Annotated in this window: 50 protein-coding genes, 1 tRNA gene and 1 pseudogene; 28 read left to right on the forward strand and 24 right to left on the reverse strand. The window is 64.7% G+C overall.

All coding sequences use genetic code 11. The features are described from left to right. The first annotated feature begins 48 nt into the window (after positions 1-48). From XH81_RS12350 to XH81_RS12375, 7 genes are all read left to right on the forward strand, one after another. Complete coding sequence (locus XH81_RS12350; RefSeq protein ID WP_049806615.1) at positions 49-294, forward strand: helix-turn-helix domain-containing protein; 246 nt, start codon at positions 49-51, stop codon at positions 292-294. Positions 295-629: 335 nt separating this feature from the next. After that, positions 630-1,229, forward strand: coding sequence for a hypothetical protein (locus XH81_RS12355; protein WP_038949266.1), 600 nt, complete (start codon positions 630-632; stop codon positions 1,227-1,229). Between the two features lie 237 nt (positions 1,230-1,466). Further along, on the forward strand, positions 1,467-2,339 hold the full coding sequence (locus tag XH81_RS12360; RefSeq protein WP_271596213.1) for an AAA family ATPase: 873 nt from the start codon (positions 1,467-1,469) through the stop codon (positions 2,337-2,339). Continuing rightward, on the forward strand, positions 2,311-3,438 hold the full coding sequence (locus XH81_RS12365) for an AAA family ATPase (RefSeq protein WP_271596214.1): 1,128 nt from the start codon (positions 2,311-2,313) through the stop codon (positions 3,436-3,438). Before XH81_RS12360 ends, XH81_RS12365 begins: the two co-directional genes overlap by 29 nt. Before the next feature lie 53 nt (positions 3,439-3,491). Then, a complete protein-coding gene (locus XH81_RS12370) occupies positions 3,492-4,436 on the forward strand; it encodes a hypothetical protein (protein WP_038949264.1) in 945 nt (314 codons plus the stop codon). Positions 4,437-4,631: 195 nt separating this feature from the next. Beyond that, positions 4,632-5,063: a helix-turn-helix domain-containing protein gene (locus XH81_RS38745; RefSeq protein WP_038949263.1), complete on the forward strand. Its 432-nt coding sequence runs from the start codon at positions 4,632-4,634 to the stop codon at positions 5,061-5,063. After that, positions 5,060-6,355: a tyrosine-type recombinase/integrase gene (locus XH81_RS12375; RefSeq protein ID WP_038949262.1), complete on the forward strand. Its 1,296-nt coding sequence runs from the start codon at positions 5,060-5,062 to the stop codon at positions 6,353-6,355. The genes XH81_RS38745 and XH81_RS12375 overlap by 4 nt, the downstream gene beginning before the upstream one ends. Here the strand turns inward: XH81_RS12375 and XH81_RS12380 are convergent. From XH81_RS12380 to XH81_RS12395, 4 genes are all read right to left on the reverse strand, one after another. Continuing rightward, positions 6,327-7,556, reverse strand: a complete 1,230-nt coding sequence (locus tag XH81_RS12380; protein WP_157158079.1) for a hypothetical protein — start codon at positions 7,554-7,556, stop codon at positions 6,327-6,329. The two genes, XH81_RS12375 and XH81_RS12380, sit on opposite strands and share 29 nt — an antisense overlap. A gap of 1,312 nt (positions 7,557-8,868) precedes the next feature. Continuing rightward, positions 8,869-10,812, reverse strand: a complete 1,944-nt coding sequence (locus XH81_RS12385; RefSeq protein ID WP_271596215.1) for an ATP-dependent nuclease — start codon at positions 10,810-10,812, stop codon at positions 8,869-8,871. A 448-nt stretch (positions 10,813-11,260) separates the two neighbouring features. Beyond that, a tRNA-Ser gene (locus XH81_RS12390) sits at positions 11,261-11,350 on the reverse strand. A 408-nt stretch (positions 11,351-11,758) separates the two neighbouring features. Then, on the reverse strand, positions 11,759-12,907 hold the full coding sequence (locus XH81_RS12395; RefSeq protein WP_028139186.1) for an ROK family protein: 1,149 nt from the start codon (positions 12,905-12,907) through the stop codon (positions 11,759-11,761). A gap of 332 nt (positions 12,908-13,239) precedes the next feature. Here XH81_RS12395 and rplU point away from each other — a divergent pair, with 332 nt between their 5' ends. The 3 genes from rplU to XH81_RS12410 all read left to right on the forward strand — a co-directional run bounded on the left by rplU (position 13,240) and on the right by XH81_RS12410 (position 14,746). Then, the gene (gene rplU, locus XH81_RS12400) at positions 13,240-13,626 is read left to right on the forward strand and encodes a 50S ribosomal protein L21 (RefSeq protein ID WP_028139187.1); all 387 of its coding nucleotides are present in this window, start codon (positions 13,240-13,242) and stop codon (positions 13,624-13,626) included. Between the two features lie 103 nt (positions 13,627-13,729). Continuing rightward, a complete protein-coding gene (gene rpmA, locus XH81_RS12405; RefSeq protein ID WP_008137923.1) occupies positions 13,730-13,999 on the forward strand; it encodes a 50S ribosomal protein L27 in 270 nt (89 codons plus the stop codon). Positions 14,000-14,152: 153 nt separating this feature from the next. Further along, positions 14,153-14,746, forward strand: coding sequence for a GNAT family N-acetyltransferase (locus tag XH81_RS12410; protein WP_028139188.1), 594 nt, complete (start codon positions 14,153-14,155; stop codon positions 14,744-14,746). 181 nt (positions 14,747-14,927) lie between these two features. On the opposite strand, the gene XH81_RS12415 is transcribed toward XH81_RS12410, so the two are convergent. Then, positions 14,928-15,842: a DMT family transporter gene (locus XH81_RS12415; RefSeq protein ID WP_028139189.1), complete on the reverse strand. Its 915-nt coding sequence runs from the start codon at positions 15,840-15,842 to the stop codon at positions 14,928-14,930. A gap of 119 nt (positions 15,843-15,961) precedes the next feature. Between XH81_RS12415 and XH81_RS12420 the strand changes: the two genes are divergently transcribed. The 3 genes from XH81_RS12420 (at position 15,962) to XH81_RS12430 (ending at position 19,432) form a co-directional block, all read left to right on the forward strand. Beyond that, positions 15,962-16,444, forward strand: a complete 483-nt coding sequence (locus XH81_RS12420; RefSeq protein WP_028139190.1) for a MaoC family dehydratase — start codon at positions 15,962-15,964, stop codon at positions 16,442-16,444. Positions 16,445-16,529: 85 nt separating this feature from the next. Then, on the forward strand, positions 16,530-17,570 hold the full coding sequence (obgE, locus tag XH81_RS12425; RefSeq protein WP_028139191.1) for a GTPase ObgE: 1,041 nt from the start codon (positions 16,530-16,532) through the stop codon (positions 17,568-17,570). 227 nt (positions 17,571-17,797) lie between these two features. Further along, complete coding sequence (locus tag XH81_RS12430; protein ID WP_028139192.1) at positions 17,798-19,432, forward strand: alkaline phosphatase family protein; 1,635 nt, start codon at positions 17,798-17,800, stop codon at positions 19,430-19,432. A gap of 23 nt (positions 19,433-19,455) precedes the next feature. Here the strand turns inward: XH81_RS12430 and XH81_RS12435 are convergent, their stop codons facing one another. Next, on the reverse strand, positions 19,456-19,962 hold the full coding sequence (locus XH81_RS12435) for a hypothetical protein (protein ID WP_028139193.1): 507 nt from the start codon (positions 19,960-19,962) through the stop codon (positions 19,456-19,458). Between the two features lie 28 nt (positions 19,963-19,990). Continuing rightward, positions 19,991-20,959 (reverse strand): Bug family tripartite tricarboxylate transporter substrate binding protein, encoded by a 969-nt coding sequence (locus tag XH81_RS12440; RefSeq protein ID WP_028139194.1) that lies wholly within the window; start codon positions 20,957-20,959, stop codon positions 19,991-19,993. A gap of 189 nt (positions 20,960-21,148) precedes the next feature. Between XH81_RS12440 and proB the strand changes: the two genes are divergently transcribed. The 10 genes from proB to XH81_RS12490 all read left to right on the forward strand — a co-directional run bounded on the left by proB (position 21,149) and on the right by XH81_RS12490 (position 30,927). Further along, positions 21,149-22,270 (forward strand): glutamate 5-kinase, encoded by a 1,122-nt coding sequence (gene proB, locus XH81_RS12445; protein ID WP_028139195.1) that lies wholly within the window; start codon positions 21,149-21,151, stop codon positions 22,268-22,270. A gap of 230 nt (positions 22,271-22,500) precedes the next feature. Continuing rightward, positions 22,501-23,808 (forward strand): glutamate-5-semialdehyde dehydrogenase, encoded by a 1,308-nt coding sequence (locus tag XH81_RS12450; RefSeq protein ID WP_028139196.1) that lies wholly within the window; start codon positions 22,501-22,503, stop codon positions 23,806-23,808. A 22-nt stretch (positions 23,809-23,830) separates the two neighbouring features. Further along, positions 23,831-24,475: a nicotinate-nucleotide adenylyltransferase gene (locus tag XH81_RS12455; protein ID WP_028139197.1), complete on the forward strand. Its 645-nt coding sequence runs from the start codon at positions 23,831-23,833 to the stop codon at positions 24,473-24,475. A gap of 223 nt (positions 24,476-24,698) precedes the next feature. Further along, a complete protein-coding gene (rsfS, locus tag XH81_RS12460) occupies positions 24,699-25,070 on the forward strand; it encodes a ribosome silencing factor (protein ID WP_028139198.1) in 372 nt (123 codons plus the stop codon). A 112-nt stretch (positions 25,071-25,182) separates the two neighbouring features. Next, positions 25,183-25,665 (forward strand): 23S rRNA (pseudouridine(1915)-N(3))-methyltransferase RlmH, encoded by a 483-nt coding sequence (gene rlmH / locus XH81_RS12465; RefSeq protein ID WP_028139199.1) that lies wholly within the window; start codon positions 25,183-25,185, stop codon positions 25,663-25,665. A gap of 32 nt (positions 25,666-25,697) precedes the next feature. Continuing rightward, entirely contained in the window at positions 25,698-27,029 is a 1,332-nt protein-coding gene (locus tag XH81_RS12470) for a murein hydrolase activator EnvC family protein (protein WP_028139200.1), read from the forward strand. Continuing rightward, positions 27,026-28,384 carry a S41 family peptidase gene (locus XH81_RS12475; RefSeq protein ID WP_018318850.1) on the forward strand — a complete coding sequence of 453 codons (1,359 nt, stop codon included), beginning with the start codon at positions 27,026-27,028 and terminating at the stop codon, positions 28,382-28,384. Before XH81_RS12470 ends, XH81_RS12475 begins: the two co-directional genes overlap by 4 nt. A 163-nt stretch (positions 28,385-28,547) precedes the next feature. Beyond that, the gene (locus tag XH81_RS12480; RefSeq protein ID WP_028139201.1) at positions 28,548-29,780 is read left to right on the forward strand and encodes a divergent polysaccharide deacetylase family protein; all 1,233 of its coding nucleotides are present in this window, start codon (positions 28,548-28,550) and stop codon (positions 29,778-29,780) included. A 76-nt stretch (positions 29,781-29,856) separates the two neighbouring features. Further along, complete coding sequence (locus XH81_RS12485; protein WP_028139202.1) at positions 29,857-30,363, forward strand: RNA pyrophosphohydrolase; 507 nt, start codon at positions 29,857-29,859, stop codon at positions 30,361-30,363. 63 nt (positions 30,364-30,426) lie between these two features. Continuing rightward, positions 30,427-30,927 (forward strand): RNA pyrophosphohydrolase, encoded by a 501-nt coding sequence (locus tag XH81_RS12490; protein WP_028139203.1) that lies wholly within the window; start codon positions 30,427-30,429, stop codon positions 30,925-30,927. Positions 30,928-31,216: 289 nt separating this feature from the next. On the opposite strand, the pseudogene XH81_RS12495 reads toward XH81_RS12490, so the two are convergent. The 6 genes and pseudogenes from XH81_RS12495 to XH81_RS12520 all read right to left on the reverse strand — a co-directional run bounded on the left by XH81_RS12495 (position 31,217) and on the right by XH81_RS12520 (position 38,160). Beyond that, positions 31,217-32,862, reverse strand: a pseudogene (locus XH81_RS12495) (adenylate/guanylate cyclase domain-containing protein). Positions 32,863-33,026: 164 nt separating this feature from the next. Next, complete coding sequence (locus tag XH81_RS12500; RefSeq protein WP_028139205.1) at positions 33,027-33,434, reverse strand: F0F1 ATP synthase subunit epsilon; 408 nt, start codon at positions 33,432-33,434, stop codon at positions 33,027-33,029. 87 nt (positions 33,435-33,521) lie between these two features. Next, positions 33,522-34,964 (reverse strand): F0F1 ATP synthase subunit beta, encoded by a 1,443-nt coding sequence (atpD, locus tag XH81_RS12505; protein ID WP_028139206.1) that lies wholly within the window; start codon positions 34,962-34,964, stop codon positions 33,522-33,524. A gap of 52 nt (positions 34,965-35,016) precedes the next feature. Continuing rightward, entirely contained in the window at positions 35,017-35,892 is an 876-nt protein-coding gene (locus tag XH81_RS12510) for a F0F1 ATP synthase subunit gamma (protein WP_018318857.1), read from the reverse strand. Positions 35,893-36,070: 178 nt separating this feature from the next. Next, a complete protein-coding gene (gene atpA / locus XH81_RS12515) occupies positions 36,071-37,600 on the reverse strand; it encodes a F0F1 ATP synthase subunit alpha (protein ID WP_028139207.1) in 1,530 nt (509 codons plus the stop codon). Then, positions 37,600-38,160, reverse strand: coding sequence for a F0F1 ATP synthase subunit delta (locus XH81_RS12520; RefSeq protein WP_028139208.1), 561 nt, complete (start codon positions 38,158-38,160; stop codon positions 37,600-37,602). Before XH81_RS12520 ends, atpA begins: the two co-directional genes overlap by 1 nt. A gap of 685 nt (positions 38,161-38,845) precedes the next feature. Between XH81_RS12520 and XH81_RS12525 the strand changes: the two genes are divergently transcribed. Continuing rightward, positions 38,846-39,346 (forward strand): septal ring lytic transglycosylase RlpA family protein, encoded by a 501-nt coding sequence (locus tag XH81_RS12525; protein WP_028139209.1) that lies wholly within the window; start codon positions 38,846-38,848, stop codon positions 39,344-39,346. Between the two features lie 234 nt (positions 39,347-39,580). On the opposite strand, the gene XH81_RS12530 is transcribed toward XH81_RS12525, so the two are convergent. After that, on the reverse strand, positions 39,581-41,791 hold the full coding sequence (locus XH81_RS12530) for a primosomal protein N' (protein ID WP_028139210.1): 2,211 nt from the start codon (positions 41,789-41,791) through the stop codon (positions 39,581-39,583). A 111-nt stretch (positions 41,792-41,902) separates the two neighbouring features. On the opposite strand from XH81_RS12530, the gene XH81_RS12535 reads away from it, so the two are divergent. Beyond that, the gene (locus XH81_RS12535) at positions 41,903-42,868 is read left to right on the forward strand and encodes a tyrosine recombinase XerC (protein ID WP_028139211.1); all 966 of its coding nucleotides are present in this window, start codon (positions 41,903-41,905) and stop codon (positions 42,866-42,868) included. Between the two features lie 100 nt (positions 42,869-42,968). Further along, positions 42,969-43,559, forward strand: coding sequence for a DUF4337 domain-containing protein (locus XH81_RS12540; protein WP_028139212.1), 591 nt, complete (start codon positions 42,969-42,971; stop codon positions 43,557-43,559). Positions 43,560-43,739: 180 nt separating this feature from the next. Here XH81_RS12540 and XH81_RS12545 read toward each other — a convergent pair whose 3' ends face one another. The 10 genes from XH81_RS12545 to zapE all read right to left on the reverse strand — a co-directional run bounded on the left by XH81_RS12545 (position 43,740) and on the right by zapE (position 56,301). Further along, positions 43,740-44,270: a hypothetical protein gene (locus tag XH81_RS12545; protein WP_028139213.1), complete on the reverse strand. Its 531-nt coding sequence runs from the start codon at positions 44,268-44,270 to the stop codon at positions 43,740-43,742. Positions 44,271-44,304: 34 nt separating this feature from the next. Further along, positions 44,305-45,705, reverse strand: a complete 1,401-nt coding sequence (gene lpdA / locus XH81_RS12550) for a dihydrolipoyl dehydrogenase (protein ID WP_028139214.1) — start codon at positions 45,703-45,705, stop codon at positions 44,305-44,307. 57 nt (positions 45,706-45,762) lie between these two features. After that, complete coding sequence (locus XH81_RS12555) at positions 45,763-46,512, reverse strand: SDR family oxidoreductase (RefSeq protein ID WP_028139215.1); 750 nt, start codon at positions 46,510-46,512, stop codon at positions 45,763-45,765. Positions 46,513-46,576: 64 nt separating this feature from the next. Next, a complete protein-coding gene (gene odhB, locus XH81_RS12560) occupies positions 46,577-47,821 on the reverse strand; it encodes a 2-oxoglutarate dehydrogenase complex dihydrolipoyllysine-residue succinyltransferase (protein WP_028139216.1) in 1,245 nt (414 codons plus the stop codon). Positions 47,822-47,971: 150 nt separating this feature from the next. Next, positions 47,972-50,941, reverse strand: coding sequence for a 2-oxoglutarate dehydrogenase E1 component (locus XH81_RS12565; RefSeq protein ID WP_028139217.1), 2,970 nt, complete (start codon positions 50,939-50,941; stop codon positions 47,972-47,974). A gap of 137 nt (positions 50,942-51,078) precedes the next feature. Continuing rightward, positions 51,079-51,963: a succinate--CoA ligase subunit alpha gene (gene sucD, locus XH81_RS12570; protein ID WP_028139218.1), complete on the reverse strand. Its 885-nt coding sequence runs from the start codon at positions 51,961-51,963 to the stop codon at positions 51,079-51,081. Between the two features lie 36 nt (positions 51,964-51,999). Beyond that, the gene (locus XH81_RS12575) at positions 52,000-52,479 is read right to left on the reverse strand and encodes a DUF1579 family protein (protein WP_028139219.1); all 480 of its coding nucleotides are present in this window, start codon (positions 52,477-52,479) and stop codon (positions 52,000-52,002) included. A 4-nt stretch (positions 52,480-52,483) separates the two neighbouring features. Then, a complete protein-coding gene (gene sucC / locus XH81_RS12580; RefSeq protein ID WP_038972611.1) occupies positions 52,484-53,680 on the reverse strand; it encodes an ADP-forming succinate--CoA ligase subunit beta in 1,197 nt (398 codons plus the stop codon). Between the two features lie 206 nt (positions 53,681-53,886). Then, on the reverse strand, positions 53,887-54,855 hold the full coding sequence (mdh, locus tag XH81_RS12585; protein WP_008145224.1) for a malate dehydrogenase: 969 nt from the start codon (positions 54,853-54,855) through the stop codon (positions 53,887-53,889). A gap of 261 nt (positions 54,856-55,116) precedes the next feature. Further along, entirely contained in the window at positions 55,117-56,301 is a 1,185-nt protein-coding gene (zapE, locus tag XH81_RS12590) for a cell division protein ZapE (RefSeq protein ID WP_028139221.1), read from the reverse strand. Between the two features lie 183 nt (positions 56,302-56,484). Here zapE and XH81_RS12595 point away from each other — a divergent pair, with 183 nt between their 5' ends. Both XH81_RS12595 and XH81_RS12600 read left to right on the forward strand, forming a co-directional pair. Continuing rightward, positions 56,485-56,739 (forward strand): type II toxin-antitoxin system VapB family antitoxin, encoded by a 255-nt coding sequence (locus XH81_RS12595; protein WP_028139222.1) that lies wholly within the window; start codon positions 56,485-56,487, stop codon positions 56,737-56,739. Continuing rightward, complete coding sequence (locus XH81_RS12600) at positions 56,739-57,143, forward strand: type II toxin-antitoxin system VapC family toxin (RefSeq protein ID WP_028139223.1); 405 nt, start codon at positions 56,739-56,741, stop codon at positions 57,141-57,143. The genes XH81_RS12595 and XH81_RS12600 overlap by 1 nt, the downstream gene beginning before the upstream one ends. The last annotated feature ends 528 nt before the right edge of the window (positions 57,144-57,671 follow it).

Raw genomic sequence — 57,671 nt, forward strand, 5'->3', positions numbered from 1 at the left:
GCGATCACGGTCATCCCCTCATGGACGAAGGACCGGCGGAGCAGGCGAGTGGGTAGATCCGAGTCCTTTGCCAAAGCGGAGAGGCGGACGAAGGCCGCGCTCGGCCGCAAGGTCAAGGATCTGAGACGGTCGCTTACGATGAGCCAGACCGAGTTGGCCGAAGCGGCCGGGGTACGGCGGGCTTTGGTGAGCGACATCGAGAGAAGCGTGGCCAACCCGACCTTGGAATCCCTCTCCCGGATCGCGAAGGCGCTCGGCGTCGAACCCGCCGACCTGCTCGGCACCGACTCTTAAGCCCCCTATCGAAAGATATCGCCCGCACCGACCCGGCCAACTTCCGATCCGTCAGGATACATTGCGCTGGCCACAGCTTCGGCGCATTTTTTTTGTACGCTAAATAGGACAAAGAACGAAGCGCGAGCCCAATCGCCCCGACCGCCGAGCGTTCCAAACGCTCACCTTCCTCCGAACACCGTTTCGAAAATTCCTGACGCGACAGCGGCAAACACCGGCTGCATCCACCCTTCGCCGCGACCTCGAGTCGGCGAGGGGCGGCATGCATGCCAGCCCACAAGAGAAAGATCGTTCGGCAACCTCGTCATAAACATGCACATTACGGAGAGCTGAGCATGCGCATCGCTACCTTTCCGAAGGACCGCCATTCGGTGGCGCGACCTTCGTTCTTCACCAGCGCCAAATGCAACGTGGCGATACCGGTGCACGACGCGCTCCATTTGGACGCCCTGATGCAGGCGTCCTTGACGCCTTCCGTCCGGACGATCGACTATAGGACAGGTCCGCAGGTCGAGTGCCCACCGGTTTCGCTCGCTGGCGTGGTGCTGCACATGGACGATGGTCGCTTTCTCTTGCGGATCGGCGACCGGCCGCAGCGCAGCCCCGAGGAGGATGCTTGCCTTGCGCACGTCCTCGGATGCCACGGGCTGGTGATGCTGGAGCGCGGCGCGGCCGACGTGCGCCGCGAACCGCTGTTCTCCAACGCGCGCGCGGTCTGGACCCATGCAGGCCGCCAGGTGACGCTGATGGACAGGTTGAAGATCGGCATGGCGCTGGACGAGCATGGGCCGCAGCGGATCTGCGAATTGGAGCGTCGCGCACGCCCGGGACGCGATCTCCTGGCCACAGTCTGCGCGCTGGCCTGCGAGAACTTGCTGCGGCTGGACATCGAGTCCGCGGCCCTCGGTCCCCGGACGCTGGTGTTCGGCTCGTAGCTGCGCTCCGACAGAGCGCCTGATGACCGATCGGTCGAGTAACCCCCCGTCCGCCCGGCCCCCAGGACGGAGCGGGCGCCCTCCGCATCGGCTTTTTGCAGCGCGGGTCCGCCGGTCTTCCGCGGCGTCCGCGGATGTCGACGGCCCGGTCGGTGCTCCGCTCACTCTTTCCGAACCGCGATCCCGACCCACCGATGCGGGACTTGCCGCAGGCCGCTACCGCCAAGGAGAATACCCATGACCGACACAGAACACGACGACGGTCTCCCACAGTCTGGAGAGCCGTTTGACACCGGCTCGCGGTCGACCCGGCCGGATGCCGCGCGCTGTCTCGCGGACGCGGCCATCGAAGCTGCCCTCACCCCTGCCGTCCGGACGCGGCTGACGGGCGACGAGGCTATCGCCATCGTGGTGCGCGTGCCGGGTGCTTCATGGGTCGCGCCGATCGAAGGCGCGGTCCGGCGCCTGAACGACCGCGCGATTATCGTCGCCCGCGACGGTTCGAACAGGACGGTCCACAAGCCGGACTCGGGTAACAGCGAGGTGGCGCGCCAACTCGCCAAAGGCGCGCTTGTCGTCGGTATTGCGCCGCTGACCTCCATCCTGCCGCGCTCGCTCGCCGCCGCCGCCGATCTGACGGTCGAGATCGGGTCCGACGCGGCAGTCCTGGGCGCGGCGATTGCGCGCTTTACGAAATCCGACGCGCCTTACGGGCCCATCGAAGGCTGGGGTGTGCTCGATTTCGACGATCTGGTTTCAGGCTTTCGCGCGGGCTCCGGCCCAATGCAGATCGCCGAGCGGCTGCGGCGCACGGCGCACCGGCTTGCAGCTCCGCGCGAGGACCGGCTGCCCAACCTCGTCGATGCCGTCGAATACGGAGAGGCTCGTGAATGGGGGCTGGCGCTCGGTCGTCGATTTCGGAAAAACAGCATTATATGGAGCGAGACGGGCGCCGGAACCAACGCGCTGTTCGGAGGCCCGCCCGGACTCGGCAAGACATACTTCGCTCGCATCGTTGCAAACCACCTCGGCCCTGATTTCGGCCTCTATCTCCGGCATTTTAGCAACGTCTGCGGGATATTTGGATTCTGTCATCAAGGGAGTGCGTGAGGTTTTCGCAAAAGCCGAAGCAAGCGCGCCGTGCGCTATCCTGTGGGACGAGCTGGACGCACTGCCTTCAAGAGAAAGCCTCACTAACGACAACTCGAAATCTAATTCGGCCAGCTGGTGGACCCCGGTGATAGCCGAATTCCTTCTGCAGCTGGATTCCGCGACCGTGGGCCGGCGCCGGGCCGTGTTCGTCTGGGCCGCTTCCAACCATCCGCATCGCGTTGACCCCGCGCTGCTGCGTCCGGGCCGGCTCGACCGCGTCATCCATTTCCGGCCGCCCGGCCCGGACGGCATCGTCTCGATCGCACGCCACCATCTCGGGGCCGATTTGCCGGAAGTCGATCTGACGGCGATCGGTCAGCTCGGCGTCGGCCGCTCGCCGGCCGAGATCGCCGCCGCGGTCTCTTCGGCAAGGCGCGCGGCGCGCGGCGCCAACCGTGCGCTCCGGTTAGACGATCTTGTGGAGGCGCTGGCGCCCCGCCCCGACGTCGACGAGGCGACCCTCCGGCGGATCGCGCACCACGAGTCCGGCCACGTCGTCACGGCGCTCGCGCTCGGCGTCGACGAGGTCGTGGCCGTCGACGTCCTCGGCAACGCGGGCGCATTCGGCCGCACCCTCATGCGCCGGCACAAGGGGCTCGAGACCCGTACGACGATCGAGAACCGGACGATCCACCAGCTCGGCGGCCGGGCGGCGGAGGTGGCGATCTACGCGGGGGACTGCGCCGCCAACGCCGGTGGGGATTTGTCAAGCGACCTCGCCGCCGCGACGGCCGCCGTCGCGGCGTTGCGGATCTCGTTGGGCCTGGGCGGGGGCCTCGCTTATCTCGGGGACCCGGATGCGTCAATCGATTTGCTTCGGGCCGACCCGGAGTTGCGCGCGGCCGTCGACGGTGATCTGGCGCGGCTGCACGGGCGCGCCGTTGAGATCGTCTGCCGTCACAGGTCGGCGCTCGAGGCCATCGCGGCCGCCCTGGTTGAGCGGCGGCATCTGACCGGCGACGATGCGCGAGCGATATTCGCGCGTCATCCGCCCGCGCCCGACACGCCCCGCGCGCGCAGGCGTCTGCGATCGGTGCCGCCCGACCGGCGAGACTAAGCGCCCGACTCCGGTGGAGACCCTACGTCCGTTCTCAATCAGATGGAGCGCACATGCCCACGAGCGACTCGAATCCTTCGACCGACTGCCCATCGTCCGCGGTGATCCATCGTCCGTTTGGCGGCGTCCGGGGCTACCGCCGGATCAGCGACCGCGCCACCCGACTCGTTGTGCATGCGTTCCCGATGTCCGATCTCCCGACGGTCGGGGCCGCCGGCCTGCTGAGCACATGCGGCGCATACGTCCTCACCGACGGCGAGACGGCGTACCTCGGCGAGAGCAGGCGTCCCAGCCGCCGCCTTTCTGAACACGCGGCCGACCCCGGAAAGGCATTCGCCCGCGAATGCTTCGTCGTGTGCGGCTGCGACAAGCTCTTGGCGGTCGATCTGCAGTTCCGGTTGACCCGTCTCGCCCTCGAAGCCGGAGTGGTCAAGGTCTGGAAGGGAGCGAATCCGCCCGAGCCCGATGTCACGGACGCGGAAAGGGCCACGCACGACCGCATCGCTGCCGATGCTCTCCGATTGCTGCACGATGTGGGCTGCCGAATCTTCCATCCAACGGGGGAGGCCGAGACGGCGGCGCCAGCCGGTACACCGCCGTCTGCCGAGATCCCGACGGACGAGCCGACCGATCCGGTGGATTGCGAACCGATGACCATCGGGGTCAGCACCGTCCCTTTGGGCAGCCAGGAGTTCGAATTGCGCTACGGGGGTTTGTTCGCCCGCGGCTATTGGGCGGCCGGACGTTTTGTCGTGAGCGCCGGATCGGAGGTCAGGCTGGCGATCAACGACAGCGCTCCCGCGCTGACCCGCAGTCGCCGGGATGAGTTGTTCGCGGCCGGCGTGCTGGCTCCGATCCCCGGCGTGGTCGACCGGCGCAGGCTCACCGTTGCGATTTCGTTTCCGAGCGTCTCGATCGCGGCCAAGGTGCTGGCCGGAGCCCACAGCGCGGGTAGATGGGCGGCTCGCGACCCTGCGCAGGCCGTCTGGCTGGCGTAGGTGCCACTGCGGCGGGGACCGCCTGCAGGAAGAACCGCAGACGAGGACATCGTTTTCAAGGATTCGATCTAACGACCCGATGCGAAGGTTTGCGATTTTCGATACCGGATCCGTCGAGAACCGAGGCATTGAAATCGAAGCCTCGAGGTCGAGCCCTTAGAGACCGGATCCGGTGCGATCCAGGGAGGCATCGAAATGCGGGCAACCGGGTCCGGTGAGGGAGAAGATATCGAATCCTTGACGGCGGCTAGGCCGGCCGGCCCGCCGCCCGACAACGTCCAAGGATTCGACCTCCACCTTCGCGCGCGCCTGCTCGCGGCGTTCGGAACCGCGCACACCATCGGATTCGCTGCTGCGGCTAAGCTGTTGAAATTGGACCAGAAAACATTGCGAAAGCACGTCCGGCAGGGTAGGATCGGTTCCCGGATCGTTGGAACCGGGCGGTGGCGCATCCGTAGGGAGTTCGCACTTTCCGACATCGAGGCGTTCTACGCCCCGATGGTCGAGAGGTCTTTAGATACCCTCGGCGCCCCCGTCCGGTGCGGCCAGAAGAAGCGGCAAGGCCGGATCGGTTTTCTGCTGCGTCATACGGCCCGCAGGGCGTCGGGAAGGAGGAAGAGAGCTTGAAGCGCAAGAAGGTTCCCGGGCTTCGCCGTCGGCCGGGTCAGCGCAATTACAGCGCGGACATCATGGTTGCGGGCATCAGATGCCGCGACAGCCTCGAAACGGACGATTTCGACGAGGCGGTACGCCGGCTGCAGGCGAAGCGCGAAGAGCTTAGAAGGCTCGCGGCCGCGCCGGCGAGGGCCGTCGCCGACATGTCCCTGAACGAGGCCGCTCAGGTCTACTGGGAGGAGGAGGGCGAGGGAAAGAGAGATGCGGACGCTACCGACGGGCTGATCGCTAGGGCCGTCCGGTTGGCCGGACCGAACGTCATGCTTTCCGAGATGGATGCCGCCTTCTACAAGAGCATCCGCCGCCGGCTGCGCGCCGTGCAGCCCAAGCGGGAGAGCGGCAGCGGCAGGCAGCTGAAGAACGGCAGGTACAAGCCGAAGTCCATCAACAAGTATCTGGACATCCTGCTGCGGATCCAGACGAACGGTGAGATCCATCTCCGCACGTCTTTCCCGAACAAGCCCGATCCAGGGCAGATCGGGTTGATGGAGAAGGTGACTCACCGCAAGCGCCGCCTCTCCGCCATGGAGCAGCGCGATCTGATGGCCGCAAGCGAGCAGGATCTGCGTGACATCCTCGAGTTCGACCTCGAGACCGGTTTCCGTGCCGACTGCCTGTGCGGGGCGAGGTGGGACGACGTCGCCGTCTTCGAAAAGACCATCACGCTCGCCGTCAAGGACGAGGGCCTGGACGACTCCCTCCATACGGTCCGCCTGACGCCCAAGGCACTCGAGATCCTCGACCGCCGCAAGCATCTGCATCCCGACCTGATCTTCACCTTCGTGTGCAAGCGCGCGTACTGGAAGGGCACGGTGCGCGTCGCCGCGGGCGAGCGCTACGAGGCGAAATACCCACAGCTCCAGCGCAAGTTCGCGAAGGCACGGAATGATGCCGGAATAGATCAGGACCTCATTCTTCACGACGTCAGGCGGACAGCCGCCCGGCGTGTCTTCGAGGAATCCGGGATCGACGAGGCGCAGCTCTTTCTGGGTCATCGCGACCGGAAAACGACCATGAACTATCTGGGCCTTGAGCAGAAGGACATCGTCCCGGCGCTTCTGCGCGCGAGTGCGCGTGCCGCGCGTGCCCAGCGCGAGCTTGAGGAGGCCCTCGCGGGGAGCAACGTCGTCGCGGTCGATCCCATCCACGCCTCGCTGCTGCGGTTCGAGGCGGAGCGGCGGGCGAGCCGGGCCGCGGCCAACCGCGCCCCATCCGTCAGCGGGGCAGCTTCGGGGTCCAGATGAACCCGCCCGCGGTGCGCCGGATGTTCGAACCGGGGTCGCGCGCAACCTTGTCCATTTTTCGTTCGAGCCAGTCCGGGGCGAAGTCGGCGAGGCGCTCCGCCCCGATCTTCTTCTCGATCGTCTCGAGCGCAAGCGCCCGGCGCGCGCTCCTCACGATCTCCTCCACGTCCGCAAAGACGAGCCGCGCAAGCCGCCTGTGCCTCCCCCACGCCGTGTCGACCGGCTCGTGGGCGCGCTGTCGCGTCCGAAGCCGGGGCGGGCGCTCGCCCAGAAACCAGATCAGCCCGAACGAGCCTTCGACACGTCCCATGCTGGATCCAACCAGGGCCTCGGCGACCCTGCGGGACGGAACCCGGGCCTCCCAGCCGATTTTTGACTTCAGGTGCGCGGCTATCTCGTAGGGCCGGAGGGCGCAATTGCGCTCGCGTAGCAGCAACGCGGTGAGCCTCGCGGCCTTCGGCTCGGCGGCGTGTTGCCAATCCGCCGGGGTCACCAAGGTGATCCGACGCCGCTTCTCCTCCTGCTCTATCCGCTCCAGTTTCTCCGACGCGCGCTCGCGCCGGGCAGGCGTCTGCGGATTCGCCCAGGCCCCCTTCGGCTTCCGTCGTGGCTTGGGCGCGGACGGGCGGAACGCCGCCGGCCGCGCATTCACGGCCTGAGCTTCCTTCCTCGCTTCGCGGCGGGAGGCGTGACCCGTGAGGAAATCCCGGCCGGGCGGCAGGGGGGCGGCCGGCGCGACCGCGAAGGATCTGTCGGGCGCCGGCACGGGCGGCGCAGCGACCGGGGGTGGGCGCCCCTCTGTCATCGCGAACCAGAGGTCGCGCGCCATCCGGTGGACCTCGTCGGGGACGGCCGCAAGGAAGGACTCGCGATCCTTGCGCCAAAGCCGGACCATCCGCCGGGTCGCTGGTTTGTTCAGGAAGGCCTCGACGATCTCCCCGTCGGATACCGCCTCGAGCGAACCGCGTTCGCGCAGCAGGGCGTCGCCGAGCGCTCGCACCGCCTTGACCGTCGGCTTCGGCAGTCCCGACGGCTTGGGTCCGCGCCGACCGCTCGTGTTTCCTCTTCGCCTAGCCTGCTCCGGCATGCCCGCGCGCCCCTGAAATTCCCGCCGAACGTGCACCGGCAAAGGTTGGCGTTCGCTGAACGCGGCGCTTGCCGGGACGGAATTTCCCGTTTTTTTCCCGCAGAGGCCGAGCAAGGGGGCTCGACGCCGATGGCATCGGCGTCGAACGCAACCGGTATTAGAGCGTCGGTCTCCAAAACCGCTTTTGCCCAAAGAGGACAAAAATCGGCTTAATGCCCGCCAAATATGGACTTCCTCGACCTGAACCGTCGATTTCCGTAGCGGAACGAACGGCAAACAAATTCACCGAACGGGAATTAATTTCCCGCACTTTTCCCACACGGTCTAAGGTTGTGTCGGCCGAGCACTCGTTCCTGTGAGAAATCACACGTTCGCTTGCCCTACGGTCCGATCGCTCGCCGCCGTGATCGCGTGCTGCGGCATACCCCGACAGCTTCCAGGCGGCGCCGCGCTCCCGATGAACGTTGAAGGTTCGAGCCGGCCGACCGCCACGTCCGCGAAGTAGTCTGTCTTCGGATCGAAGCCCACGATCACACATCGGCCAAAGAGGTTGTCATAGGCCTACCTCGACCGCCAGTGGTAGTCCCGATCGGGCTTTACCAACAGCAGGTAGTCACCCGTCGGCAGTCCTGATATACCAGTCTTCGGACGGCCAAGCAGGCGCTCTGCCGCCGGCATGCGGGCGGCGATGACCTTCTCCTAGATGAGGCCCAGCTTCCTGCTAGATGAGGCCCAGCTTCGCGTCGATGACGATGGCGCGCCACGTTTGCGGGCGGCGGGGGAAGCACTGGCCGCGGGGGCATCTCGACCGAGGTCCACGAACCATCGTGACGACGTCATCGATGGCGATGCGGACGGACGAGCGGTGGCCCCGCTTGGCCCGACATCCGACGATCACGCCGGGACCGATGAGAGGGGCGCGTTCCGCCGACGGTGAAGGCCTCCCCATACTCCATGGCTGTGATAAGCAGCGAGTCACCCTTCGGCAGCCTAGCCGCCAGCTTCGGCTTCTGCCTGAAGAAGTCGCGCAGCAATCGCACCTCGCGGCTGGTCTCGATTGCGGTGATCGACCGCGCGGCAGGATCGACCGAGATGGCTCTGATGCCTCGCATACTGTCTACTCCTCAATTGGTGGCGACATCCGCGCCGCTCCGGACTGCCCATTGCAGGGTGGGCACTGAAGAGAGGAAAAGGAACGTTCCCTCGTGGACGATGGTCGGAAATGCGGTGAAAACGAAGTGGTGGGAGACAAACTTGCCAAGGATCCCGCAGAGGTTGCTCCATCCTCCTCGATTGATCCAAAATCGGCTTGCGGAATTGCAATCAGAAGTGCCAAGTCCTCGTCGCAGATGTGACGGAGGTACGACCGGCCTGCAGCCAGTCGTGACCAAGGTGCGGACGCATTCGCGAACCTTACCCTCTTTGACTATGCTCGGTTAGCAAAGGTGAGGATCGTCTCGCAGAGTCGGTCGAGAGTGGCCGTATTCGCGCGCAGGTTCTGCAATTCCTTGAGCCTTGCACCGATATGGAGCGTGTTCTTCTTGAGGCCGGAAACATTCCCGTAATTGGCAGACGCGCGCGAGCCAGCAGGTTGCCAGTGCGCTCCAGCATCAACCTCCACACATTTTCCAAGGTCATGCGGCCAGGCGACTAGGCTCTCGGACCAAACTGCATCAGTGGGAAAGGGATCCTGCTGTTGCATGCCAGCCAAATGAAAGAGCGCACTGTTGTCACGCCGATGGCTTGCTTCTATTGATCGCTGCTGATCTGGATTGTTGTGTGTGAGCTTGTCTCCATCACAATCGAAGATCACAAAAGTCGGAATCTGCAGTTGTTGGGCGATGATCAACGGCCGGATAAGTTCGCTCTTGCCATTCACCGCAACGATATGAGCACCTCTTGCGCGGAAGCTTTCCCAACGTTCCGACAGTACCATCCAAGCATTGATATACGCGGCGTCTTCAAGACCCTCGACGAGGATGAGTTTGGGAGTGAAAAACATCTCACTAAGGTGCGGTTGCATGACTTGATGGAGCTTGGCTAACACCCCTTCTTGAGCGGTCGGGCGGTCGCCGGTCACGGCTGCATATCGCTGTCCTAGCCTGTCGACCGAACAGGAATGCACCGTGGCCCGCCCCTCGTTCCGACGTTTGCGAACTAGACGGACTCGCTCGAAGGTCGTGCCGTCCACGAAATAGGGACTATGAGTCGATGCAATGACCTGCGCGCCGTTCCTACTCAGCTCCTGAAGGACTGACGCCAGGTGTCGGGCTTGCGGCGGATGCTGATATAGCTCCGGCTCTTCGACGCCGAGAAGCAGCCGGGGCCCGGCGGCGTCCGCAACAGACAGTCCTTGGAGCAGCGCGATGATGTACGAGCGCTGCATGCCGTGGCCGAATCTCGCAATCGAACCCTCGAACTCTCCGTCGCCTGCCAGCAGCCTGGCCACAGGCTCTTCAATCCGAATGGATGACTTCGGATCTTGATGCCATTGCAGCTTGGCGGTGGCCTCGGGATGCGACCACTCCGCAAGTCGGTTCTGCAAGTCGCGGGAGATGTCGTCGAGTGTTCCCTGCTGCAGAGCCAGCATCTCTCGGTAATTGGCCTCGGCTTGAGCGCGAAGCTCGATCAATCGATCCGAGAAACTGACCTGTGATCGAACCGTGCGGGCGAGCAGTCGTCCGAGGGCGGTATTCTTTGCCTCTGCCTGTTCGCCTGCCGCGTCCTTCACCGCAGGGACGTATACCCACTGGACGAACTCGCGGAGGCGACCCTGGCCATGGGTTGCGCCGTAGAACTGATCCTCGCTCGGGATCGGCTTGCATTGATCGACCCGCTCTGCCTCGTACGCGCGGAGCGCGTCGGCCATATCGCCCTTCGTCTTGGCACTTGCTGGCAGATCGGTGAATTGTTGCCTCAACGCCGCGTAAGCGGCTTTTAACTCGTCTGCTTTGGCCCCATCCCCGTTCCGCTTGAAGTAGGGCGCGAATTCCTCCATCGCCAGGCGGTTGCCGTACTGTTTGACCGTTGCGGCTCCGCTGGCAGGATCATAGTCAGCCCGCGCGGTGACCATCAGCACACCCTGACGGTAGTAATCTGCGAATGCTTCCTGCGCTTCCCGCGAAAGGTCTGCGAACGTGACCGTGATTTCGATTGGCTCGTCGACATTACCGCGGTGGAAGTCTTCCTTGTCGAGGTTGCTCAGGTTGGTTGATGTGTTCTCGATCTCCCGAAAGAAAATGTTCAGTGCGCAAAGGACTGTCGACTTGCCGGCGCCGTTTGCGCCGACCAAGCAAGTGTAACTATCGAACTCGACAGTTTCATCCTGATAAGCGCGCAGATTTTTGATGCGTACCGATTGGATGCGCATGCCGAATCCCCCACCCGATACTGCTGAAAACAACCACAGCGAGCGAGATGAAGCTAGTGACCTTCTGCCACTGATCTGTGCATGATTTGTACGTCAGTTATACCCCCCGGCGGATAACGAAGTTTCAGCTCGAAGTCGCAGAACCATCTGTTGCAGCGGGACTTTTTGGGATGGAGCGGCCAAAGGGGATCGCACCCTCGTATGCAGCTTCGAGAGACCGGCGATCCAACGAGTCAGGCTCGCGGCGAAGCCGATCAGCCTAGAGGGATGGTCGTGGCATCAATGCCGGCATTTCGGCCCCAAGATCCGGCTTTCGCCATCTAGCGAATGGTGGCACTTTGGGCCGAATTCGAACGGCCCGCGGTTCTCCACCGCGGTTCTCCCCCAACGAATCCGGGGGCTCTCGGCGCCCCTTGTTTTACAGGGTTTTTCGAACGTCGCGGTGGGCTGGCGGAGAGGGAGGGATTCGAACCCCCGATAGGCTTGCACCTATGCCGCATTTCGAGTGCGGTGCATTCAACCACTCTGCCACCTCTCCTGAAGGCGCCATGGTAGGAGCAGGGCCCCTGTGGTTGGGGGCGTTAATAGGCGAGGATGGCGGGCCAGACAAGGCGCGCGGGGCGAAAATCAGACCGGTTTTCCGGCCGGACCCCACGATGTCGCGGCGGTGGCGGGGCTGACTTGCGGATTTCGGCGGCACTTTGCGGAAATACGGCCGCCGGTCAGCCGACGCGCCGGCTGAAACCGCGCGCGGGTCCCGAATCACGGGTCTGGTAAAAAACGGGGTGGGACCGCCAGACGCGGTAAACACTGGCGGTCCCGTGCCGCTCATTGAAATACTGGCTGGGAAGGGCGGCTTCGCCGGCCAGGGTGAGGCGACCGTTCGACCCTAGCGTGCGGCCCCGGCGCCGCAACGCAATCCGGTCCTTAACCTAACCAGTCAAGGTTACTCCTTGTCGCTTTTGGCGCTGTCCTTGTTGTTTTCCTTGGCCTTTTTCTTGCCGTTCTCCGTAGTGTCCCGGTCCTTTCCGCTGTCCTTGCGGCGGTTGGTGAAGCGCGCATTGCCAAGGCCCGTGCCGATGGTGAGCACGCCCCAGCGCTCGACGTCCTGCATGAACGGCACCTCGGAGAGGCCCTGAACCACGCCGTCATTGTGCATCAGGATCGCGGTGTCGTGCTCGCCGATCTCGGGGATGCCCTCGATCAGGCTCGCCGGCAGGTTGAACTTGCTGCTCTCCCAATTGCCCGGCAGGTTCTGCGCACCCTTCTCGATCGAGCCGTCGTCCTTGATCACGCCGGGACAGGCGATGCCGATGAAAGGCGCGAGCTTGAAGCCTTCGTTCTCGGCTTCCGTGATCAGCCCCTTCAGCATCTTGGTGAGCCGCTTGACCGCGCCTTCGCGCGTCGGCTCATCGTCGGCGTGACGCCACAGCTCGGATTTCACGACCTTGGCCTTCGACAGGTCTTTTGCCTTTTTCCAAGCGGTTTCGACCAGGCCACAGCGGATATTGGTGCCGCCGATGTCGACGGCCAAAATGCTGTCATGGGCCTCGAAGATCCAGGACGGCGCCAGATGCAGCGCGCCGATCAGGCCGGCTTCATCCGGGTGATGGCGGATCGGCATCATGTCGATCTTGAAGTCCTCGGATTTCAGGATGATCTCGGTGCGCGCGATCGCGAGTTCGCCGAGCCGGGAATCGCGGAAGCCGCCGCCGACCACGATGCGCTCGGTCTTGGCCCAGGCCTTGGTCTTGAGGAAACGCCGGGTGACGTAAGCGAGCTCCTGGGCGAAATCCTCGATCGCGCTGTGCACGACCGCGGAAGCCTCGGTGTCGTCGCCGACCAGGATGGCATCCAGCGTCTTCTTGCTGATCTCCTCCGACGGTTCCTTGCCGAACGGGTCCTCCCCGGTCTTGCGCAGCGGCTTGCGCCAGCGGTCGAGGATGTCGCGGAAGGCGCCCTTGCTGGCGCGATCGCCGAGAAAGCCGTCCTCGTCCTTCATCTCGATGTTGAAGCTGTCGATCTCCACCGACGGCAGCCGCTCCGCGCCGTGATGGGCGATGCCCGTCGCCTTGACCAGTTCGTCCGTTGCCATGGGAGCCCTTGCCCGCTTACCTGTTCCGGCGGACTAACTGCGAGGGAACCGGTTTGTTGCAAAGCCGGTCGAGATTCGGCTGAAGACCGCAAGCCGGGCCAAATCCTTCAAATCCGGGCGCTTTTCGCCCGCTTTTCCTTGACTCTTCTCGGCCGGCGGCTATAAGTCCCACAACCGGCGCGGGGCGTTTCTCGCGCCGCTTGTTTTTGCGCGGGTTTTCAAAGGGATAACTCCCGCCCGCACAAAACTCGCATAAACCCATAGCGACTGACAAAAAGCCGACCCCGACGATATCCGTCGCGAGGCCGGGATTGAACACGGAGAAAAAAACGATGTTCGCAGTCATCAAAACCGGCGGCAAGCAATACCGCGTCGTGCCGGATGATGTTCTCGAAGTAGGCAAGATCGAAGGCGAAGTCGGCTCGATCATTCAGCTGAATGAAGTTCTGGTGGTCGGCGGCGACACGCCGGTGCTGGGTATTCCGACGGTCGCAGGCGCGTCCGTTGCGGTCGAGGTGCTCGACCACAAGCGCGGCCCCAAGGTCATCGCGTTCAAGAAGCGCCGCCGCAAGAATTCGCGCCGCAAGCGCGGCTATCGCGACGAGATCACGGTGCTCCGCATCTCCGAGATCCTGACCGATGGCGCCAAGCCCACCAAGGGCCCGCGTCCGAAGCGGGAGAAGGTGGCGAAGGAGCCGGCAGCGGAAGCCGCCGAGTAACGCGAAATCGATCACGCCAATTCACGAATTGATGCGTGAGAAATTTTGAAATGATTCCGTCAAGGAATTGATCTAGAAATACGCAGGATTTCGGAGACGAGCCATGGCTCACAAAAAAGCAGGCGGTTCATCGCGCAACGGTCGCGATTCCAAGGGTAAGCGCCTCGGCATCAAGGCGTTCGGCGGGGAAGTTGTGATTCCCGGCAACATCATTGCGCGTCAGCGCGGCACCACCTGGCACCCGGGCCTTAATGTCGGCATGGGCACGGACCACACTCTGTTCGCCAAGATCGAGGGTCGCGTCACGTTCCAGGCCAAAGCCAACGGCCGCACCTTCGTATCGGTGCTCCCGCTCGCAGAGGCGGCTGAATAGACGGTGGATCAAATTGGAGTCCGCCGGTCCTACCAAACCGGCGGAGTCCAGAGATCGCAAGAGATCGAAGGCTCCAAGGGGGAGGCGGGAAACCGGCCTCCCCTTTTCTTTTGACTTGCTCACTTTGACTTAGTGACTTTCACGGAGCCGGACATGTTGCAGGATTTCTCGAGCGCGACCTTGGCTGAGGCGAGACCTGGTGTCGTCGCCACCGAACGGCTGACCTTGCGGCGGCCGATCCTCGCCGATGTCAGGACCATCGCCCGGCTCGCCAACGACCGCCGTGTCGCCGAAAACACCCGCCGCCTCCCGCATCCCTATTCGCAGGACGACGCCGTCGCCTTCGTTCGCGCCACCGCCGCGCTCGGCAGCGAGACCGTGTTCCTGATCGAGCACGACACCGGGCCGGTCGGCATGGTCGGCATCGACTGCTCCACGCCCGGCAATGCCGAGCTCGGCTATTGGCTCGGCGTCGAGCACTGGGGCCAGGGCTTTGCCACCGAGGCCGCCCGCGGCGCGATCGACTTCTTCTTCGAGGAGTTCGAGGACGAGCACCTCTATGCCGGCGCGCGCGTCACCAATCCGGCCTCGCGCAACGTGCTGGAGAAGTGTGGCTTCCAGTGGAGCGGCGTGCAGCTGCACCGTTTCCTCGCGCTGGGCTCCTCGACGCCGGTCGACTGCTTCCGCCTCTCGCGCGGCGTGTGGGCGTCGCTGAAGAGCTGGAGCAGTGCAAGACGGGTGAGGTAGGGCGCGGGCGCGTCCTCAATCACCGCTGTCGTCCCCGCGAAGGCGGGGACCCATAACCACAGGGAGGAGTGTGGGGCAACGCTCCCACTCCGAGTCTTCGCAAAACGACTTCCTGTGGGTATGGGTCCCTGATCTACGCGCGCTTGAGGCGCGCTTGTCCGGGACGACAGCGTGGGTGGGGCTACGCCGGCGGATTGATCTCTTCACTTGCGCGCCCCAAATCGCGCTCGCGCAGATAAATATAGAACCCCGCCCCGATGATGATCGCGGCGCCGATGAGCGTGGCCATTGACGGGACGTCGCCGAACACAACGAAGCCGAAGATCACGGCCCAGACGATCATGGAATATTGATAGGGCACCACGACGCTGGCCGGCGCCAGCTTGAGCGAGCGGTTGACGCAGAACAGCGCGGTGACCGAGACGCATCCGGCCAGCGCGAAGATCACGAGGCTGCTCGGCGTCGGCGGCACCCAGTGAAACGCCGACAGCACCGCGCCCAGCGAAAACGTGCCGACGAATTGCGAGGATGCCATCACGATGTCGGGCGTCTTGCGCAGGCTGCGCGTGATCAGCATCAAGGTCGCAAACGACAGGCTGCCGCCGAGCGCGATCAGCGCCGGCAGGCTGACGGTCTGCGCCGACGGCCGCAGCGCGATCAGGACGCCGCAAAAGCCGATCAGGATCGCGGTCCAACGCCGCCAGCCGACCTTCTCTCCTAAGAAGATCGCCGACATCGCGGTGACGAAGATGGGACCGGCGAGATAATAGGTGATGACGTCGGCGAGCGGCAGATAGACGGTGGCGAGGAAGAAGGCGGCGACCTCGAGCGTCGACAGCACGACGCGAAACAGCTGGAGCCACGGCCGCTCGAGGCGGACGAAATCGTGGCGCTGCCGCCAGATCAGCGGTGCGAGCAGCAGCAGCGCCGCGCAGGCGCGCAGGAACAAGAGCTGCCCCACCGAATAAGTCCCGACCAGGAACTTGCCCATGGCGTCGCCGAACGAGAACATGAAGATCGACAGCACCATCAGCCCAATGCCGGCGAGGCGCGCGGAGCGATCGTCATAGGCTGAGAGGTTCTTGAACAGGGGCATCGAGCGCCGTTGTAATGGCATGAGCCACAGGGACAAGCCCGCATCCGGCGAATTGAACGGATTGTCGCACTCTTCGCGTCGCGGTAGCGATACGCGCGTCCCGAATGAGAGAGCATGGCATGACCGACTTCGATCCGACCCAGCATCGCATGATCCCCACGCAACGCTGGTTTGAGGATTTCGTCATCGGCGAACGCTTCGTGCTGCCGAGCCGGACCCAGACGCCGGCGATATTCGCCGCGTTCCAGACCGCGAGCGGCGACACCCATCCCGTGCACTATGACGTGGAATATTGCCGCAGCCGCGGCATGCCGCATCTGCTCGCCCACGGTTTCCAGACGCTGATCCACACCGCGCCGGGCGCCGGCCTGTTTCCGTTCATGGTCGAGGACTCCCTGGTCGGCTTCCTCGAGCAATCGAGCCGGTTCCTCAAACCCGTGTTTGCCGATGACACCATCTACCCCGCGCTCGAGGTCACCGAGCTGATGCCGGGCCGCACCACCGGCGCGGTGACGCTTCGCAGCACCGTGTTCAACCAGCGCAAGGAGCTGGTGCTGGAGGGGATGCAGAAATTCCTGATCCGGCGCCGGCCGACTGGTTAAGCAAGGGGCGAAATCGCGAGAAATTCGGCCGATTTGCGGGTCTATCCGGGTTGCCGCGGGAGACCTGCTGGCCTACCTATGGCCCATGAAATTCCTCGACGAAGCAAAGGTCTATATCCGCTCCGGTGACGGCGGGAACGGCTGCGTGGCGTTCCGCCGCGAGAAGTTCATCGAATTCGGCGGTCCCTCCGGTGGCAATGGCGGCCGTGGCGGCAACGTCATCATCGAGGTCGCCGATGGCCTCAACACGCTGATCGACTACCGCTACCAGCAGCACTTCAAGGCGCAGAAGGGCGAGAACGGCTCAGGGTCGGACCGCCACGGCGCCAACGGCAAGAATATCGTGCTGAAGGTGCCGATGGGCACGCAGATCTTCGACGAGGACCGAGAGACGCTGATCCACGACTTCACCAAGGTCGGCGAAAAGTTCGTGCTGGCCGAGGGCGGCAATGGCGGCTTCGGCAACGCGCATTTCAAGACCTCGACCAACCGCGCGCCGCGCAACGCCAATCCCGGCCAGGTGGGCGAAGAGCGCTGGATCTGGCTGCGGCTGAAGCTGATCGCGGATGCCGGTCTCGTCGGCATGCCCAATGCCGGCAAGTCGACCTTCCTGTCCAAGGTCAGCGCGGCGCGGCCGAAGATCGCCGACTATCCCTTCACCACGCTGCATCCGCAGCTCGGCGTCGTGAATGCCGACGGCCGCGAATTCGTGCTCGCGGACATTCCCGGCCTGATCGAAGGCGCGCATGAAGGCACCGGCCTCGGCGACCGCTTCCTCGGCCATGTCGAGCGCTGCCGCGTGCTGCTGCATCTGATCGATGCGACCTGCGAGCACGCCGGCAAGGCCTACAAGACGGTGCGCAAGGAGCTCGACGCCTATGGCGGGCTCTTGACCGACAAGATCGAGATCGTCGCGCTGAACAAGATCGACGCGGTTGAGCCGGACGAATTGAAGAAGCAGAAGGACCGGCTGAAGCGGGCTGCGAAAAAGACGCCGCTGCTGCTCTCCGGCGTCACCGGCGATGGCGTGAAGGAAGCCCTGCGCGCGCTGGTCGAAGTGATCGGCGAGGCCCCGGTGTCGGCCAAGGCCAAGAGCGCGGCCGAAGCGGAGCCGTGGTCGGCGTGATTGTCGTCCCTGCGCACGCAGGGACCCACACCGCGTGATCTCTCGACTGCGGATGGTTGCAGTACCGAACATCGAGTCTTCGCCAAACCACGCCCTGTGGTTATGGGTCCCCTGCTTTCGCAGGGACGACGGCGGAGATTGCGGCTGCGGTCACGGCGCATCTCTGGCTTGTCTTCCCTGGCCCAATAGCGCAGCATCGAACAATCAAGAAAATGCAGGGATGACGCATGGCGCGCGCGAAGAATGTTCTCTGGATCATGTGCGACCAGCTTCGCTATGATTATCTCGGCTGCACCGGCCATCCCACGCTGAAGACGCCGAACATCGACGCGATGGCCAAGCGCGGCGTGCTGTTCAGCAAGGCCTATGTGCAATCGCCGATCTGCGGCCCGTCGCGGATGTCGTTCTACACTGGCCGCTACATGCGCTCGCACGGCTCGCACTGGAACGGCTGGCCGCTGCGCGTCGGCGAGCCCACGCTCGGCGATCACCTCAAGAAGATCGGCGTGCGCAACGTGCTGGTCGGCAAGACCCACATGGCGCCCGATCTCGAAGGCATGAAGGCGCTCGGCATTCCCCCGGAATCGATGATCGGCGTGCACGTCGCCGAATGCGGCTTTGAACCGTATGAGCGCGACGACGGTCTGCATCCGACCGGCCGCCCGCGCCCGAAGTACGACGAATATCTGCGCCAACAGGGTTTTGAAGCCAGCAATCCCTGGGAGCATTGGGCGAACTCAGGCGCGGCAGAGGACGGTAGCTTGCAGAACGGCTGGCTGCTGGTGCATGCCGACAAGGCGGCGCGCGTGCCGGATGAGCATTCCGAAACGCCCTACATGACGCGGCGCGCGATGGATTTCATCGGCGAGGCCGAGACCGACGGCCGGCCGTGGTGCCTGCATCTGTCCTACATCAAGCCGCACTGGCCCTATATCGCGCCGGAGCCCTACGCCAGCATGTATTCGACCGACGACATGATCCCGGTGATCCGCTCCGAGCGCGAGCGGCAGAATCCGCATCCGGTGTTCGGCGCCTATATGGACATGCGCTACTCCCGCAACATGGCGCGCGACGATGCCCGCGAGAAGGTGATCCCGACCTATATGGGCCTGATCACCCAGATCGACGACCAGATGGGCGTGCTGATGAAGTTTCTGGAAGAACGCGATCTGCTGGACACCACCATGATCGTGTTCACCAGTGATCACGGCGATTATCTCGGCGATCACTGGATGGGCGAGAAGGATTTGTTCCACGAGCAGTCGGCGAAGATTCCGTTGATCATCATCGACCCGTCGAAAGAGGCCGACGCCACACGCGGCACGCGCAGCGACGCGCTGGTGGAAGGCATCGACCTCGCGCCGACCTTCGTCGACTATTTCGGCGGCAAGGTGCCGGGTCACATCCTCGAAGGGCGCTCGCTGCTTCCGCTGCTGCGCGGATCGACGCCGCCTGATTGGCGCAAGGTCGCCTTCTCCGAATACGACTATGCCATGCAGGATGTGCGGCTGAAGCTGAACCAGCCGATCGAGCGCTGCCGCCTGTTCATGGTGTTCGACGGCCGCTGGAAATACATTCACGCCTCCGGCTTCCGCCCGATGCTGTATGACCTCGAAACCGATCCGCAAGAATATGTCGATCGCGGCGACGACCCCGAATGCGGCGGCATCATCGCGCGGTTGCGAGCCGAGCTGTTCGACTGGGCGCTGCATCCGAACGACCACATCACCACGCCGCGCGAGAAGATCGCAGCCTATGCCGAGAACCAGCTCCAAGTGAAAGGCGGCTTCCTGATCGGCATCTGGGATGAGAAAGAGCTCGACGCGATCAAGGACGGCATCGCGCAACGCGCGAAGATGTAAGCCAAATCATCGCTCGGTACGTCTTAAGGGCGGTCCACGAGTCGTCCTTCGAACTCCGGTTTGCCCGGAACCAGAAAGAGGCGATACCACTCGACATCTTTTCGCTGGGCGAATTCGACATCAGCGAGGTTCGTGCTCTCGCCGAGGCTCAATTGATCGATTCCGAGATTTTGCGCGGCCGCATAGATCGAATAATCGCCCGGCTCCACGCCTGCGGAATATGCAGGCTCATTGTCGATCACCGACATGACGTGAACGCGTCCGCTCTCGGATCGGAAGTGGACGCAGGTGATCCGCTGCCATTCATCGAAGGCGGGCGGCCGGCTAGCGGCGACCAGCTCGACCCAATGGTCATTAAGATCAGCTTCGGTATTGATCATGCGGAACGTGGGCGCGCCTGCAAAGCCCCGTTTGGCCTTCTCGTCATTCCAATTTTCATCAGCACCAAGCGGTCTGCGCGGATCGTCGCAGACGACGATTTGATAGTGACTCGCAAACAACCGCGCGGCGCCAAGCAGCTGCTGTTCCATTAGCGGAGACCCACTTCACGATTACGGTTCAATTCTCGATCTTGTATCCCGTCGCCTTGACGATCGGCTGCCAGAACGCCGTGTTGGCGGCGAGCTCCTTCGAAAGCCCGTCCGCATTGCTCCCGACCGGAATCAACCCGATCGCGGTGAGCTTCTCCTTCACCTCCGGCTTGGCCAGCATCGCGACCGCGGCTGCGCTGAGCTTTTCGGCAAAATCCGGCGGGCTGCCGGCGGGGAGCCACATGCCGTACCAGCCGTCGGCAACGAGATCGATGCCGCTTTCCTTCAGCGTCGGCACGTCGGGGACGAACGTCGAGCGCTCTGCGCTTGCAATCGCGAGGATCCTCACGCCGTTGGCACGATGCTGCGCGATCGCATCGGATACCGTGGTGATGCCGAACGGCAGATGGCCGGCGATGAGATCATTCATGACCAGCGCACTCCCGCGATAGGGCGCCCGGGTCATTGAAAGATCAAGCATCTGTTCAAGTCGCCATCCGAGGAAGTGCGGGATGTTGCCGCTGCCTGGTGTCCCATAGGCGGCCTTTGCGACATTTGCCCTCAACCAGGTGACGAGTTCACTGAAACTACCCACCCCGATCGCGGGACTTGCAACGACGGCAAACTCGAAGCGAACCAGTTGCGACACGGGGACGAAATCCCTGGCCGCGTCGAAGCTCGGTTGATTCTCCACCATCGGCAGCAGGTACATGGTCGGACCCGTCGTCACCAAGATTGTATTGCCGTCGGAGCTTGCGCCCTTCACGGCCCTGATTCCGATCAACCCGTCACCACCGGTACGATTCTCGACGATCATGGTTCGCCCAAGCGGGGCGCCGAATTGCTCGGCTATGAGACGACACAAGGCATCACCGCTGCCGCCTGCCGCGAACGGGAAGATGATGCGCGTCAGCGGTCCGGATTGAGCATGTGCGCCACTGGCCTGCCCCAGCAAGGGCAGCGAGAGGCCTCCGCCGATGAAGCTGCGTCGGTCCACGTCATCCTCCCTCGTTATTGATTATTCGAGGCATAGACTGCCCGGGCCTCGGCCGACAAGGGCGCCGTTAGGCCTATTTACCGGCTCCGCTGCCTTGCGCCGGCCACCGTCCTGCTGCAAAAGCTAGCCGCATCGGCGCCGCCCCTTTTTGCTCCGCCGGACCAACGACAGAGCAATTTGACGACCGCCATGGCCAGCCCCGAACTCAGTCAATTCCGCCGCATCGTCGTCAAGGTCGGCTCCGCGCTGCTGGTCGATTCCGACAAGGGCGAGGTGCGGGCATCCTGGCTCGCCGCGCTTGCCGACGACATGGCCAAGCTGCACAGGGAGGGGCGCGACGTCCTCGTCGTCTCCTCCGGCTCGATCGCGCTCGGCCGCAGCCGCCTCAAGCTGCCGCGCGGCCCGCTCAAGCTGGAAGAGAGCCAGGCCGCCGCCGCCGTCGGCCAGATCGCGCTGGCGCGGATCTGGTCCGAGGTGCTCGGGGCACACGACATCGGCGCCGGCCAGATCCTGGTGACGCTCCAGGACACCGAGGAACGCCGTCGCTATCTCAATGCACGCTCCACCATCGGCAAGCTGCTGGAGTGGCGCGCGATCCCCGTGATCAATGAGAACGACACGGTCGCCACCAACGAGATCCGCTACGGCGACAATGATCGCCTCGCCGCGCGCGTCGCCACCATGGCGAGCGCCGACTTGCTCGTGCTGCTGTCCGACATCGACGGGCTCTACGACGCTCCACCGAAGAACAATCCGAACGCAAAGCTCATTCCGGTGGTCGAGAGCATCTCCTCGGAGATCGAAGCCGTGGCGGGAGACGCCGAGTCCGAGCTGTCGCGCGGCGGCATGCGCACCAAGGTCGAGGCGGCCAAGATCGCGACCACCGGCGGCACGCATATGCTGATCGCCTCCGGCAAGATCGAGCATCCCTTGCAGGCGATCGCCGACGGCGGCCGCTGCACCTGGTTCCTGACGCCGGCCAATCCCATCACCTCGCGAAAGCGCTGGATCGCGGGCACGCTGGAGCCGAAGGGCACGCTGACCATCGACGCCGGCGCAGTGACGGCGCTGCGTGCCGGCGCCAGCCTGCTGCCGGCCGGCGTGATCAAGGTCGAGGGCCAGTTCGCCCGCGGCGATGCCGTGATCGTGCGCGGCCCCGACACCAGCGAGGTCGGCCGCGGCCTGATCGCCTACGACGCAGAGGTCGCCGAGCGGATCAAGGGCCGCTCGTCCCCTGATGTAATGACCATCCTCGGCATCAGCGGAAGATCGGAGATGATCCACCGCGACGATCTGGTGGTGGGCGGGTAAGGGCCGAAGAGCACCCAAGCCGTCATGCCCGGGCTCGTCCCGGGCATCCACGTCCTTTCGAAGGCCGGGTAAGACGTGGATGGCCGGGTCAAGCCCGGCCATGACGTTGGGGCTAGGCCGGTGGCCGAGCCCAGCAACCGCCCGCCGGGCCCCTGCCATACCCTCCCCGCCCTTCGCAAAAGCGGGATTTCCGTGCTAGGACACCGCCTTAGCAGAAGGTTTTGACCCCCATGGCCGCCCCCCTCAAAGCCGTTGACGGCAATGCCGATCGGACTACCGATCTCTTGGCGCTGATGTCCGATCTCGGAACCCGCGCCCGCGCTGCCGCGCGCGTGCTGGCGCTGGCGCCGCCGGAGCAGAAAAACCGGGCGCTGGAAGCCATGGAGCGGGCGATCCGCGCGAGCTCTGCGGCGATCCTCGCCGCCAATGCCGAGGACGTCGCCGAAGCCCGCGCCTCCGGCAATGCCACCTCCTCCTTCATCGACCGCCTGACGCTGACGCCGGCCCGCATCGAGGGCATGGCCGAGGGCATCGGCATCGTACGCGGCATCGCCGATCCCGTCGGCATCGTCACCGAGAGCTGGCAGCGGCCAAACGGCATGAGGATCGAGCGCGTGCGCGTGCCGCTCGGCGTCGTCGGCGTGATCTTCGAGAGCCGTCCGAACGTTGCGGCCGACGCCGGCGTGCTGTGCCTGAAGTCCGGCAATGCCGTGATCCTGCGCGGCGGCTCAGACAGTTTTCGGTCCTGCCGCGCGATCCATGAATGCCTGGTGCAGGGCCTGCGTGAAGCCGGCCTGCCTGAAGCTGCGATCACGCTGGTCCCAACGCGCGACCGCGCGGCCGTCGGCATGATGCTCTCGGGCCTGAACGGCGCCGTCGACGTGATCGTGCCCCGCGGGGGAAAAAGCCTCGTCGCGCGCGTCGAGCAGGAAGCGCGCGTGCCTGTGTTCGCGCATCTGGAAGGCGTCAACCACGTCTATGTCGATGCCAGCGCCGACCTCGCGATGGCGAAGTCGCTCGTGCTCAACGCAAAAATGCGCCGCACCGGGGTCTGCGGCGCGGCCGAGACGCTGCTGGTCGATCGCGCCGCGGCCGGCAAAAATCTGAAGCCGCTGGTCGAGATGCTGATCGAGGCGGGCTGCGAAGTACGCGGCGACGAAACGGTGCAAGGAACGGATGCGCGCGTAAAACCTGCGAGCGAAGACGATTGGGACACCGAATATCTCGACGCGATCATCGCGGCGAAGGTCGTCGACGGCGTCGATGGCGCAATCGCGCACATTCAGAACCATGGCTCGCATCACACCGATGCGATCGTGAGCGCAGATGAGGCGGCTGCGAAGAAATTCCTGAGCGAGGTCGATTCCGCGATCGTGCTGCACAACGCCTCCACGCAGTTCGCCGATGGCGGCGAGTTCGGCTTCGGCGCCGAGATCGGGATTGCGACCGGCCGCTTCCACGCCCGCGGCCCGGTCGGGGCCGAGCAGCTGACGAGCTTCAAATATCGCGTTCACGGCACCGGTCAGACACGGCCGTAAGTAACGTCGCGGGGCGCGGACATTGAGTAACAATTTCGTCGCCCCCCGCTTCTTCGCGCAGGCGATACCGCCCTACACCGAAGGCATGCGCATCGGCCTGCTCGGCGGCTCGTTCAATCCGCCGCACCAGGCGCATCGCGCGATCAGCCAGTTCGCGCTGAAGCGCCTTCAGCTCGACCGCGTGTGGTGGCTGGTGACTCCGGGCAATCCGCTGAAGGAGAACGGCAATCTGCATGAGCTCGGGGAGCGCATGCAGGCCGCGCGCGACGTCGCCGATGATCCCAGGATCGAGGTCAGCTGTCTCGAATCCGTCATCCGCACGCGCTACACTATCGACACGATCAACACCTTGCGCCGCCGCCTCAGCGGCCTGCGCTTTGTCTGGATCATGGGCGCCGACAATCTCGCTCAATTCCATCGTTGGCAGCACTGGCGGCGCATCGCCGGCCAGGTGCCGATGGCAGTCATCGACCGCCCGCCGCAGAGTTTTCGCGCCCTCGCCTCCCCCGCCGCCCAGGCGCTGGCGCGCTATCGCCTCCCCGAGAACAAGGCAGCGCTGCTTGCGGATCAGCCGGCGCCGGCCTGGGTTTTCCTGACCGGAATGAAGCTGAATCTGTCCTCGACCGGCTTACGGAACCCGGACGGGAGCTGGAAAGGTACAATGTGAGGACAAGTGCGCGGATCTCGTGTGGGCTTCAGCCTCTCTGGCATATTGAAACCCTTAACCCCACATGATGTAGTGTAACCGGTGAGCGCCGGATTCGGCGTTCGCGATACAGTGAAAGGAATGGTCCCTGACCACATCTGTATTGTCCAAGTCAGCTTCGACGAAGTCTGTTTTACCCAAGGTTGCCAAGCCGGCGCGTAAAACATCAGCCAAAGCTGCGGCCTTGAAGGCGCAACCCGACGCCGACAAGACGCTGAGCCTGATCCTCTCCCGCCTCGACGACATGAAGGCGGAAGAGACGGTCACCATCGACCTTCGCGGCAAATCGGCGTACTCCGACTACATGATCGTCACCACCGGCCGGGTGAACCGGCACGTTGGCGCGATCGCGGAAAACGTCGCCAAGGGCCTCAAGGAAAACGGCATCAAGAACATCCATGTCGAGGGCTTGCCCAATTGCGACTGGGTGCTGATCGATTCCGGCGACGTGATCGTGCACGTGTTCAGACCCGAGGTCCGCGAGTTCTACAATCTCGAGCGATTGTACACGCAGGGCCCAGGGGCTGCGAAAGCGATCGCGGCGAAGGCGATCTAGGCTGATCGAGCCGATTTCGAATCGGCTGACGCGCATGCTAGCGTCGTGCGCGCGCCATTTGCGCGCGGTCTTGAAAACACGACCCTGAAGATATCAGACCCCTGAAGATATCATGCGCGTTGCTGTCATTGCGGTGGGACGGCTGAAGCAGGGCCCCGAACGGGAGCTTGCCGACCGCTATTTCGAGCGGTTCGACGAGGCCGGCCGCAAGCTCGGATTCCGCGAGCTCCTGGTCCACGAAATCCCCGAGAGCCGCGCGCGCGACACCGCGACGCGGATGACCGAAGAGGCCGCCGCGATCTCCGCGCATATTCCGGACAAATCGATCCTGGTGGCACTGGACGAGCGCGGGCAAAATCTCGACTCCACCGTATTCGCACGGCATCTCGGACGCTGGCGAGACGAGGGAGCCGGACATACTATCTTCGTGATCGGAGGGGCGGACGGACTTTCGCCCGAATTGCGCCGTAAGGCGAAGCTCGCGATCGCGTTCGGCTCTGCGACCTGGCCGCACCAAATGGTCCGCGTCATGCTTCTGGAACAGCTTTATCGGGCCGCCACCATTCTGGCCGGCCACCCCTATCACCGCGCGTGATGCGCGCCACAACGAGCACCTTTGCCGACACGATGCGAGCGCCGCTCCTCAACCTGTTGCTGATCACAAGCGTTGCCGGCGCAAGCCTCGCGCAAGCCCAGACCGCGGCGCCGGCGCCCCAGACCGCCGCCGTCTCGCCCGACGCCATCAAGCAGCGCGAGCAGGAGCTCGAAGCCGCGCGTGCCAGGCAGAAGAGCGCGGAAGAGGCGCAGGCCAAGCTCAAGGCCGAGATCACCTCACTCGGCCAGGACCGTACCCAGCTCAATCAGCAGCTGATCGACACCGCCGCCAATGTGCGCAACGTGGAGACCAAGATCGACGAGACCGAAGCCCGGTTGCGCGCGCTCAACGGACGCGAGCAGGCGATGCGCTCCTCGCTCGATTCGCGCCGTGCCGACATCGTCGAGGTGCTGGCAGCACTGCAGCGGGCCGGACGGCGCACGCCGCCTGCGCTGCTGGTGCGGCCCGAAGATGCGCTGCAATCACTGCGCACGGCGATGCTGCTCGGCGCCGTGGTGCCGGAGCTGCGCGGCCGCGCCGAAAGGATCGCAGGCGAGCTCGGCGAGCTCGTGGCCTTGCGCAAGAATATCGCCACCGAGCGCGACCAGCTCGCCTCCGATCGGGACAAGGTCAGGAGCGACCAGACCCGGCTCACCGCCCTCGTCGACGAGCGGCAGCGCCAGCAGGCGGCACGCGAAAAGGACCTCGATGCCGAGAATTCGCGCGCCATCGCGCTTTCGAGACAGGTCGGCGATCTCCAGGGCCTGATCACCAAGATGGAGCAGGATCTGCAGAGCGCAGCCAAGGCCGCCGAGAAGGCAGCCGAGGCCGCAAGGCAGGCCGAGGCCAAGGCGGCCGCAAGCGCGAGCGTCAAGTCCGGCCCGGGCGTGTTCAAGGACCGGTCCCGGACCACCCCCGCGATCGTCTTTGCCTCCGCCAAGGGTCTCCTGCCTCTTCCGGTTAACGGTAACAAGATCAGGGATTTCGGCGGTTCCGACGGGGCCGGCGGGGTCCAGAAGGGCATTTCCCTGGCGACCAAGCCCGGCTCCCAGGTCACAACGCCGTGTGACGGCTGGGTGGTCTATTCAGGCCCGTTCCGCAGCTATGGACAACTCTTGATCCTCAATGCCGGGGGCGGGTATCATGTCCTGATCGCCGGGATGGAGCGCATTTCGGTCAACATCGGACAGTTTGTGCTCACGGGGGAGCCGGTCGCGACGATGGGATCGACCTCTCAGGTCGCCTCCATTCTCGCGACGAACGCGAGTCAACCTGTGCTGTATGTCGAGTTCCGTAAGGACGGCACTCCAATCGATCCAGGCCCATGGTGGGCCGCAAATGAAGGCGAGAAGGTTCGCGGATGATGCGCAAGACTTCAGTAATCCTCCTCAGCGCGGCCACCGGTGCGGCGCTGATGCTGTTCGTGACCCAGCCGCGTGCGGTGTTCATGGGCTCCAGCGCGCGAGCCGCCACCGCAGACACCTATCGTCAGCTCAATCTGTTCGGCGACGTCTTCGAGCGCGTGCGCTCCGACTATGTCGAGAAGCCCGACGACACCAAGCTGATCGAATCCGCCATCAGCGGCATGCTCACCGGCCTCGATCCGCATTCGAGCTACATGGACGCCAAGAGCTTCCGCGACATGCAGGTGCAGACCCGCGGTGAGTTCGGCGGCCTCGGCATCGAGGTCACGATGGAAGACGGCCTGATCAAGGTGGTCTCGCCGATCGACGACACCCCGGCTTCGCGCGCCGGTGTCATGGCCAACGACATCATCACCAATCTCGACGACGAGGCGGTGCAGGGCCTGACGCTGAACCAGGCGGTCGAGAAGATGCGCGGCCCCGTCAATACCAAGATCAAGCTCAAGATCATCCGCAAGGGTCAGGACAATCCGATCGACGTCACCCTGGTGCGCGACAACATCCGCGTCCGCTCGGTGCGCGCACGCGTCGAGGCCGACGACATCGCCTATATCCGCATCACCACCTTCAACGAGCAGACCACCGAAGGCCTGAAGCGCGAGGTCGCCAACCTCTCGAACCAGATCGGCGACAAGCTGAAGGGCTACATCATCGACCTCCGCAACAATCCGGGCGGCCTGCTCGAGGAAGCAGTCACTGTCTCCGACTCGTTCCTGGAGAAGGGCGAGATCGTGTCGACCCGCGGCCGCAATGCCGAGGAGACCCAGCGTCGCACCGCGCATTCGGGCGATCTGACCAAGGGCAAGCCTGTTATTGTGCTGGTCAATGGCGGCTCGGCCTCGGCCTCGGAGATCGTCGCCGGCGCGCTGCAGGACCACAAGCGCGCGACCATCGTCGGCACGCGCTCGTTCGGCAAGGGCTCGGTGCAGACCATCATTCCGCTCGGAAGCGGCAATGGCGCGCTGCGGCTGACCACGGCGCGCTATTACACGCCGTCGGGCAAGTCGATCCAGGCCAAGGGCATCGTGCCCGACATCGAAGTGCTGCAGGACGTGCCGGACGAGCTGAAGTCGCGCACCGACACCAAGGGCGAGGCTTCGCTGCGCGGCCATCTGAAGAACGACGGCGACGAGAAGACCGGCTCGCAGTCCTACGTCCCGCCGGACGCCAAGGACGACAAGGCGCTCAAGCTCGCCGACGACCTGCTCCACGGCATCAAGAACAGCGCCTCCGCCGCGCCCACCCCCGGCGGCGACAACAAGGCCACGACCGACAAGCCCAAAGCGGCGAACTAAGTCGGCGTATCCGCGCGATCCCACGAAAGGGCGGCTCCTGGGAGCCGCCCTTTTTGCTTGGAACTCCTGGTTGCTGATAACTCCTGGCATCCCCGGCCTATCCCGGCCTGCCGCCGCTTGACCCCGGCGTGGTATCGTCATTGGCAGTGATTCGGGATCGCGCATGACTGAAACGGCCGATGATCTGAGCGCCCCGCTCGGACAGGACAAGCCGCGCCGGAAACGCCGGCTGCGGCTGCCGTTCACGGCCATGCAGGCGCTCGCCGTGCTGCTCGGCCTGTTCCTCCTCACCTTTGCCGGCTTCGCCATCTTCAACAAGGATCCGCTCGGCGGCGAGCCGATGACGCGGATCGCCATCAGCGAGAAGGGCGCCGACAAGGCTGCCGACGAGAAGCCGGCCGCCGGCCAGGACAGCAAGCAAGCTAGCAAGCAGGACGGCAAGCACGACAGCCAGGAGGCGCCGAAGCAGGCCGCCCCCGGCGAGCAGAAGACCGTCACCATGATCGACGGCTCCACCGGCGCCCGCCACGACGTGGTGATCGGCGAGGACGCAGGCGACAAGGCCGGGGCCCCTTCGGCCCCGCCGCCGGTCATGGCCGGGATCAATCCAAAACTGCTTGAGAAGTCACGCTACGGCATGATCCCGGTGGTCGCCGACGGGCTGAAGCCGTTCAACGTCTATGCGGCGGACGCCGATCGCGCCAAGGCCGCCAAGATGCCCGTGGTCGCCATCGTGATCGGCGGCCTCGGCGTCGGCGCCGCCAAGACCGCCGATGCCATCATGAGGCTGCCGGCAGCGGTGACGCTGGCCTTCACGCCCTACGGCACCGATCCCGGCAAGCTCGCCGAACGGGCCCGCGCGCAGCGCCACGAGATCTTCCTCCAGATCCCGATGGAGCCCTACGACTTCCCCGACAATGATCCGGGACCGCAGACGCTGCTGACCTCGCTCAGCGCCGACCAGAACATGGACCGCCTGTACTGGCATTTCAGCCGGATGCAGGGCTATGCCGGCATCACCAATTTCATGGGCGCCCGCTTCGTCGCGACGGAGCCGGCGATGCAGCCGATCATCCGCGAGGCGGCCAAGCGCGGCCTCGGTTTCTTCGACGACGGCTCCTCGCCCCGCAGCATTGCAGCCCAGGCCGCGGCGAACCAGGCCATGCCGTTCGGCAAGGGCGACATCGCGATCGACGTGGTGCCGACCCCGACCGAGATCGACCGCGCCCTGAACAAGCTCGAATCGGCGGCACGCGAGCGCGGCGCGGCTGTCGGCACCGCCTCCGCCCTTCCCGTCTCGATCGAGCGCATCGGCGCCTGGACCAAGACATTGGGCGACCGGGGTATCCTTTTGGTGCCATTGACAACCGCGATGCTGAAATCAAAATCCAGCTAAATCAACGGATTGGTACGGCACGGGTCCCGCGGGACCGGTCAAGCCGCAACCAGCAGCATGCGAGAGGTCTGGCGGAATGGCGCGTTACGAGGATCTGCCCTACCGGACCTGCGTCGGTGTGATGCTGATCAACACAGAGGGACGGGTGTTCATCGGCCGCCGCGCCGGCGGCATCGAGCATGTCGACGACACCCATGTCTGGCAGATGCCGCAAGGCGGCGTCGATCCCGGCGAGGACACCTGGGAAGCCGCCAAGCGCGAGCTCTATGAGGAGACCAGCGTGCGCTCGGTCGAGCGGCTCGGCGAGGTCCCGGACTGGCTCACCTACGACATTCCGCGCACGGTCGCCGGGCGCGCCTGGAAGGGCCGCTACCGCGGCCAGCGCCAGAAATGGTTCGCCGTGCGCTTCACCGGCAAGGACAGCGAGATCAATGTCGCCAATCCTGGCGGCGGCGGCCACAAGGCCGAATTCGTGAGCTGGCGCTGGGAACCGATGAAGAATCTGACCGGGCTGATCATTCCCTTCAAGCGCCCGGTCTATGAGCGCGTGGTGCAGGAATTTTCTGCGCTGGCGGACCAATAAATCGAATTGTCGTCCCAGCTTCGGTGCTAATGCATCGCCGGAACGACGACGAGAGATTTGCGCGTGACGAATGAAAAGCCCTACCGCCCCAACGTGGGGATCGCTCTCTTCAACACCGAAGGCCGCGTGCTGATCGGCCATCGCTTCAAGGGCGACGGTCCCGAGATCATCCTGCCCGGCCTCGATTGGCAGATGCCGCAGGGCGGCGTCGACGACGGCGAGAATTTGCGCGATGCCGCGATGCGCGAGCTCTGGGAGGAGACCAGCGTCAAGAGCGCGGACTATCTCGGCGAGACCGATTGGCTCAGCTACGAATTCCCGCCCTATGACGGACCGCAGACGCATCGCCTCGCGAAGTTTCGCGGCCAGCGGCAAAAATGGTTCGCGCTGCGCTTCACCGGCAAGGATGACGAGATCGACCCGCTGACGCCGCGCAACGGCCAGCCCGCGGAGTTCGATGCCTGGCGCTGGGAGCGCCTCGACCGTGTTGCCGATGTCGTGGTGCCGTTCCGGCGTGAGGTTTATCAAGCCGTCGCGCAGCAGTTCGCGGCCTTCGCAAACTGAAACCGCGAAATCAACCCCATGCACAGTAGAAGGCCGCCGCCGGCGCGGTGGGCTGTGGTTGTTGTGAAGCGATTGACACCGCGGAAGAAGTTCACAGCGCTGCGCAATCCGTCACGGGTGTCCAACCTCTCCCGCTTGCGGGGGAGGTCGGCGCGAAGCGCCGGGTGGGGGCTCTCTCCACCCAGGGAGTGTCCCGTTGCGGAGACACCCCCACCCCAGCCCTCCCCCGCAAGCGGGAGAGGGAGCGCATCTCGCGCCCGGCAGCGATCGGGCTCAATCAAAGCACGCGCTAATTGATCGGTCCCACCGTGAACGGGCCGAGCGCGATGACGTGGCAGTCGCTGTCGCGCTTGGCGCAGTCGGCGAGTGCGGAGGTGACGGCGGCCTGCTCGTCGGCGGCCTTGAGGCCGAGGCCTGGCCGGCCCGCGGTGCCGACCGCGACCGCGTTCCAGCCCATGCCGTCACCGAGCTTGCGCACGACCTCGCCGCGCGCATCCGCCACGATCGAGGCGTTGGAGGCGGCATTGAAGAAGCCGGTGATCCTGAACAGCGTCGGGATCGGAACGACGAAATTGTCGTCGATCGCGACCACGAGGCACGCCACGCCGGCAATCGCGCCGCACGATTCCAGCGAACGGCGCGCTGCATCTTCGGCGGACGAGGCGCCGAGCACCATGAAATATTGTCCGCCGGGGCCGAGCGCAACCGAGCGGGATTTCGCCGCCGGCACGAACATATTCTCGAGCCGGACCTTTTGCGGTTCGCGCACCATCGGAAACTCCTTCGATGCGAAGCTCCGCTCGGTCATGGCGTCATGCCGGAAATAGGGAGACGGCGGCATCGGCGGCTTGCCGTGCGTGTAGACGACGTTGTTGCCGACCGCATAGAGCTCGCAGCGCCGCGGCGATTGCGCGGCATCGGCGCGCTTCTGGCACTGCTCGATCGCGGTGTTGCGCGCGGCCTCCTCGTTCGGCTGATTCAGGGCCGAGCCGGTGAAGCCGCCGACATTGAGCGCGAAGGCCTTGTAGTCGCCGGCGGTGGAATAGTCTCCGGCCAGGTAGTTGCGGACGCGCTCGTTGATGAAGGGCACGCTGTCGGCCGCAAACTTGCCCGCTATCGGCGCGGCCGAGGGTGACGGCGCAGGCATCGGCGCCATCGCAGCGCCAGCATTCTGCGGCGCCATCGGCGACATCGGCGCCTTGGCGAGCTGCGTCGGCGCGGAGCTCGGCTCCGCGCTTGGTGCTGCGGCCGGCGTCGCCGCGACATTCGCCGTCTGCTTGAGCTTGGTGTTGTAGAGGAAGCCGGTGACGCCGATGGCGGCGATCGAGACGACTGCGACCACCAGCGGCCACATCCATACCGGCGCCGTGGCGAGCTTTGAGCCCGCCTTCTTCAGCTGCGGCTTGCTATAGCTGCCGTCCTCGCGCCGCATCGCCACCATGTAGGCATGCACCGGCGTCGGGATGTTCTTGACCTCCTGCGCGCCGATATCGGCGAACTGCACCGAGAGCTTGTTGGCGACCTGCTCATGCACTGCGCGCGAGACGCAGATGCCGCCGACCTCGGCGAGACCCTCCAGCCGCGCCGCGATGTTGACGCCGTCGCCGAGCAGATCGCCGTTGCGCTCGACCACGTCGCCGATGGTGATGCCGATGCGGAACGACATCTGCCGGCTCGGCGGATAGGCCATGTTGCGGGTCCGCAGGGTTTCTGAATGTCGATCGCGCAACGCACCGCATCGACCGCGCTCGGGAATTCCGCGAGCACGGCATCGCCCGCCGTATTGAAGATGCGCCCGCCGGCCCTCGCGATGAAATCGTCGACAACTTCGCGATAGGAGGCCAGACGCCGCAGCGTCTCCTCCTCGTCTTCCGCGACCAGTCTCGAGTAGCCGGCAATATCGGCCGCGAAAATCGCTGCGATCTTGCGTTTCATCCGCCACCGGCCCCCGGACCAAATTCGCACCGGCAGAATGCCGTTATCGGCGGCGGGGTGCAACAAAGTTTCAGCGCCCGCCACCGGTGTGACGAGCGCTGCACTTTGGTCAGGGAATGTCTTGCAGGAATTCTCGTTCGAGCCCCGGAGCGGTGCCCCGGGGCTTAGTGCATAGCCGTCGAGTTGAGCTGCTGCTGGATGCTCTTGAAGTGGTCGAGCCGCTCGATCGCCTGATCGAGCTCGCTGCCTTCGTGCTCCTTCAGCCCCTCTTCCATCTCCGAGACGGTCGCGGCGAACTGGGCGCGGTCGAGCTCGGCCAGCGATGTCGCGACGTCGGCGAGCACGGTCAGGCCCTTTTCGGAGACTTCGGCGAGACCGCCGAGCACGATGACCTTCTCATGGCGGCCAGCGGTGGTGATGGTGAGGATGCCCGGACGGATCGCGGCCACGACCGGCGCATGCCCTGCCAGCACGCCGAAATCACCCTCGACGCCGGGGATGTCGACCTGATCGACCTCGCCCGAGAAGGCGAGCTTTTCCGGAGAGACGAGATCGAAGTGGAAGGTGGCCATAACAAACCTGCGAATGGTGAGTAGCGAATGGCGATTGCTTGAAACAGGGAGCAGCTATTCGCCACTCCCTGTTCGCTATTCGCCAGCTTAGGCGGCTTCCGCCGCCAGCTTCTTGCCCTTCTCGACGGCTTCTTCGATCGTGCCGACCATGTAGAAGGCGGCTTCGGGCAGGTGGTCGTACTTGCCTTCCACCAGGCCCTTGAAGCCCTTGATGGTGTCGGCGAGCTCGACGAACTTGCCCGGCGATCCCGTGAAGATTTCGGCGACGTGGAACGGCTGCGACATGAAGCGCTCGACCTTGCGAGCGCGCGCCACCGTCAGCTTGTCCTCTTCCGAAAGCTCGTCCATGCCGAGAATGGCGATGATGTCCTGGAGCGCCTTGTAGCGCTGCAGCACCTGCTGGACCTGACGGGCGACCGCGTAGTGCTCCTCGCCGACGACCAGCGGGGAGAGCATGCGCGAGGTCGAGTCCAGCGGGTCCACCGCCGGATAGATGCCCTTTTCGGCGATCGAGCGCGACAGCGTGGTGGTCGCGTCAAGATGCGCGAACGAGGTCGCGGGCGCCGGGTCGGTCAAGTCGTCGGCCGGAACGTAGATGGCCTGCACCGAGGTGATCGAACCCTTCTGCGTGGTGGTGATGCGCTCCTGCAGCGCGCCCATGTCGGTGGCGAGCGTCGGCTGATAACCCACCGCCGAAGGAATGCGGCCGAGCAGCGCCGACACTTCCGAGCCGGCCTGGGTGAAGCGGAAGATGTTGTCGACGAAGAACAGCACGTCCTGGCCCTTGTCGCGGAAGTCTTCCGCGATGGTGAGACCCGTGAGCGCGACGCGGGCGCGGGCGCCGGGCGGCTCGTTCATCTGACCGAACACCAGCGCGCACTTCGACTTCACGCTCGGATCCGGATTCTTCGGATCGGCGTTGACCTTGGATTCGATGAACTCGTGATAGAGGTCGTTGCCCTCGCGGGTACGCTCGCCGACGCCGGCGAACACGGAGTAACCGCCGTGGGCCTTCGCGACGTTGTTGATCAGCTCCTGAATCAGCACGGTCTTGCCGACGCCGGCGCCGCCGAACAGGCCGATCTTGCCGCCCTTCGCATACGGAGCCAGGAGATCGACGACCTTGATGCCGGTGACCAGAATTTCAGCTTCGGTCGACTGGTCGGTGTAGCTCGGCGCGTCCTGATGGATGGGGCGCAGGCTTTCGGCGTTGACCGGGCCGGCTTCGTCGATCGGCTCGCCGATGACGTTGATGATGCGGCCGAGCGTGCCTTCGCCGACGGGAACGCGGATCGGCAGGCCGGTGTCGGTCACTTCCTGGCCGCGCACCAGACCTTCGGTCACGTCCATCGCGATCGTGCGCACGGTGGACTCACCGAGATGCTGCGCAACTTCCAGCACGAGGCGGATGTTGCCGTTCTTGGTTTCCAGCGAATTGAGAATGGCCGGGAGGTGGCCCTCGAACTGAACGTCGACGACGGCGCCCATGACCTGGGTGACGCGACCGACCGGGTTAGCTGCTGTAGCCATGAAGCTCTCCTTCGAAATTCTGTACTTGAACGACCGTCGTTGAATTCGTGCGTCAGACCGCCTCGGCGCCGGAGATGATCTCGATCAGCTCCTTGGTGATCTGGGCTTGACGGGTTCGGTTGTAGATCTGGGTTTGCTTGCGGATCATTTCGCCGGCGTTGCGGGTGGCGTTGTCCATCGAGCTCATCTGCGCGCCGTAGAACGAAGCGGTGTTCTCCAGCAGCGCGCGGAAGATCTGCACCGCGATGTTGCGCGGCAGCAGGCCCGAAAGGAGTTCGTCCTCCTCCGGCTCATATTCGTAGGACGTCGACGGCGCGTTCGCCGCCTTCTCTTCCACGACCAGCGGAATGATCTGCTGCGCGGTCGGGATCTGGGCGATCACCGACTTGAACTGCGCGTAGAACAGCGTGCAGACGTCGAACTCGCCGTTCTCGAAACGGGCCAGCACCTTCCTGGCGATGTCCTCGGCGTTGACGAAACCGAGCTGACGAACGCTGCGCAGGTCGAGATGCTCGACGATCTGCTTGTCGAACTGGCGGCGGAGCTGCTCATAGCCCTTGCGGCCGACGCAGAAGAATTTGACTTCCTTGCCCTGCGCCATCAGCGCCTGGGCACGATCGCGCGCGAGACGCACGATCGAGGAGTTGAAGGCGCCGGACAGGCCGCGCTCGCCGGTGCAGACCAGCAGCAGGTGGACCTGGTCCTTGCCGGTGCCGGCAAGCAGCGCCGGCGCGCCGGGCGAACCGGCGGCAGCGCTGGCGATGTTGGAGATCACCGCGCTCATCTTGTCGGCATAGGGGCGCGCAGCTTCGGCCGCCTGTTGGGCGCGGCGCAACCTGGACGCCGCGACCATCTGCATGGCCTTGGTGATCTTTTGCGTCGCCTTGGTGGAGGCGATGCGCACGCGCATGTCTTTAAGTGACGCCATTCTTCGTTCACCCCGGCGGTTCGATCTCTCGGATCAAGCCGCTAGCCTATCCCAGTCGTCATGCCCGGGCTCGTCCCGGGCATGCACGTGCCGTCTCACACGTCGCTGGACGTGGATGGCCGGGACTTCAATTGCGAAGACGCGCTTCGCGCTTTAGCCCGGCCGCGACGGTTCTTTCTTACGCGAAGCTCTTCGCAAAACCTTCGACAACCGACTTCAGCTTGGCAGCCACGTCGTCGGAGAGGTCGCGGGTATCGCGGATCGAATTGAGGATCTCGACGTTCTTGCCGCGCAGCAGCGACAGCAGGCCGTCCTCGAACGCGCGCACCTTGTTGACCGGGAGCGGATCGAGATAGCCGTTGGTGCCGGCCCAGATCACGCAGACCTGCTCTTCCATCTTCAGCGGCGCGAACTGCGGCTGCTTCAGGAGCTCGGTCAGGCGCGAGCCGCGGTTCAGCAGGCGCTGGGTCGAGGCGTCCAAGTCGGAGCCGAACTGCGCGAACGCCGCCATTTCGCGGTACTGCGCCAGCTCGCCCTTGATCTTGCCGGCGACCTTCTTGGTGGCCTTGGTCTGCGCCGAGGAGCCGACGCGCGACACCGACAGACCGACGTTCACCGCGGGACGGATGCCCTGGAAGAACAGGTCGGTTTCCAGGAAGATCTGACCGTCGGTGATCGAGATGACGTTGGTCGGAATGTAGGCCGACACGTCGTTGGCCTGGGTTTCGATGACCGGCAGTGCGGTCAGCGAGCCCGAGCCGTGATCCTTGCTGAGCTTGGCCGCGCGCTCGAGCAGACGGGAATGCAGATAGAACACGTCGCCCGGATAGGCTTCGCGGCCCGGCGGGCGGCGCAGCAGCAGCGACATCTGGCGGTAGGCGACGGCCTGCTTGGACAGATCGTCATAGATGATGACCGCGTGCATGCCGTTGTCGCGGAAGAACTCGCCCATGGTGCAGGCGGTGAACGGCGCGATGTACTGCATCGGCGCCGGATCCGACGCGGTGGCGGCGACGACGATCGAATATTCGAGCGCGCCCTGCTCTTCCAGCACCTTCACGAACTGGGCAACCGTCGAGCGCTTCTGGCCGACCGCGACGTAGACGCAGTACAGCTTGATGTTCTCGTCGGGCTGCGCGTTGAGCGGCTTCTGGTTCAGGATGGTGTCGAGCGCGATCGCGGTCTTGCCGGTCTGACGGTCGCCGATGATCAGTTCGCGCTGGCCGCGGCCGATCGGGATCAGGGCGTCGATCGCCTTGAGGCCGGTCGCCATCGGCTCGCTCACCGACTTGCGCGGAATGATGCCGGGCGCCTTGACGTCGACGCGCATGCGCTTGTCGGCCTGGATCGGGCCCTTGCCGTCGATCGGATTGCCGAGTGCGTCAACGACGCGGCCGAGCAGGCCCTTGCCGACCGGCGCGTCCACGATGGCGCGGGTGCGCTTGACGGTCTGGCCTTCCTTGATCTCACGGTCGCCGCCGAAGATCACGACGCCGACGTTGTCGGTTTCGAGGTTCAGCGCCATGCCGCGGGTGCCGTTCTCGAACTCGACCATTTCGCCGGCCTGGACGTTGTCCAGACCGTAGACGCGAGCGATACCGTCGCCGACGGACAGCACCTGTCCGACTTCGGAGACTTCAGCTTCCTGGCCGAAATTCTTGATCTGGTCCTTGAGGATCGCGGAAATTTCCGCGGCGCGGATGTCCATCAGCCTGCCTCTTTCATCGCGTGCTTGATCGAATTGAGTTTGGTGCGAAGCGAACTATCGATCATGCGGCTGCCGAGCTTGACGACGAGGCCACCGATGATCGAGGGATCGACATTCACGTTGAGCGCGACGTCCTTGCCGGTCACCGACTTCAGGGCAACCTTGAGGGCGTCGAGATTCTTGTCCGAAAGCGTTTCCGCCACGGTGACGTCGGCCGTCACCTCGCCCTTGAACCTGGCGACCAGGGCCCGGTAGGCGCGAATGACGTCGACCACCGCGAACAGGCGGCGATTGGCGGTCAGGACTTTCAGGAAATTGGCGGAGATGCCGGCGATGCCGGCCTTGGCCAGCACGGCCGACAGGGCCTTGGACTGGGCATCGGCTGCGAAAACCGGGCTGCGGACGAGGCGCCTCAGATCGGCGCTCTCGTTCAGCATGGCCTCGAATTTCTCGAGATCGGCTTTGACCTCGTCGACCACTTTCTGGTCGCGGGCCAGTTCAAACAAGGCCGTTGCATAACGGCCGGACACACCTGAAACGGACGTATCTTCTGCAGCCACAGACGCGCTCTTTTTGCTGTCAAACTCGCAAGGGAAAAACCGTCGCCACAAAGCGGCGCCAAGCGATCCAAGCCCTTGGAATTCAAGCGGGACTTCGATTTCCGGCCGACACGGGACGTGCCGGATCCGTTAAAATCGCGGCTTTGCTAACATAGCAGGCGCGCAGGTGCAACATGACGCCAAATTAAAGGCACGAGGTTCTGTCGCCAGTTCGTCGCACGCTGGATGCATCGATCACTACCCGATCCGACGACCGCTATCAGGGACTTGAGCAGGGAGATGGTGACGAGGTGCCCGTCAGGGAATTGTCGCGGGGGTTCTGCCGTGTCTCGCCTTGTTGGTTCCTGCTCTCAGCGCATAGCGGCCATGAACACGGATCGCTGAGGCGTGATTCCCGCCTCGCCGGCTCCACTCGCCGAATACTTAGCCAATTCTAAATGCTCAAGGTGATGACTTCGTTTTTACAGTATTTCGAAGTATTAAGTGAATTAACAAATCGTTAAAGGCGAAGATTACGGAACATCCGCTGAATATCTCGTCGCGGTAACAAGATGTTTCATGACGACACAGAATGGATTTACTGCCCAATTCACGCCTCATTAGGAATCGAAACGCCAACCCGCTCACAAACTGATGGGGGCTCCACTAGCCACATGTGTGGCAATACTAGCTTAGGGACCACTAAATGCTGTCTTTGAAGACGCTGGGCTTTGTGACCCGGCCACGCACGGCGATTGCTTTCGTAGCCGCAACTCTCCTCATCGGTGGAACTGCCACCGAAGCTTCCGCCAAATCCCGGCATCACCGGCATCATCATCACCGCCACCACGCTCAGACCGATACCAACGCGACCTCCGATTGGCGCAACGCCAATGCGTCGATGACGCCGACCTCGGGCACGGGCCACAGCTTCTCCGGCGTGGCCTCCTTTTACGGCAACGAGTCCGGCAGCCGCACGGCCTCGGGCCAGCGCTTCAACCAGAACGCCCTGACCGCGGCGCACCGCTCGCTGCCGTTCGGCACCAAGCTGCGCGTCACCCACCGCGGCCAGAGCGTTGTCGTCACCATCAATGACCGCGGCCCGTTCATTCGCGGCCGGGTTCTCGACCTCTCCACGGGCGCTGCCCGCGCCATCGGCCTCACCGGCGCCGGCGTCGGCCGCGTCACCGCGGAAGTCGTCTCCTAAGGCGCAACAAAGCGTCTCATCGAGCGCGCGCAGTTTTCATCAGTTTGATGCGCGCATGAAACAAGCCCGCGGTCTTGGGGGACCGCGGGCTTTTTGTTGCCTGCGTCATTCCGGGGCGCGACGAAGTCGCGAGCCCGGAATCCATCGGGCGACAGAATTGGCGGATAAATGGATTCCGGGCTCGCGCTTCGCGCGCCCCGGAATGACGACTGAGGATGTGGCCGCGACGGACTCTTACAAAAAGCTCTGCGGGTCGACGTCCACCTCTAGCTTCTGATTGCCCGTCGGCTTCGGGCAGACGGCGAGCCAATTGCGCAAATAGTCCGACAGATCGAAACCGCGCGCCGATTTCACCAGGATGCGGAAGCGGTAGCGGCCCTTGATCACGGCGAGCGGCGCTTCCGCAGGTCCCAGCACCACCACGCGCTCGTCGCGCGGGGCGAGCGCGACGAGGCGGCGGCCGAGACCCTCGGCGCTCGGGCGGTCGCCGGCGGAGATGATCAGGCTGGCGAGCCGGCCGAACGGCGGATACAGCGTGCGCTCGCGCAGATCGATCTCGCTGTCGTAAAAGGCCTCGCGGTCGCAGGCGATCAGCGCCTTCATCACGGGATGATCGGGCTGGTGGGTCTGGAGATAGCCGACGCCGCGGCCCTGCTCGCGCCCGGCGCGGCCGATCACCTGGTTGAGCAATTGCCAGGTGCGTTCCGCCGCACGCGGATCGCCGTTGGAAAGACCAAGATCCGCATCGACCACGCCGACCAGATTGAGCCGCGGGAAATTGTGGCCCTTGGCCACGAGCTGCGTGCCGATGATGATGTCGACGCGGCCCTCCGCGATCTCGGCAAGCTCCGAGCGCATCGTCTCGATCGAGGTGATGAGATCGCTCGACAGCACCATGGTGCGCGCCTGCGGAAACAGCGCCGCCGCCTCCTCCTGCAGGCGCTCGACGCCCGGGCCGACCGCGACCAGCGATTCCTCGGCCGAGCAATTCGGGCAGAGATGCGGACGCGGCATCGAGAAGCCGCAATGATGGCAGACCAGGCGCTGACGGAAACGGTGATCGACCAGCCAGGCATCGCAGATGGTGCAGGCGAAGCGATGGCCGCAGCCGCGGCACAGGGTCAGCGGCGCATAGCCGCGGCGATTGAGGAACAGCAGCGCCTGCTCGCGTTTCTCGATCGCTTTTCTGATCTCCCCGGCGAGCCGCGGCGAGATGAAGCGGCCGCGCGCCGGCGGCTCGCGGCGCATGTCGATGGCCTCGATATGCGGCATGTGCTGGCCACCGAAGCGCGAGGGCAGCGCGATGCGCTGATAGCGGTTCTTGCGCGCATTGACCTCGGACTCGACCGACGGCGTCGCCGAGGCCAGCACGACCGGGATCTTGGCGATATGCGCGCGCACCACCGCCATGTCGCGGGCGTGATAATGCACGCCCTCGTCCTGCTTGTAGGCCTGGTCGTGCTCCTCATCGACGACGATCAGCCCGAGATTGGCGTAGGGGAGAAACAGCGCCGAGCGTGCGCCGACCACGACCGGCGCGCTCCCTCCCGAGATCGCCGCCCAGTTCCGCGCGCGCGTGCGCGGCGTCAGCTCGGAATGCCATTCGATCGGCCGTACGCCGAAACGTTGCGCGAAGCGATCGAGGAACTGGCCGGTGAGCGCGATCTCCGGCATCAGGATCAGCGATTGCCTGCCGCGGCGGATGGCTTCCGCGATCGCCTCGAAATAGACCTCGGTCTTGCCGGAGCCGGTGACGCCGTCGAGCAATGCGACATGGAAGGTGCCGTTGGCGGCGAGCGCGCGCATCGTGTCGACCGCGGCGCGCTGCAGCGGGGTAAAGTCCGGCCGGCCGAAATCCGGATCGGGCACCGGCGGCGGCGGAGGCGGCGGCATCGGCTCGACCGTGAGCGTGCCCTCGTCGACGAGCCCGTCGATCACGCCTGAGGAGACGCCGGCTTCCTTGGCGGCTTCGGACTTGCCGTGGAGCAGCCGGTCCGACAGCACCTCGATCACGCGCTGGCGCGCCGGCGTCAGTCTTTTCGGCGGGTCGCCGACCAGGCGCACGCCGGGGCGCACCCGCTCGGGGCCGAGATTCTCGCCCATCCGCAGGCACATGCGCAGCACCATGCCGCGCGGGCTCAGCGTGTAATTGGCGACCCAGTCGACCACGGACCGCAGCTCGGGCTTGAGCGGCGGGATATCGAGCTTCTCGTTGACCTCCTTGAGACGGTTGTGCAGGCGCGGATCGGGATTGGCGTTCTCTCCCCAGACCACGGCCAGCACCTCGCGCGGCCCGAGCGGCACGGCGACGAGATCGCCCGCCTTCAGCTCCATCCCGCGCGGCACCTTGTAGGAATAGGTCTGGTCGAGCGCGACCGGCACCAGCACGTCGACCATGCCGGTCGCGTTGGTGGGGGCGGTGGTGCTGCGCGAGGTGTGATCCATGAACGAAGAATCGGAACCGGGGGCCTCAAGGCTAGCGCCCTGAGGCGGCCTTAGCGAACGATAAACGGGTGTGATGCGATATACTGGGTGGAATCACCACGTCCAGTGCGCATGAGCAAAGCCGTCGCCCCACAAATCGAGCTCGCCAGCGCCGATCCCTCGATCGCGCAGGAGATGACGCGCTGGCTGTCGCATCTCGGCGCCGAGCGGCGGTTGTCGCCGAAGACGCTGGAAGCCTATGGCCGCGACTTGCGGCAGTGCCTGGATTTCCTCTGCAGCCACTGGGGGGAACGCGTGACGCTTGAGCGCTTCGCCGCGCTGGAAGCCACCGACGTCCGCGCCTTCATGGCAATGCGCCGCGCCGACGACATTGCCGGCCGCAGCTTGATGCGCGCGCTGGCGGGCCTGCGCTCCTTCGGCCGCTTCCTCGAGCGCGAGGGCAAGGGCAAGGTCGGCGCACTCTCGGCGATCCGCGCGCCGAAGGTGGCCAAGACCTTGCCGAAGCCGCTGCCGATGGCATCGGCCAAGCGCCTTGCCGATGCCGACGAGCGGGCGGGCGAGGATCGCGAGACCTGGATTTTGGCGCGCGACGCTGCCGTGATGGCGTTGCTCTACGGCTCCGGCCTGCGCATCTCCGAAGCGCTCGGGCTGAAGCGCCGCGAGGTGCCGCGTCCCGGCGAGGGCGACGTGCTGATCGTGACCGGCAAAGGCAACAAGACCCGCATGGTGCCGGTGCTGCAGAACGTGCTCGAGCTCGTGCAGGAATACGTCGCGATGTGCCCGTATCCGTTGCCCGCCGAGGGCCCCATCTTCGTCGGCGCGCGCGGCGGGCCCTTGAGCCCACGCATCATCCAGCTCGCGATGGAGCGGCTGCGCGGCGCACTCGGCCTGCCCGACAGCGCGACGCCGCACGCGCTCCGGCATTCCTTCGCCACGCATCTGTTGTCACGCGGCGGGGACTTACGCGCCATCCAGGAATTGCTCGGCCATTCCTCGCTCTCGACCACGCAGATCTATACCGGAATCGATTCCGAGCGCCTGCTGGAAGTCTATGCCAGCGCGCATCCAAGGCGCTGAACGCCACTGATTCCTGACATGAAGCTGTCACAGCGAGCGTGCCTCTTGCGCTCGCCGCGCGGTTCGGTCAATCGTTGCGGAACCGAGGCAGGAGAGACTGATGAGCGCACATGAAAGCATGGAGCATGCCGAGCACGCCGAACACGCGTCCGGCTCGAACAAGAAGATCGCGCTCCTGATCGCCGTGCTGGCGCTGTTCCTGGCGATCTCGGAGACGCTCGGCAAGGGCGCCCAGACCGAATCCATCAGCAAGAACGTCGAGGGCGCCAATCTCTGGGCGTTCTTCCAGGCCAAGAGCATCCGCCGTACCGTGGTGGTGACCGCGGCCGAGCAGGGCAAGCTGACGCTGGCCGGCACCACCGACGACGCCATGAAGGCGACGGTGCAGAAGCAGATCGACGACTGGACCAAGACCGCGCAGCGCTACCGCTCCGAGCCCGAGACCGGCGAAGGCACCGAGCAGCTCGCCGAGAAGGCCAAGCATGCCGAGCACGAGCGCGACGAGGCGACCGCGAAATACCATCACTTCGAGCTGGCCTCGGCCGCCTTCCAGATCGGCATCGTGCTGGCCTCGGCCACCATCATCACCGGCATGTTCGCGCTGGCCTATGTCGCCGGCATCCTGACGCTCGGCGGCCTGCTCATGACCGCGCTCGGCCTGTGGTGGCCGCATCTGGTGCATTTGCATTAGTTGGCGCAGGCGGCCGCGCTACGAACTCCGTCATCCTGAGGTGCGAGGCGCGCGAGGCACAGCATCGCGCGGGGAGCCTCGAAGGATGAACGGCCACCGCTATGGCTGCATGGAAACATTCGGGCCGTCGCCCTTCGAGGGCCGCTGAAGAAGCGGCCGCCTCAGGGTGACGGTCAGAGATCACCGCGCCTGGTGCACGCTCTTCCTGAAACGCTGGATCACACGCAGCGTGCGTGACGACCAGCCCTCGCCGTTGCCGGCGATCAGCTCGCGGATACGGCGCTTGATCGGGTCGACCAGCTCGGCGGCCTTGGCGCGGACCTTCATCACCAGATCGTAGATCCGCTCGAACCAGTGCATCTCCAAAAGCTTGTCGCGCGTCACGTCGAACACGAAGGCGGTGACGCCGACGCCGAGCAGCTTCGCGAAAACGATCGTGAAGACCGCACTGGTCCAGTATTCATGCGTGAGCAGCCACAGGCCGACCAGCTTGAGCGGAAACAGCGGGACGATGGGGACCGCGAACACGATCAGCGTCATGGCCGGCGACAGCGCATCGACGCGCTCCGTCAGCCATTGCTTGAAACGTGCGAGCGGGACGGCTGCGACAACCCGCGCAACGATCGGCTCGAGATGGTCCCACAGCCAGGCTTCGATCAGGAAGACGATCGCAAGCAGGACCCAGACCGGTTGAAGAAGGCGGCGCAGCATGTGTTTCCCGCCCGATTCGGCGCTGGGCGCTTGGCTACATATGGATGGCCCGCTTGCCGACTGCAAGCGCGGCTTCCTTGATGGCCTCCGAGCGGGTTGGATGCGCGTGGCAGGTGCGCGCGAGATCCTCCGCACTGCCGCCAAACTCCATGAGAACACAGGCCTCATGGATCATTTCGCCGGCTTCGCGGCCGATAATGTGCACGCCGAGCACGCGATCGGTCTTCGCATCTGCGAGAATCTTCACAAAGCCGTCAGTGGTCTGGTTGACCTTGGAGCGGCCGTTGGCGGTAAAGGGAAATTTCCCGACGGTATAAGCCACGCCCGCCTGCTTCAGTTCCTCCTCGGTCTTGCCGACGGAGGACACTTCCGGCGTGGTATACACGACGCCTGGGATCACATCGTAATTCACGTGGCCGGCCTGGCCGGCGATGATCTCGGCCACCGCCACGCCTTCATCCTCGGCCTTGTGCGCGAGCATCGGGCCTGCGACGACGTCGCCGATGGCATAGACGCCCTTCAGGCTGGTGGCGAAGTGCGGATCGATCTGCACGCGGCCACGATTGTCCAGCGCGACGCCGGCCTCCTTCAGGCCGAGCGCGTCGGTGTAGGGCACGCGGCCGATACAGACCAGAACGACGTCGGCTTCCAGCGTCTCGGCGGCGCCGCCGGCGGCGGGCTCGATGGTCGCCTTCAGCGTCTTGCCTGAGCTGTCGACCGCGGTGACCTTGGCGCCGAGCTTGAACGCAAAGCCCTGCTTTTCCAGGATGCGCTGGAATTGCTTGGCGATCTCGCCGTCCATGCCGGGCAGGATGCGATCCAGGAATTCGACGACGACGACTTCGGCGCCGAGACGGTGCCAGACCGAGCCGAGCTCGAGGCCGATCACGCCGGCGCCGACGATCAAGAGCTTGCCGGGCACCTTGTCGAGCGACAGCGCGCCGGTCGAGGACACGATGCGCTTCTCGTCGATCTCGATGCCCTTGAGGCGCGCGATGTCCGAACCGGTCGCGATCACGATGCTCTTCGTTTCGATCGTCTGCGACTTGCCGTCGGCGGAGACCGCGACCTTGCCGGTCCCCAAGATCTTGCCGGTGCCCTTGAGCACGTCGATCTTGTTCTTCTTCATCAGGAACTCGACGCCCTTGACGTTGCCGTCGATGCCCTGCTGCTTGAAGTTCATCATCGCGGGAAGATCGAGCTTCGGCGAGGAGACCGACACGCCCATCTTGGCGAAGGAGTGCCCGGCTTCCTCGAACATCTCGGACGCGTGCAGCAGCGCCTTCGACGGCATGCAGCCGACATTGAGGCAGGTGCCGCCGAGGGTTGCGTTCTTTTCGACCACGGCGACTTTCATGCCGAGCTGGGCTGCGCGCACCGCGCAGACATAACCGCCCGGTCCGGTGCCGATGACGACGAGATCGTAGGTAGCCATGAGAGAAAGTCCCGTAAGGTTAGGCGTGATGAGGATGTGTCAGCGTCCGCCGGTGCGTCAGCGTCCGCCGGACACATCGAGAATGGCTGAGGTGACATAGGAGGCCTCGTCCGACATCAGCCAGACGATGGCATTGGCGATTTCATCCGATGTGCCGACGCGCTTCATCGGCACCAGATGGGCCAGACGATGGGCGCGATCGGGCTCGCCGCCGGCGGCGTGGATTTCGGTGTCGATCAGGCCGGGGCGGATCGCGGCGACGCGGATGCCTTCGGCTGCGACTTCATGGCCAAGACCGATGGTGAAGGAATCCACCGCGCCCTTGGACGCGGCGTAATCGACATAGGTGTTGGGCGAGCCGAGCTTGGCGGCGACCGACGACAGATTGACGATGACGCCGCCGTTGCCGCCGTGCTTGGTCGACATCCGCTTCACCGCTTCGCGCGCGCAGAGGATCGACCCGGTGACGTTGACCGCCATGACGCGCTGGATGCGCTCGGCCGACATCTCGTCGACCCGCACGCCGCTCTGGCCGACGATGCCGCCATTGTTGACGAGCGCCCCTAACGTGCCGAACTTGTCGGCCGCCTTGAACAGCGCGAGGATGTCGCTTTCCTCGGCCACATCGCATTTCACCGCGATCGCCTTGCCATTGCTGGCCTCGATCAGCGCGACCACCTCGTCGGCGGCCTTCTTGTTGCTGGCGTAACCGACCACGACACGAAAGCCGCGCGCGGCCGCCGCAATCGCAGTCGCCCGCCCGATGCCGCGGCTGCCGCCGGTGATGACAACGACTTTATCCGTCACGCGCGCCTCCATGGTTCGACACGCGCCGTCGCGAATGGCGACGGCGCTCGCAGAGCATCAGGGATCAGAGATCGAGCACCAGGCGCGCCGGATCTTCCAGGCTCTCCTTGACGCGAACCAGGAAGGTGACGGCTTCCTTGCCGTCGATCACGCGGTGATCATAGGACAGTGCCAGATACATCATCGGGCGGACCTCGATCTTGCCGCCGACGACCATCGGCCGCTCCTGGATCTTGTGCATGCCGAGGATGCCGGACTGCGGCGCGTTCAGGATCGGGGTCGACATCAGCGAGCCGTAGATGCCGCCATTGGTGATGGTGAAGGTGCCGCCCTGCATCTCGTCGATCTTGAGCTGACCGTCACGGGCGCGGCGGCCGAAATCGGCGATGCCCTTCTCGATGTCAGCGATCGACTTGTGGTCGCAGTCGCGCACCACGGGCACGACGAGGCCCTTGTCGGTGCCGACGGCGACGCCGATGTGGTAGTAGTTCTTGTAGATCAAATCGGTGCCGTCGATCTCGGCGTTGACGGCCGGGATGTCCTTCAGCGCCTGCACGACGGCCTTGGTGAAGAAGCCCATGAAGCCGAGCTTGGAGCCGTGCTTCTTCTCGAACGCATCCTTGTAGTGGGCGCGCAGCGCCATCACGTTGGTCATGTCGACCTCGTTGAAGGTCGTCAGCATGGCCGCGGTGTTCTGCACGTCCTTGAGGCGGCGCGCGATGGTCTGGCGCAGCCGGGTCATCTTGACGCGCTCTTCGCGGGCGGCATCGTCGGCCGGTGACGGGCTGCGCATCTGCACGGCGGCGGCGGGCTGGTTGACCGGGGTCGGCGCGGAGGCCGCACGCTCGATCGCGGCGAGCATGTCGCCCTTGGTGACGCGGCCGTCCTTGCCGGAGCCCGGAACGGTGGAGGCATCGACGCCGGTCTCAGCCGAGAGCTTGCGCACGGACGGGGCGAGCGGTGCGTCGGCCGGCGGCGCCTTCGCGGCCGGGGCCGGGGCGGAAGCAGCAGCGGCGGCAGGAGCGGCAGCGGCGGGCTTGGCGGGAGCAGCGGCGGGCTTGGCAGCGCCTGCGGCGCCTTCCGTGATCTGGCCGAGCAGCGCGCCGACCGCGACGGTGGCGCCATCGGCGGCGATGATCTCGCTCAGCGTGCCGGCGGAGGGCGCCGGGACCTCGATGGTGACCTTGTCGGTCTCGAGCTCCACCAAGGGCTCGTCGACGGCGACGGGGTCGCCGGCCTTCTTGAACCAGCGGCCGATGGTGGCCTCGGTGACGGATTCGCCGAGCGTCGGCACACGAATTTCAGTCATGGTCTTTTCCTTAAGGGATCGCCGGTGCGGTCATAAGTCGGTCGTCAATGGCCCGCGAAAAGCAAGCCATCCAGCGAGCCGGGACGTTCGCAGTCGCGACCTACTGGATGCCCCGCTCTTCCGAGCGGGGCATGACGCAGTTAAAAAAGTTCAGCTCAGTGCTTCGTCCAGGAACGCCTTCAACTGCGCCTGATGCTTGGACATCAGACCAGTGGCGGTCGCGGCGGAAGCGGCGCGGCCGACATAACGCGGACGCCGGCTCACGCCGTTCACCTGGTTCAGCACCCATTCCAGATAGGGCTCGATGAAGTGCCAGGCACCCATGTTGCGGGGCTCTTCCTGGCACCACACCACTTCGGCCTTCTTGAAGCGCGACAGCTCGGCCACCAGCGCCTTCAGCGGCACCGGATAGAGCTGCTCGACGCGCATCAGATAGATGTCGTCGATGCCGCGCTTCTCGCGCTCCTCGTAGAGGTCGTAATAGACCTTGCCGGAGCACAGCACGATGCGGCGGACCTTCTCGTCCGGAACGAGCTTGACGGCTTCGTTCGGCAGCATCTGGGCGTCATCATAGAGGATGCGGTGGAAGGTCGTGTCCTTCGCAAGTTCCTCGATGCGCGACACTGCCCGCTTGTGACGCAGCAGCGACTTGGGCGTCATCACGATCAGCGGCTTGCGGATTTCGCGATGAAGCTGGCGCCGCAGCACGTGGAAGTAGTTCGCCGGCGTGGTCGGGTAGACCACCTGCATGTTGTCTTCGGCACACATCTGCAGGTAGCGCTCGAGGCGCGCCGAGGAGTGCTCCGGTCCCTGCCCCTCATAGCCGTGCGGCAGGAGGCAGACGAGGCCGGACATGCGCAGCCATTTGCGCTCGCCCGAGGAGATGAACTGGTCGAACACGACCTGCGCGCCGTTGGCGAAGTCGCCGAACTGGGCTTCCCAGAGCGTCAGCGTGTTCGGCTCGGCGAGCGAGTAGCCGTATTCGAAGCCGAGCACGGCTTCCTCCGACAGCAGCGAGTTGATGACCTCGTAATGGCCCTGCTCGTTGCCGAGATGGTTGAACGGCGTGTAGCGGCTCTCGTCCTCCTGGTCGATCAGGACCGAGTGGCGCTGCGAGAAGGTGCCGCGCTCGGAATCCTGTCCGGACAGGCGGACGTGATGGTTTTCCTGCAGCAGCGTGCAGAACGCCAGCGCCTCGCCGGTCGCCCAGTCGATGCCCGCGTTGCCGTCGATCGCCTTGGCGCGGTTTTCCAGGAAGCGCTGGATGGTGCGGTGGACGCGGAAGCCGTCAGGCACCTTGGTGATCTTGCGGCCAATGTCCTTCAGAACAGGCAAATCGACGCCGGTGACGCCGCGGCGGGCGTCCTCTTCCTGGTCGGCGATCTTGAAGCCCGCCCACTTGCCGTCGAGCCAGTCGGCCTTGTTCGGCTTGTAGGAGGTGCCGGCCTCGAACTCGGCATCAAGCCGGGCGCGCCAGTCGGCCTTGGCCTTGTCGACCTCGCCCTGGGTCATCACGCCTTCGCCGATCAGGCGGCGAGCGTAGAGCTCGAGCGTCGAGGGATGCGCGGCGATGCGCTTGTACATCACCGGCTGGGTGAAGGCCGGCTCGTCGCCCTCGTTGTGGCCATGCCTGCGGTAGCAGAACATGTCGATGACGACGGGCTTGTGGAATTTCTGCCGGAACTCGGTCGCGACCTTGGCCGCGAACACGACGGCTTCCGGATCGTCGCCGTTCACGTGGAAGATCGGCGCGTCGATCATCTTCGCCACATCCGACGGATAGGGCGAGGAGCGCGAGTAACGCGGATAGGTGGTGAAGCCGATCTGGTTGTTGACGATGAAGTGCACGGAGCCGCCGGTGCGGTAGCCCTTCAGGTCGGACAGACCGAAGCATTCGGCGACCACGCCCTGGCCGGCGAACGCGGCGTCGCCGTGCATCAGCAGCGGCATGACGGAGATGCGCATGTCCGGCGGATCGCCGTGCTGGTCCTGCTTCGCACGCACCTTGCCGAGCACGACGGGATCGACGATCTCGAGATGCGAGGGATTGGCGGTCAGCGACAGATGGATGCGGTTGCCGTCGAACTCGCGGTCCGAGGATGCGCCGAGGTGATATTTGACGTCGCCCGAGCCTTCGACCGCGTCGGGGTTGGCCGAGCCGCCCTTGAACTCGTGGAACAGGGCGCGGTGCGCCTTGCCCATCACCTGCGTCAGCACGTTGAGGCGGCCGCGATGCGGCATGCCCAGCACGATCTCCTTCACGCCGAGATTGCCACCGCGCTTGATGATCTGCTCGAGCGCCGGGATCAGCGATTCAGCGCCGTCGAGACCGAAGCGCTTGGTGCCGGTGAACTTGGTGTCGCAGAACTTTTCAAAACCTTCGGCTTCGACCAGCTTGGTCAGGATGGCTCTGCGGCCTTCGCGGGTGAACGAGATCTCCTTGTCCGGACCCTCGATGCGCTCCTGGATCCAGGCCTTCTGCGCGGCGTTGCTGATGTGCATGAATTCGACGCCGAGCGTCTGGCAATAGGTGCGCTCGCAGATCGCGGTGATCTCGCGCAGCGTGCCGTATTCGAGACCGAGCACGTGATCGAGGAAGATCTTGCGGTCGAAATCGGCTTCGCTGAAGCCGTAGGTGCGCGGATCGAGCTCTTCGCGGTTGCGCGGAGCTTCGATGCCGAGCGGATCGAGCTTGGCGTGGAAGTGACCGCGCATGCGGTAGGAGCGGATCAGCATCAGGGCGCGGACGGAATCGCGCGTCGCCTGGAGCAGGTCGGCGGAGGAGAGGCCGGCGCCTTTGTCGCCTCCCTTTGCCTGCGCCTTGGCGGCGATCTTGGCACCGACCGCCTTCTCGACTTCGGCCCAGTTGCCGTCGAGGGCGGAGGTGAGATCGTCCTGCGGGGTCAGCGGCCAGTTGGCGCGCTCCCAGGATGGGCCCGCGGCGTTCTTCCGGACGTCGGCGGGCTGGTCGTTCAGGCTCTTGAAGAACTCCTGCCACTCGGCGTCGACCGAGGACGGGTCCTTCTCGTAGCGGGCGTAGATTTCGTCGATGTAGGTGGCGTTGGTGCCCTGCAAAAAGGAGGACAAGGCAAAGGCTGCGTTCGCGTCCTGGCGAGACATACTTGAGTTCCTGGCGATTTCGGTTCGCGCATAACAAACGGCGCTGGCACCGAGCTCCCCGGCAGAGGCTCGGCGCGACAGGCACCCTTTACCCTATTTGCTGCGAAACTTCGCCCGGAAAAGTACGAAGAAGTGAATTAGCCTTTCAACTTTTCGGCAAGCGTATGGCCGAGGCGGGCGGGCGACGGAGACACTGTAATCCCAGCCGATTTCATCGCTTCGGTCTTGGAACCGGCGTCGCCCTTGCCGCCCGAGATGATCGCACCGGCATGGCCCATGCGGCGGCCGGGAGGGGCGGTGACACCGGCGATGAAGCCGACCATCGGCTTCTTGCGGCCGCGCTTGGCCTCGTCCTTGAGGAACTGGGCGGCGTCCTCCTCGGCGGAACCGCCGATCTCGCCGATCATGATGATCGACTCGGTCTTGGGGTCGGCGAGCAGCATTTCCAGGACGTCGATGAACTCGGTTCCCTTGACCGGGTCGCCGCCGATGCCGACCGCAGTGGTCTGGCCGAGACCCTCCTGGGAGGTCTGGAACACGGCTTCATAGGTCAGCGTGCCCGAGCGGGAGACGATGCCGACCGAGCCGGTCTTGAAGATGTTGGCGGGCATGATGCCGATCTTGCACTCGCCGGCGGTCATGACGCCCGGGCAGTTCGGCCCGATCAGGCGCGACTTGGAAGCCGCGAGCGAGCGCTTCACGCGCACCATGTCGATGACAGGAATGCCCTCGGTGATGCAGACGATCAGCGGGATCTCGGCGTCGATGGCTTCGCAGATCGCGTCGGCCGCACCCGGCGGCGGCACGTAGATCACCGATGCATCGGCGCCGGTCTTCTCACGCGCATCGCGCACGGTGTCGAACACCGGCAGGCCCAGATGCGTCGCGCCGCCTTTGCCCGGCGAGGTGCCGCCGACCATCTTGGTGCCATAGGCAATCGCGGCTTCCGAGTGGAAGGTGCCGTTCTTGCCGGTGAAGCCCTGGCAGATGACCTTGGTGTTCTTGTCGATCAGGATGGACATGAGGTCTGCTTTCGCGAAACTAACAGAGTGAGAGGGTCAGTGGATGCGGCGGTAGACGCCGGTGAGCACGTCGGCCCAGCCTTCCGCGTCCGGCGAGAACTGGATCTTCAACGAGTAGGAATCCTCATTGATGATTTCGTAGACGTGGCGCGCATTGCCGCGGAGCGAGCCGCGCACCAGCGTCAGGGTCTTGCCGACCCACCCGCCGGAAGCGGGCGAAGGCGGCGTATAGCCGAGCGAGTCGTACCAGAACAATTTGTAGGTCCGGTCGTCGCGGTCATAGGTGAAAATGCCGTGGGTGGCGAAGATCTGCTGGCCGTCCCGCTTCTGGACACTGTCCTGGATCAGATAAAATCCATTCAGGTCCATGCGCGCGACGACGTGCGAAGTTGCCAGCCCGCCCGCCGTCCAGCGCGACGGGAAGACCACCTCTTCGCCATCCCATTCGCCGGCGAACGCGGCGAGGCGCGCGTGCTCGGGAAGCGGAGATGATGCGGCGAGATGGTCCTGGGCCATGGCCTTAGCCTCCCTTGACGGCCTTCACGATCTTCTGCGCGGCGTCGTCGAGATTGTCGGCCGGCACCACGTTCAGGCCGGATTCCCGGATGATCTTCTTGCCGAGCTCGACATTGGTGCCTTCGAGGCGGACCACCAGCGGCACGCTGAGGCCGACTTCACGAACCGCAGCCGTAACGCCCTCGGCGATCACGTCGCACTTCATGATGCCGCCGAAGATGTTGACCAGGATGCCCTTCACGTTGGGATCGGCGGTGATGATCTTGAACGCGGCCGCGACCTTCTCCTTGCTGGCGCTACCGCCGACGTCGAGGAAGTTGGCCGGCGCCATGCCGTAGAGCTTGATGATGTCCATCGTCGCCATGGCGAGACCGGCGCCGTTCACCATGCAGCCGATGTTGCCGTCGAGGGTGACGTAGTTGAGGTCGTACTTGGACGCCTCGATTTCCTTGGCGTCTTCCTCGGTCTCGTCGCGCAGCGCGAGCACTTCGGGGTGACGGAACAGCGCGTTGTCGTCGAACGACACCTTGGCGTCGAGCACGCGGAGCTGGCCCTGCTTGGTCACCACCAGCGGGTTGATCTCCAGCATCGACATGTCCTTGGCGACGAAGGCCGCGTAGAGCTGCGCGGTGAGCTTCTCGGCCTGCTTGGCGAGATCACCGGAGAGCTTCAGCGCGTTCGCAACCGTGCGGCCGTGATGGCCCATGATGCCGGTGGCGGGATCGACCGAGAAGGTCACGATCTTCTCGGGGCTGTTGTGCGCGACGTCCTCGATGTTGACGCCGCCTTCGGTCGAGACGACGAAGGAGACGCGCGAGGTCTCGCGGTCGACCAGGATCGAGAGGTAGAATTCCTTGTCGATGTCGGAGCCGTCCTCGATGTAGAGGCGGTTGACCTGCTTGCCGGCGGCGCCGGTCTGGATCGTCACCAGCGTGGCGCCGAGCATCTGCTTGGCGAACTCGGTGACCTCTGCGGCCGACTTGGCGATGCGGACGCCGCCCTTGTCGCCGGCGGAGGCTTCCTTGAACTTGCCCTTGCCGCGGCCGCCGGCGTGGATCTGGCTCTTCACCACATAGACCGGACCTGGCAGCGCCTTCGCGGCAGCTTCGGCGTCGGCGGCTTTAAGGACCGGCACGCCCTTGGAGATCGGCACGCCGAACTCACCCAGCAGCGCTTTGGCCTGATATTCATGGATATTCATATGGTCGCTCCCTGAACCCGCGGGCGGTGACCTCTAGGGCCCACCTCAGTCTTGTGGCTGGCATACCATATACCACAGGAACTGCAACCGGGATTCTTTGACATCGATCTTTGGACTGCCGACCCGGGGCCTGTCCCGACAACCGGGCCCCGGAAATGAAACCGCCGAAGACCGGTTTTCGGGCTTCGGCGGGAAGTGCTTGACCCTTAGCGGCCGAGAAGATCGGGGGCGATCTTCTTGCAGGCGTCGACCAGACCCTGCACCGCGCCGACCGACTTGTCGAAGGCCTCGCGGTCCTTGCCGGCGAGCTCGATCTCGACGACGCGCTCGACGCCCTTGGAGCCGATCACGACGGGCACGCCGACGTACATGTCCTTCACGCCGTATTCGCCGTTCAGGTACGCCGCCGAGGGCAGCACGCGCTTCTTGTCCCGCAGATAGCTCTCGGCCATCGCGATCGCCGAGGCGGCCGGCGCGTAGAAGGCCGAGCCGGTCTTGAGCAGATTGACGATCTCGGCGCCGCCGTTGCGGGTGCGGTCGACGATCTCGTCGAGGCGCGCCTGCGAGGTCCAGCCCATCTTGACGAGGTCCGGCAGCGGAATGCCGGCGACGGTGGAATACTTCACCAGCGGCACCATGGTGTCGCCATGGCCGCCGAGCACGAACGCGGTGACGTCCTCGACCGAGACGTTGAACTCGTCGGCCAGGAAGTAGCGGAAGCGCGCCGAATCCAGCACGCCGGCCATGCCGACGACCTTCTTGTGCGGCAGGCCGCTAGCCTTCTGCAGCGCCCAGACCATCGCGTCGAGCGGATTGGTGATGCAGATGACGAAGGCGTCGGGGGCGTACTTCTTGATGCCGGCGCCGACCTGCTCCATGACCTTGAGGTTGATGGAGAGAAGATCGTCGCGGCTCATGCCGGGCTTGCGCGGCACGCCGGCGGTGACGATGCAGACCTTGGCGTTGTCGAGCGCTTCATAGGAGTTCGCGCCGGTGTAGTGGGCATCGAAGCCGTCGACGGGCGAGGACTGCGCGATGTCGAGCGCCTTGCCTTGCGGCACGCCTTCGGCGATGTCGAACATCACCACGTCGCCCAGCTCTTTCAGGCCGATGAGATGAGCCAGCGTTCCGCCGATCTGACCGGAGCCAATCAAAGCAATCTTGTCGCGCGCCATGTGAGCCTGTCCTTTAGACACGTAAGGTGGGGAAAACTGAGAGGGTGGTTATCCCTTTCGCCTCCCCCGTTCAAGTCGCCGGATGCCCAATTGTCGGGCTTGGCGCGATAGCAGCCATAACCGGTCCGTCATTCCGGGATGCGCCGACAGGCGCAGGCCCGGACTCCATCGGGCGGCAGAGCTTTGTGGCGCGATGGATTCCGGGCTCGCGACCTTCGTCGCGCCCCGGAATGACAGCGGTACCTTCGACAGGAATAGGACTTAAGTCTCCACCAGCCCCTTGGTGGAGCCGCTTGCGGTGGAATCCTTGCGGCCGTGAGCCAGCGCCAGATAGGATTCCGAGCTCATCTCGATCAGGCGCGACGCCGTCCGCTTGAACTCCATGGCCTCAACGCCCTCGTGGGCCAGGTAGAGCGAGATCGGGTTGGCGTCGGCCGAGGCCATCAGCTTCACGGCATTGTCATAGAGCGCGTCGATCAGCGTGATGAAGCGCTTGGCGGCGTTGCGCTGGGACTGGTCCATCACTGGAATATGGTCGACCAGGATGGTGTGATAGTCGTGCGCCAGCCTGAGGTAGTCCGATGCCCCCAGCGGCTTCTCGCAGAGATCGGCAAACGAGAACCGCGCCACGCCGTGGGCCGAGCATGGCACGTGCAGGATGCGGCCCTTGATCGAAATGTCGCGCGAGCGGCATTTGGCGCCGCCCGACATCCGCGACCAGGCGCGGTCGAGCGCCGCGTCCGCATCAGCGTCCGCTGGCGTCAGCCACATCGGCACGCCCTGAAGTTTTTCCAACCGGAAATCGGTGCGCGCATCGAGCCGCGCGACGTCCATGTGGTCGGTGATCTGCTTGATGAAGGGCAGGAACAGCGAGCGGTTCAGACCGCCCTTGTAGAGATCGTCAGGTGCGACGTTGGAGGTCGCGACCACGACGGTGCCGAGCTCGAACAACTTCGCGAACAGGCGTCCGAGGATCATCGCATCCGCGATGTCGGTGACGTGGAATTCGTCGAAGCAGAGCAGCCAGCTCTCCTCGAAGATCGCGTTCGCGGTCAGCGCGATGACGTCGCCGTCGGCGATCTCGCCGCGCGCGATGCTCTGGCGATAGTCGTAGATGCGCTCATGCACGTCCGCCATGAATTCGTGGAAATGCGCCCGCCGCTTGTGCTCGACCGAGGCATGCTGGAAGAACAGATCCATCAGCATGGTCTTGCCGCGGCCAACCTCGCCATGGATGTAGAGCCCGCGCGGCGCCTCATCCTTGTCACTGCTGAACAGGCGGGCAAGCAGGCCCTGCTTGCGCTGCGGTTTGTAGTCCGCGAGCCGCTGGTCCAGTGCGGCATAGGCTTCGGCGACTTCGGCTTGCGCAGCATCGGGCTCGATCGCGCCGGACGCGATCTGGGCCTGATAGGCTTCGCTGAAGGGGGAACTGGGGGTCGAGAGCATGGCCCTTTACCGCCAGAGACCGACGGAAATTGCAACCGCGTATTGGCGCAACGGCTTATGCGCGACCTCTTTCGCGGAAACCGGCCGGATGCCCCGGTGGGACGACAGCCGAGCGGGCCGTCAGAATCCAGCTTGCGGCGCCTTGAGGTAGAATATACCTATCTAGGAACCAAGGAGCCGAGCATGGCGCTGAGCATCAAGGACCCCGAAACCGAGCAACTGGCCCGGAGTCTGGCACAATTGACGGGGGAGAACATCACGACTGCGACCAAGCGCGCGATCGAGGAGCGATTGCGCCGGCTCAACGCTCAAACACACAAGGACGCGCTGCTTGAAGACCTTGCCGAGATCAGACGGCGCTGGAGCGAGATGCGCGTCCTGGACGACCGCAAGCCTGAAGAAATCCTCGGATACGACGATCATGGATTGCCCCGCTGATGGTGATCGACACATCCGCGATCGTGGCAATCGCGCTCGACGAAGACGATGCCGCGGATATGGAGCGACTGATCGTGGACGATCCGATCCGCCTGATTTCCGCGGCGACGGTGCTTGAAGCGACGATGGTGATCGAGACGCGGCTGGGCGATGCGGGCGGGCGCGAGTTCGATCTCTGGCTCGTCAAGATCGGCGCTGAGATCGTCGCGGTCGATGCCGTGCAAGCCGACGCGGCCCGGCGCGCCTGGCGGCGTTTCGGAAAAGGGCGTCACGCCGCGTCGCTCAATTACGGTGACTGCTTTTCTTATGCGCTGGCCATGACCCGTGGCGAACCACTGCTGTTCAAAGGCGAGGACTTTGCGAAGACCGACATCAACCGGTCGAGCGTGACGCCGCTGCGATAACGCGCCGAGGTGCGGGCCCCACTCACACAGTTCGTAGACGTCCTCGGCAAGAGCGGCCGGAAGAGACCCGCAGGGGCTTCATCCCGTATTTTTGTTGCGCGCCCAAAGCTCGGCCGTCGCCAGCCTCCGACGCAGCAGACGGCCATGCTCGACAACCAAACCCAATACCCGGCCCCATAGGCCCGGATGGGATTGAGGTTGCCAGCTTCGTTCATCATGACTTCCCGTTGAAGCAGGAACGATGCCGCGATGACGAGTGCAGCCAGGCCGGCACCGAATGCCAAGAATCTCGCGTCAGAAATCCTGTCCGCGACTGCGAGACCAAACCATGCCGAAAAAAGGACGGGGTTGGCGAGCCAGGTCCAATTCGTGACGGACGCTAACAGGCCGAACGGCCCGGCGATCAAGATGTCGTATCCGCGCTGGCATGCAGGCGCGCAAAAAGCATCGAGGGAAAGGCACCAGAGGTACAGAGCAATACTGAGGCCCAGCGAGCCGTATCGCCAAAATTGATCGACCCGCACCGTT

Origin of the sequence: Bradyrhizobium sp. CCBAU 25360, from assembly GCF_028128695.1 — a bacterium.
GTDB classification, from domain to species: domain Bacteria; phylum Pseudomonadota; class Alphaproteobacteria; order Rhizobiales; family Xanthobacteraceae; genus Bradyrhizobium; species Bradyrhizobium ottawaense.

Coding starts and splice junctions, on each gene's coding strand:
- XH81_RS12360 (WP_271596213.1), top strand. CDS start 1,467: ATGACCGACACAGAACACGACGACGGTCTCCCACAGTCTGGAGAGCCG.
- XH81_RS12370 (WP_038949264.1), top strand. CDS start 3,492: ATGCCCACGAGCGACTCGAATCCTTCGACCGACTGCCCATCGTCCGCG.
- XH81_RS12395 (WP_028139186.1), bottom strand. CDS start 12,907: ATGGCAACGGACGAACTGGTCAAGGCGACGGGCATCGCCCATCACGGC.
- rpmA (WP_008137923.1), top strand. CDS start 13,730: ATGGCTCACAAAAAAGCAGGCGGTTCATCGCGCAACGGTCGCGATTCC.
- XH81_RS12385 (WP_271596215.1), bottom strand. CDS start 10,812: ATGCGCATCCAATCGGTACGCATCAAAAATCTGCGCGCTTATCAGGAT.
- XH81_RS12510 (WP_018318857.1), bottom strand. CDS start 35,892: ATGGCGTCACTTAAAGACATGCGCGTGCGCATCGCCTCCACCAAGGCG.
- atpD (WP_028139206.1), bottom strand. CDS start 34,964: ATGGCTACAGCAGCTAACCCGGTCGGTCGCGTCACCCAGGTCATGGGC.
- atpA (WP_028139207.1), bottom strand. CDS start 37,600: ATGGACATCCGCGCCGCGGAAATTTCCGCGATCCTCAAGGACCAGATC.
- XH81_RS12525 (WP_028139209.1), top strand. CDS start 38,846: ATGCTGTCTTTGAAGACGCTGGGCTTTGTGACCCGGCCACGCACGGCG.
- XH81_RS12480 (WP_028139201.1), top strand. CDS start 28,548: ATGACTGAAACGGCCGATGATCTGAGCGCCCCGCTCGGACAGGACAAG.
- XH81_RS12430 (WP_028139192.1), top strand. CDS start 17,798: ATGGCGCGCGCGAAGAATGTTCTCTGGATCATGTGCGACCAGCTTCGC.
- proB (WP_028139195.1), top strand. CDS start 21,149: ATGGCCAGCCCCGAACTCAGTCAATTCCGCCGCATCGTCGTCAAGGTC.
- obgE (WP_028139191.1), top strand. CDS start 16,530: ATGAAATTCCTCGACGAAGCAAAGGTCTATATCCGCTCCGGTGACGGC.
- sucC (WP_038972611.1), bottom strand. CDS start 53,680: ATGAATATCCATGAATATCAGGCCAAAGCGCTGCTGGGTGAGTTCGGC.
- XH81_RS12420 (WP_028139190.1), top strand. CDS start 15,962: ATGACCGACTTCGATCCGACCCAGCATCGCATGATCCCCACGCAACGC.
- sucD (WP_028139218.1), bottom strand. CDS start 51,963: ATGTCCATCCTGATCGACAAGAACACCAAGGTCATCTGCCAGGGCTTC.
- XH81_RS12410 (WP_028139188.1), top strand. CDS start 14,153: ATGTTGCAGGATTTCTCGAGCGCGACCTTGGCTGAGGCGAGACCTGGT.
- XH81_RS12535 (WP_028139211.1), top strand. CDS start 41,903: ATGAGCAAAGCCGTCGCCCCACAAATCGAGCTCGCCAGCGCCGATCCC.
- XH81_RS12485 (WP_028139202.1), top strand. CDS start 29,857: ATGGCGCGTTACGAGGATCTGCCCTACCGGACCTGCGTCGGTGTGATG.
- XH81_RS12500 (WP_028139205.1), bottom strand. CDS start 33,434: ATGGCCACCTTCCACTTCGATCTCGTCTCTCCGGAAAAGCTCGCCTTC.
- XH81_RS12545 (WP_028139213.1), bottom strand. CDS start 44,270: ATGCTGCGCCGCCTTCTTCAACCGGTCTGGGTCCTGCTTGCGATCGTC.
- rlmH (WP_028139199.1), top strand. CDS start 25,183: ATGCGCGTTGCTGTCATTGCGGTGGGACGGCTGAAGCAGGGCCCCGAA.
- XH81_RS12435 (WP_028139193.1), bottom strand. CDS start 19,962: ATGGAACAGCAGCTGCTTGGCGCCGCGCGGTTGTTTGCGAGTCACTAT.
- XH81_RS12565 (WP_028139217.1), bottom strand. CDS start 50,941: ATGTCTCGCCAGGACGCGAACGCAGCCTTTGCCTTGTCCTCCTTTTTG.
- XH81_RS12575 (WP_028139219.1), bottom strand. CDS start 52,479: ATGGCCCAGGACCATCTCGCCGCATCATCTCCGCTTCCCGAGCACGCG.
- XH81_RS12600 (WP_028139223.1), top strand. CDS start 56,739: ATGGTGATCGACACATCCGCGATCGTGGCAATCGCGCTCGACGAAGAC.
- XH81_RS12415 (WP_028139189.1), bottom strand. CDS start 15,842: ATGCCCCTGTTCAAGAACCTCTCAGCCTATGACGATCGCTCCGCGCGC.
- XH81_RS12450 (WP_028139196.1), top strand. CDS start 22,501: ATGGCCGCCCCCCTCAAAGCCGTTGACGGCAATGCCGATCGGACTACC.
- odhB (WP_028139216.1), bottom strand. CDS start 47,821: ATGACTGAAATTCGTGTGCCGACGCTCGGCGAATCCGTCACCGAGGCC.
- lpdA (WP_028139214.1), bottom strand. CDS start 45,705: ATGGCTACCTACGATCTCGTCGTCATCGGCACCGGACCGGGCGGTTAT.
- XH81_RS12355 (WP_038949266.1), top strand. CDS start 630: ATGCGCATCGCTACCTTTCCGAAGGACCGCCATTCGGTGGCGCGACCT.
- XH81_RS12595 (WP_028139222.1), top strand. CDS start 56,485: ATGGCGCTGAGCATCAAGGACCCCGAAACCGAGCAACTGGCCCGGAGT.
- XH81_RS38745 (WP_038949263.1), top strand. CDS start 4,632: ATGCGGGCAACCGGGTCCGGTGAGGGAGAAGATATCGAATCCTTGACG.
- XH81_RS12475 (WP_018318850.1), top strand. CDS start 27,026: ATGATGCGCAAGACTTCAGTAATCCTCCTCAGCGCGGCCACCGGTGCG.
- XH81_RS12540 (WP_028139212.1), top strand. CDS start 42,969: ATGAGCGCACATGAAAGCATGGAGCATGCCGAGCACGCCGAACACGCG.
- mdh (WP_008145224.1), bottom strand. CDS start 54,855: ATGGCGCGCGACAAGATTGCTTTGATTGGCTCCGGTCAGATCGGCGGA.
- rplU (WP_028139187.1), top strand. CDS start 13,240: ATGTTCGCAGTCATCAAAACCGGCGGCAAGCAATACCGCGTCGTGCCG.
- XH81_RS12470 (WP_028139200.1), top strand. CDS start 25,698: ATGCGAGCGCCGCTCCTCAACCTGTTGCTGATCACAAGCGTTGCCGGC.
- XH81_RS12530 (WP_028139210.1), bottom strand. CDS start 41,791: ATGGATCACACCTCGCGCAGCACCACCGCCCCCACCAACGCGACCGGC.
- zapE (WP_028139221.1), bottom strand. CDS start 56,301: ATGCTCTCGACCCCCAGTTCCCCCTTCAGCGAAGCCTATCAGGCCCAG.